Annotated in this window: 54 protein-coding genes and 3 pseudogenes (2 of these 57 cut by a window edge); 17 read left to right on the top strand and 40 right to left on the bottom strand. The window is 39.4% G+C overall.

All coding sequences use genetic code 11. From position 1 onward, the window contains the following. The 5 genes from scrK to AC6F33_RS03225 form a co-directional block, all read right to left on the bottom strand. Positions 1–501, bottom strand: the 5' portion of a protein-coding gene (scrK, locus tag AC6F33_RS03245; protein ID WP_500777717.1) for a fructokinase ScrK. It extends 444 nt beyond the left edge of the window; 501 of the gene's 945 nt are visible here — the first part of the coding sequence; the start codon lies at positions 499–501; the stop codon falls past the left edge of the window. Continuing rightward, a complete protein-coding gene (locus tag AC6F33_RS03240) occupies positions 452–1867 on the bottom strand; it encodes a glycoside hydrolase family 32 protein (protein ID WP_500777716.1) in 1416 nt (471 codons plus the stop codon). The genes scrK and AC6F33_RS03240 overlap by 50 nt, the downstream gene beginning before the upstream one ends. Before the next feature lie 65 nt (positions 1868–1932). Then, entirely contained in the window at positions 1933–2952 is a 1020-nt protein-coding gene (locus AC6F33_RS03235) for a LacI family DNA-binding transcriptional regulator (RefSeq protein WP_500777715.1), read from the bottom strand. Then, on the bottom strand, positions 2952–4262 hold the full coding sequence (locus tag AC6F33_RS03230; RefSeq protein WP_370645945.1) for an MFS transporter: 1311 nt from the start codon (positions 4260–4262) through the stop codon (positions 2952–2954). Before AC6F33_RS03230 ends, AC6F33_RS03235 begins: the two co-directional genes overlap by 1 nt. 36 nt (positions 4263–4298) lie before the next feature. After that, positions 4299–5723 carry a GH32 C-terminal domain-containing protein gene (locus tag AC6F33_RS03225; RefSeq protein ID WP_500777714.1) on the bottom strand — a complete coding sequence of 475 codons (1425 nt, stop codon included), beginning with the start codon at positions 5721–5723 and terminating at the stop codon, positions 4299–4301. A 1071-nt stretch (positions 5724–6794) separates the two neighbouring features. Here AC6F33_RS03225 and AC6F33_RS03220 point away from each other — a divergent pair. Then, complete coding sequence (locus AC6F33_RS03220; protein ID WP_255747155.1) at positions 6795–7106, top strand: hypothetical protein; 312 nt, start codon at positions 6795–6797, stop codon at positions 7104–7106. Between the two features lie 645 nt (positions 7107–7751). Here the strand turns inward: AC6F33_RS03220 and AC6F33_RS03215 are convergent. From AC6F33_RS03215 to AC6F33_RS03175, 9 genes are all read right to left on the bottom strand, one after another. Then, the gene (locus AC6F33_RS03215) at positions 7752–7976 is read right to left on the bottom strand and encodes a DUF6932 family protein (RefSeq protein WP_255747157.1); all 225 of its coding nucleotides are present in this window, start codon (positions 7974–7976) and stop codon (positions 7752–7754) included. A gap of 246 nt (positions 7977–8222) precedes the next feature. After that, positions 8223–9098 carry an ROK family protein gene (locus AC6F33_RS03210; RefSeq protein WP_255747159.1) on the bottom strand — a complete coding sequence of 292 codons (876 nt, stop codon included), beginning with the start codon at positions 9096–9098 and terminating at the stop codon, positions 8223–8225. A gap of 175 nt (positions 9099–9273) precedes the next feature. Continuing rightward, positions 9274–10167, bottom strand: coding sequence for a ketose-bisphosphate aldolase (locus AC6F33_RS03205; RefSeq protein ID WP_255747161.1), 894 nt, complete (start codon positions 10165–10167; stop codon positions 9274–9276). 25 nt (positions 10168–10192) lie between these two features. Next, entirely contained in the window at positions 10193–11047 is an 855-nt protein-coding gene (locus tag AC6F33_RS03200) for a class II fructose-bisphosphate aldolase (RefSeq protein WP_255747163.1), read from the bottom strand. Positions 11048–11068: 21 nt separating this feature from the next. Next, on the bottom strand, positions 11069–12175 hold the full coding sequence (locus tag AC6F33_RS03195) for a PTS fructose transporter subunit IIC (protein WP_255747165.1): 1107 nt from the start codon (positions 12173–12175) through the stop codon (positions 11069–11071). Between the two features lies 1 nt (position 12176). Further along, complete coding sequence (locus AC6F33_RS03190) at positions 12177–12494, bottom strand: PTS fructose transporter subunit IIB (RefSeq protein WP_255747167.1); 318 nt, start codon at positions 12492–12494, stop codon at positions 12177–12179. Between the two features lie 20 nt (positions 12495–12514). Beyond that, a complete protein-coding gene (locus AC6F33_RS03185; protein WP_255747405.1) occupies positions 12515–12982 on the bottom strand; it encodes a PTS sugar transporter subunit IIA in 468 nt (155 codons plus the stop codon). A gap of 76 nt (positions 12983–13058) precedes the next feature. Then, positions 13059–13502: a PTS sugar transporter subunit IIA gene (locus tag AC6F33_RS03180; RefSeq protein ID WP_255747169.1), complete on the bottom strand. Its 444-nt coding sequence runs from the start codon at positions 13500–13502 to the stop codon at positions 13059–13061. Continuing rightward, on the bottom strand, positions 13492–15027 hold the full coding sequence (locus tag AC6F33_RS03175) for a BglG family transcription antiterminator (RefSeq protein WP_255747171.1): 1536 nt from the start codon (positions 15025–15027) through the stop codon (positions 13492–13494). The genes AC6F33_RS03180 and AC6F33_RS03175 overlap by 11 nt, the downstream gene beginning before the upstream one ends. Before the next feature lie 874 nt (positions 15028–15901). Here AC6F33_RS03175 and AC6F33_RS03170 point away from each other — a divergent pair. The 4 genes and pseudogenes from AC6F33_RS03170 to AC6F33_RS03155 form a co-directional block, all read left to right on the top strand. Further along, positions 15902–16615 (top strand): L,D-transpeptidase family protein, encoded by a 714-nt coding sequence (locus AC6F33_RS03170; RefSeq protein ID WP_255747172.1) that lies wholly within the window; start codon positions 15902–15904, stop codon positions 16613–16615. An 867-nt stretch (positions 16616–17482) separates the two neighbouring features. Further along, positions 17483–17794: a hypothetical protein gene (locus AC6F33_RS03165; protein ID WP_500777713.1), complete on the top strand. Its 312-nt coding sequence runs from the start codon at positions 17483–17485 to the stop codon at positions 17792–17794. Between the two features lie 455 nt (positions 17795–18249). Continuing rightward, a complete protein-coding gene (locus AC6F33_RS03160; RefSeq protein WP_255747175.1) occupies positions 18250–18840 on the top strand; it encodes a sigma-70 family RNA polymerase sigma factor in 591 nt (196 codons plus the stop codon). Positions 18841–19101: 261 nt separating this feature from the next. Continuing rightward, positions 19102–19728: pseudogene (locus AC6F33_RS03155) on the top strand (IS4 family transposase); the annotation flags it as partial. A gap of 193 nt (positions 19729–19921) precedes the next feature. Here the strand turns inward: AC6F33_RS03155 and AC6F33_RS03150 are convergent. Beyond that, a protein-coding gene (locus tag AC6F33_RS03150; RefSeq protein WP_500777135.1) for an IS3 family transposase occupies positions 19922–21041 on the bottom strand; the annotation gives its coding sequence in 2 pieces (ribosomal slippage) (positions 19922–20774 and positions 20773–21041; 1122 coding nt in all). Between the two features lie 50 nt (positions 21042–21091). On the opposite strand from AC6F33_RS03150, the pseudogene AC6F33_RS03145 reads away from it, so the two are divergent. Further along, a pseudogene (locus tag AC6F33_RS03145) lies at positions 21092–21832 on the top strand (IS4 family transposase); the annotation flags it as partial. 1140 nt (positions 21833–22972) lie between these two features. Here the strand turns inward: AC6F33_RS03145 and hxlB are convergent. Genes hxlB through AC6F33_RS03105 form a run of 8 tightly spaced genes read right to left on the bottom strand, consistent with a single transcriptional unit; the run spans position 22973 to position 29361 of the window. Then, positions 22973–23521, bottom strand: coding sequence for a 6-phospho-3-hexuloisomerase (gene hxlB, locus AC6F33_RS03140; protein ID WP_500777712.1), 549 nt, complete (start codon positions 23519–23521; stop codon positions 22973–22975). Between the two features lie 5 nt (positions 23522–23526). Continuing rightward, positions 23527–24183, bottom strand: coding sequence for a ribulose-phosphate 3-epimerase (locus tag AC6F33_RS03135; RefSeq protein ID WP_255747178.1), 657 nt, complete (start codon positions 24181–24183; stop codon positions 23527–23529). Then, on the bottom strand, positions 24176–24787 hold the full coding sequence (locus AC6F33_RS03130) for a KpsF/GutQ family sugar-phosphate isomerase (RefSeq protein ID WP_255747180.1): 612 nt from the start codon (positions 24785–24787) through the stop codon (positions 24176–24178). The genes AC6F33_RS03135 and AC6F33_RS03130 overlap by 8 nt, the downstream gene beginning before the upstream one ends. Before the next feature lies 1 nt (position 24788). Then, positions 24789–25307, bottom strand: coding sequence for a YjbQ family protein (locus AC6F33_RS03125; protein WP_255747182.1), 519 nt, complete (start codon positions 25305–25307; stop codon positions 24789–24791). A gap of 20 nt (positions 25308–25327) precedes the next feature. Then, positions 25328–25618, bottom strand: coding sequence for a PTS sugar transporter subunit IIB (locus tag AC6F33_RS03120; RefSeq protein ID WP_255747183.1), 291 nt, complete (start codon positions 25616–25618; stop codon positions 25328–25330). Positions 25619–25620: 2 nt separating this feature from the next. Next, a complete protein-coding gene (locus tag AC6F33_RS03115; protein ID WP_255747184.1) occupies positions 25621–26967 on the bottom strand; it encodes a PTS galactitol transporter subunit IIC in 1347 nt (448 codons plus the stop codon). 13 nt (positions 26968–26980) lie between these two features. Further along, entirely contained in the window at positions 26981–27436 is a 456-nt protein-coding gene (locus tag AC6F33_RS03110; RefSeq protein ID WP_255747185.1) for a PTS sugar transporter subunit IIA, read from the bottom strand. Positions 27437–27450: 14 nt separating this feature from the next. Then, positions 27451–29361 carry a BglG family transcription antiterminator gene (locus tag AC6F33_RS03105; RefSeq protein WP_500777711.1) on the bottom strand — a complete coding sequence of 637 codons (1911 nt, stop codon included), beginning with the start codon at positions 29359–29361 and terminating at the stop codon, positions 27451–27453. Between the two features lie 1998 nt (positions 29362–31359). On the opposite strand from AC6F33_RS03105, the gene AC6F33_RS03100 reads away from it, so the two are divergent. The 11 genes from AC6F33_RS03100 to AC6F33_RS03050 all read left to right on the top strand — a co-directional run bounded on the left by AC6F33_RS03100 (position 31360) and on the right by AC6F33_RS03050 (position 43023). Continuing rightward, positions 31360–31578, top strand: a complete 219-nt coding sequence (locus AC6F33_RS03100; RefSeq protein WP_255747188.1) for a hypothetical protein — start codon at positions 31360–31362, stop codon at positions 31576–31578. After that, a complete protein-coding gene (locus AC6F33_RS03095; RefSeq protein WP_500777710.1) occupies positions 31575–33884 on the top strand; it encodes a cyclic di-GMP-binding domain-containing protein, MshE-related in 2310 nt (769 codons plus the stop codon). Before AC6F33_RS03100 ends, AC6F33_RS03095 begins: the two co-directional genes overlap by 4 nt. 18 nt (positions 33885–33902) lie before the next feature. Further along, complete coding sequence (locus AC6F33_RS03090) at positions 33903–35036, top strand: glycosyltransferase (protein WP_255747191.1); 1134 nt, start codon at positions 33903–33905, stop codon at positions 35034–35036. Continuing rightward, positions 35023–36630, top strand: coding sequence for an ArnT family glycosyltransferase (locus tag AC6F33_RS03085; RefSeq protein ID WP_500777709.1), 1608 nt, complete (start codon positions 35023–35025; stop codon positions 36628–36630). Before AC6F33_RS03090 ends, AC6F33_RS03085 begins: the two co-directional genes overlap by 14 nt. Positions 36631–36884: 254 nt before the next feature. Further along, the gene (locus tag AC6F33_RS03080) at positions 36885–37550 is read left to right on the top strand and encodes a DUF6431 domain-containing protein (RefSeq protein WP_304654789.1); all 666 of its coding nucleotides are present in this window, start codon (positions 36885–36887) and stop codon (positions 37548–37550) included. A 48-nt stretch (positions 37551–37598) separates the two neighbouring features. Then, a complete protein-coding gene (locus tag AC6F33_RS03075; RefSeq protein ID WP_255747206.1) occupies positions 37599–38954 on the top strand; it encodes a DDE-type integrase/transposase/recombinase in 1356 nt (451 codons plus the stop codon). Between the two features lie 215 nt (positions 38955–39169). Continuing rightward, positions 39170–40726, top strand: coding sequence for an IS21 family transposase (gene istA / locus AC6F33_RS03070; protein ID WP_480947876.1), 1557 nt, complete (start codon positions 39170–39172; stop codon positions 40724–40726). Beyond that, a complete protein-coding gene (gene istB / locus AC6F33_RS03065) occupies positions 40719–41492 on the top strand; it encodes an IS21-like element helper ATPase IstB (RefSeq protein WP_255747197.1) in 774 nt (257 codons plus the stop codon). The genes istA and istB overlap by 8 nt, the downstream gene beginning before the upstream one ends. Before the next feature lie 33 nt (positions 41493–41525). After that, positions 41526–41843, top strand: coding sequence for a cell division protein ZapB (locus AC6F33_RS03060; protein WP_255747195.1), 318 nt, complete (start codon positions 41526–41528; stop codon positions 41841–41843). 176 nt (positions 41844–42019) lie between these two features. Next, positions 42020–42802 (top strand): ExeA family protein, encoded by a 783-nt coding sequence (locus tag AC6F33_RS03055; protein WP_500777708.1) that lies wholly within the window; start codon positions 42020–42022, stop codon positions 42800–42802. After that, positions 42799–43023 (top strand): DUF5348 domain-containing protein, encoded by a 225-nt coding sequence (locus AC6F33_RS03050; RefSeq protein WP_500777707.1) that lies wholly within the window; start codon positions 42799–42801, stop codon positions 43021–43023. Before AC6F33_RS03055 ends, AC6F33_RS03050 begins: the two co-directional genes overlap by 4 nt. A gap of 278 nt (positions 43024–43301) precedes the next feature. Here AC6F33_RS03050 and AC6F33_RS03045 read toward each other — a convergent pair. The 17 genes and pseudogenes from AC6F33_RS03045 to AC6F33_RS02965 all read right to left on the bottom strand — a co-directional run. Further along, positions 43302–43439: pseudogene (locus AC6F33_RS03045) on the bottom strand (hypothetical protein); the annotation flags it as partial. A gap of 312 nt (positions 43440–43751) precedes the next feature. Then, positions 43752–44603, bottom strand: coding sequence for a dTDP-4-dehydrorhamnose reductase (gene rfbD / locus AC6F33_RS03040; protein ID WP_500777706.1), 852 nt, complete (start codon positions 44601–44603; stop codon positions 43752–43754). Further along, on the bottom strand, positions 44593–45615 hold the full coding sequence (gene rfbB, locus AC6F33_RS03035) for a dTDP-glucose 4,6-dehydratase (protein ID WP_500777705.1): 1023 nt from the start codon (positions 45613–45615) through the stop codon (positions 44593–44595). Before rfbB ends, rfbD begins: the two co-directional genes overlap by 11 nt. Continuing rightward, complete coding sequence (rfbC, locus tag AC6F33_RS03030; protein WP_500777704.1) at positions 45615–46187, bottom strand: dTDP-4-dehydrorhamnose 3,5-epimerase; 573 nt, start codon at positions 46185–46187, stop codon at positions 45615–45617. The genes rfbB and rfbC overlap by 1 nt, the downstream gene beginning before the upstream one ends. A gap of 27 nt (positions 46188–46214) precedes the next feature. After that, the gene (rfbA, locus tag AC6F33_RS03025; protein WP_500777703.1) at positions 46215–47087 is read right to left on the bottom strand and encodes a glucose-1-phosphate thymidylyltransferase RfbA; all 873 of its coding nucleotides are present in this window, start codon (positions 47085–47087) and stop codon (positions 46215–46217) included. An 80-nt stretch (positions 47088–47167) separates the two neighbouring features. Beyond that, positions 47168–47749 carry a serine O-acetyltransferase gene (locus tag AC6F33_RS03020; RefSeq protein WP_500777702.1) on the bottom strand — a complete coding sequence of 194 codons (582 nt, stop codon included), beginning with the start codon at positions 47747–47749 and terminating at the stop codon, positions 47168–47170. 81 nt (positions 47750–47830) lie between these two features. Then, entirely contained in the window at positions 47831–48835 is a 1005-nt protein-coding gene (locus AC6F33_RS03015) for a glycosyl hydrolase (RefSeq protein WP_500777701.1), read from the bottom strand. Between the two features lie 29 nt (positions 48836–48864). Beyond that, on the bottom strand, positions 48865–50157 hold the full coding sequence (locus AC6F33_RS03010; RefSeq protein ID WP_500777700.1) for an O-antigen ligase family protein: 1293 nt from the start codon (positions 50155–50157) through the stop codon (positions 48865–48867). A gap of 83 nt (positions 50158–50240) precedes the next feature. Beyond that, on the bottom strand, positions 50241–51026 hold the full coding sequence (locus AC6F33_RS03005; RefSeq protein WP_500777699.1) for a WecB/TagA/CpsF family glycosyltransferase: 786 nt from the start codon (positions 51024–51026) through the stop codon (positions 50241–50243). Beyond that, the gene (locus AC6F33_RS03000) at positions 51016–52245 is read right to left on the bottom strand and encodes a glycosyltransferase (protein WP_500777698.1); all 1230 of its coding nucleotides are present in this window, start codon (positions 52243–52245) and stop codon (positions 51016–51018) included. Before AC6F33_RS03000 ends, AC6F33_RS03005 begins: the two co-directional genes overlap by 11 nt. A gap of 21 nt (positions 52246–52266) precedes the next feature. Further along, complete coding sequence (locus AC6F33_RS02995) at positions 52267–53199, bottom strand: glycosyltransferase family 2 protein (protein ID WP_500777697.1); 933 nt, start codon at positions 53197–53199, stop codon at positions 52267–52269. A gap of 49 nt (positions 53200–53248) precedes the next feature. Continuing rightward, positions 53249–53851, bottom strand: coding sequence for an acyltransferase (locus tag AC6F33_RS02990; RefSeq protein ID WP_500777696.1), 603 nt, complete (start codon positions 53849–53851; stop codon positions 53249–53251). After that, entirely contained in the window at positions 53844–54665 is an 822-nt protein-coding gene (locus tag AC6F33_RS02985) for a glycosyltransferase family 2 protein (protein WP_500777695.1), read from the bottom strand. The genes AC6F33_RS02990 and AC6F33_RS02985 overlap by 8 nt, the downstream gene beginning before the upstream one ends. After that, positions 54628–55896: a flippase gene (locus tag AC6F33_RS02980; RefSeq protein ID WP_500777694.1), complete on the bottom strand. Its 1269-nt coding sequence runs from the start codon at positions 55894–55896 to the stop codon at positions 54628–54630. The genes AC6F33_RS02985 and AC6F33_RS02980 overlap by 38 nt, the downstream gene beginning before the upstream one ends. 25 nt (positions 55897–55921) lie before the next feature. Next, positions 55922–56623 (bottom strand): sugar transferase, encoded by a 702-nt coding sequence (locus AC6F33_RS02975; protein ID WP_500777693.1) that lies wholly within the window; start codon positions 56621–56623, stop codon positions 55922–55924. Between the two features lie 11 nt (positions 56624–56634). Further along, on the bottom strand, positions 56635–57516 hold the full coding sequence (galU, locus tag AC6F33_RS02970) for a UTP--glucose-1-phosphate uridylyltransferase GalU (RefSeq protein WP_500777692.1): 882 nt from the start codon (positions 57514–57516) through the stop codon (positions 56635–56637). 19 nt (positions 57517–57535) lie between these two features. Further along, positions 57536–57671 carry the final stretch of a tyrosine-protein phosphatase gene (locus AC6F33_RS02965; protein ID WP_500777691.1) on the bottom strand. The gene runs 632 nt beyond the window's last position, so only the last 136 of its 768 coding nucleotides appear in the window; the start codon falls outside the window, past its right edge; it ends in the stop codon at positions 57536–57538.

Raw genomic sequence — 57671 nt, 5'->3', positions numbered from 1 at the left:
TCCGTCTATTATGGCGCCACCGCCAATGCCTGTTCCGATCGTTAGATACACTAGAGATTGAATTTTTTCATTAAATAGTTGTGCCATCATGTATTCTCCGTAAGCAGATCCATTAACATCGGTTGTAAAAAATATGGGGATATTTAATTCCTTTTTGATCGGTCCTACAAAATTAGTTTGGCTCCACCCTTTTTTAGGCGTTTCGGTAATGTATCCATATAATTTGTTATTTTTTTGTATTTCGATGGGTCCGAAAGATGCTATCGATAACGCAGCTAAATCGTTAAATTTCTTGAAAAAGTTGATCACCTTAGTGAATGTAGTACTTGGATCCGTCGTAGGGATCGATACTTTTTCAATTACTCGATAGTCTTCATTTCCTACAGCGCACACAAACTTAGTCCCGCCTGCTTCAATACTCCCTAATAACATGGCCTTTATCTCCTTTACCTCATTTATATCTAATCGTTCTGCTCGAATCATTTCCCAGTCTATAGACATTCAGATCGCACCAAGCACTTTGCTGCGCCATTAAATGAAAGTGAAGATCACCCTCTGAGTAAAACCGTTCTGAAAATGTGGCTTCTCCGTTATTGATAAAGAGTTCAAATGATGACGTATCAACATATGCCCTAATCGATAGTTCTTCTGATTGATCAATAACGGTTTGTCTGTCAGGATCAGGACCCGTTCTATGGAGATGGACTTTACGATCTTTAGCATCAAACTGAACAGAGATAATGGTCAATCCGTTGTCTGCTTTCATCTCTAAAGATATACTTGATGCTTGATCCCAATTCATTTTAGCATCAATTTCTAGTTGATGTTCTTTGCTGCTAAAAGCTATTTCATTGATGCGTTCACTTTTTGATAAAAGCAGCTCAGATCGAAGCGTTTTCAATTCATGTATCGGGCATGAATACAGTTTATTATTTACCAACTTTAATTCTCTTGGAAGGGTCATTGTTCCTGCCCATCCATCCGATTGTTCAGGCATCTTGTTCTCCCACATGTCCATCCACGCGAGCATAATACGCCTTCCATCATCTGTTTTCATTGTTTGTGTTGCGTAGAAGTCATGTCCTGAATCTAATTCAATGAAGTTCCCTCTCGTAAAAATACCAGGTTGATCGTCCCCAATCATATATCCAGTTTGGTATACATTTTTGAAGATACCGTTATTAGGAATGATTCCCTGTGGGGATATTAATAAGACGCGATGCCCATCTAACTCAAAAAAGTCCGGACATTCCCACATATATCCCTCTGTTTCAGGATGTTTTGATTGGCTAAGCACTCCCTTGTATTCCCATTCAAACAAGTTATCGGATGAATATAATAGTACTCTTCCAAATCCTGATTTATTTTGGCTGCCCAAGACAATGAACCATTTACCATTTTCACACCAAATCTTTGGATCTCTAAAATCAGCTGCATTATCGGTAGGTGCACTACTTATTATTGGATTATTTTCATATTTTTCAAAATGAATTCCATCGTCACTAAATGCAATATTTTGATTTTGCCAGTATTGTTCCTTATTCGTATTTTTTTTATAGTGATGTCCTGTGTAAATCAAGTATAATTTATCATCTTTTACCAGAGCACTACCGGAAAAACAGCCGTCTTTATCTTCATTATCTCCTGGAGTCAACGCTATTGGACATTCTTCCCAATGAATTAAATCCGTACTTCTAACGTGGCCCCAGTGCATCGGTCCCCATTCAGAACTATAGGGATGATATTGAAAAAAAACGTGATAATAGCCCTTAAAAAAACAAAGTCCATTTGGATCGTTCATCCATCCTGTTGGAGGGATTATATGATAGTTTTGCCTGTATCGATTATTAGTGATCTGATTCATCATTCACAAACTCCTTCCAAACATTTAATACCTTCCAACTGATGCTGGCCTTGCCTATCATCACATGGTCAGGACTGCAGCCTTTTTATTGAGTCTCTGATCACTGGCGGACATTTAACACGGGTGGTCCCGACTTTTTGTTCATCACTTTTATCGTTACAGATCTTCAGTAATTTTCGAATACCTAGGACTCCAAGATCGTAGTGAGGCAGTCCTACTGTTGTCAATGCGGGATGCAAATGAGCGGAAATAACGCTTTGGTCGTCAAAGCCAACGACAGATATGTCATCAGGAATTGACAGCCCTTTCTGCTTAAGGCCATCGTAAATTCCCATCGCGACACGATCATTATGACAAAATACCGCGGTCGCCCCGCTTTCAACGAGGGATTCTGTAACATTGAATCCCCCCTCTTGATCAGGCTTCGCATACATAATCAACGAGGAATCTCGAGAAATTCCCGCCTCCTCCAACACCTGTTTGTATCCTTCCAGACGCCCAGTTCGCGCTGGTGAGGGAGAGGTCGTATTCACGAAAGCGATGCGTCGATGACCGGCCTTTACAAGAAGTTCGGTAGCTGTCCGACCACCTTGAACCTCATCAGGGACAATAGCGGGATACAGATCGTGCATATCGAAACAGTTGACAAGTACTACAGGTCTTTCCGACTGCAATTTCAGTGATTCCACCGGACGGTGATACCAAGTCGAGTAAATGATTCCTTGCACCTGCTGCTCAGCCATCATAGTTAGTGCTTTGTTTTCGACTGATTCCTTGCCTCCGGTATCGATAATGAGAAGAAGCTTCCCACTCCGCCAAGCCTCATCCTGTGCCCCTTTAATGATCTGTCCGGCGAAAGGCATGGTAGCAACATCATCTGTAACAAATCCAATTAGATCGGATGTTCCCTGTACAAGTCCCTTCCCTAAAGCATTGGGTTGATAGCCAAGTGATTCGGCTATTTTTCGAACCCTATTGCGTGTGTTTGCAGGGATTCGATGCTTCTCATTGTCATTGATCGACCATGAAGCCGTTGCAACCGAAACCCCAGCCGCCTCAGCAACATCTTGCAGCGTAATTTTTCTCATTACTTTACCCCTTTTATGCTCCATACCGACAGAGCGGCGATAACCGTTATTACGATTGCAACAGGAAATACCGGAATATATGATCCTACAATCGTAACTAGCGTTGATGTGATGACCGCACCGATCGCCTGTCCGGCACAGCTTGCCATATTAAGAAAACCTAGGTCTTTGCCCGCATTCTTCTTATTTGGCAGAACATCGACGTTCAATGCCTGATCTACGGACATATACATACCATAACCAAAACCCGCAATTCCTGCAAAAAGCAGCATACCCATCGTTGTTGGGAAGATCCACGGCATCGCAATACCAATCGCATACAATCCACAAGATAAAATAACGGGAGGCTTACGCTTACCGATTTTGTCCGAAATAGGTCCAGATGTGATCGATGCAATGAACGCTACGACCATAGTGATCAATGACATTATGGAAATGACACTGGCGGCATGTGCCTTGGTCTGCCCGATGTGATCCTGTAGGATATAGAGCTGATAGGAAGCAATCATCTGATAGGCAACGATTAAGCTCGTACGGCAGATAAACGCCTTCCAAAAATCAGGAGCATGCATCGGAGGTGTGAACGCTTTCATAATTACCCGCCAAATAGGCTCACGCTCCCTGTTGACCTGTTCTGTGTCATTACGCGGCTCACGTGGGAGAAGGAGAAATGCCAGAATGCCCGCGAATATATACATTGCGCCTGCACTGGCAAATCCGATACCTGTACGAAAGATAAATAATGAACCGAAGAAAGTACCAATTGCCTGACCTACCGTGATTCCTCCGCCATATGCAGCAGACACGATGCCACGATTCCACTCAGGAACACGATCAGAAAGTGTTGCAACAATGGGAGCCGTCATCATATTCTGCCCAATGTTTGCAAAGCAGTATGCCAGTAGAATTCCAATTCCAGTACCCGGAGTTCCGATTAAATAGAAAGAAATTGCTGCAATGACAGCACCTGCCAGATACCATGGTGTTCTTTTGCCAAAACGTGATCTCGTTCTGTCCGACATGGAGCCGACGAAGACGTTAACGAAAAGAGAGAGCATGGCTCCCGCAGCATTAATCGTTCCAAGCAAAGCATCCGGATTATCAATTCCAATATCTTTCAATCGCTGCGGCATAAGAACGGATGCGATCATATAGAATCCCATGTTTTGTAGAATCGCAAAGACTCCGAATCCCAAAATGAAGCGAGCGGTGCGATCCATCTTTAGATTTTTTAGACTTATCATTTTTTCGCCTGACTTTCTAAATTTATCGTTTTTCCTACGTCTATGGCTTAAAACATTATGAGACAAATACGAAGTTCCATGATCATGACCGCTGGACTTGACTTAGATCTCCCGCTGTTTGACTTCAAGCGAAGATAATTCAATTGCCCCATCGCTAACGAAGTATCCGATTCTTCCTGCTCGTTTATCGTAGATTCTTGTGCTAAGGGCAATCTGACCATCTAGAACAATGACGGCAATTGATTCCTCCGTAATCACTTCCAGTGTGTGGTTACCTGCAGGCAGATCACAAGGGCGCTCCAACTCGACATAGTAGGGAACGTCTCCAGAGATTTGCCACTGCTCTCCTCCTGTCATTTTACGTGGCCACCGATCGAAAACCATTCGCGAGCGATGTGGCTCCAAACGAATGACATAGGAAGAATCGCCATCGTTCGAGGAACGCAGTAGCAGCCCGCATTCGTGAGTTCCCGGTTTTATGTTAATCGTGGCTTTGATATAGGCCTGATCCGGCAATAACTTGTCGGACACTGCACATACATATCCATCAGGAGCATTTAACGACTGCTTATCAATGGCAACCGGAACAGTCTCAGGAAAGCTCTGTGTCAGTGTCTCAGGAAAGCGAAATGCGAGTGAGCCATCCTCATTTTGCACGGCCTCAAGCGTTGACATGGTTCCTGCCCACTGCCATTCCCCATCGTCATGAGCACCCTTCTTGGTCGCAATCCAACCGGTGAAGAAACGTTTGCCATTGAGGAATGTACTCTTTGCAGCATAGAAAGCGCGTCCATCAATTGTGTCTTTATCTGGAGCAATCCACGGACCGTCAAGAGTCTTTGCCATGCGATATTTGGTTGTGAATGCATCAGTGAATTCGGAATAGATGAAGTACCACCAATCTCCCCAATGGAACACCTCCGGACACTCCATTGCAACGAATCGCTTAGGATCCCAGAATGGTTTCGCTTGCTTCCAAGAATATAGATCGTCGGAAATGTACTGTGCGGTAACACCGCGCCGACGTTCAGGACCACTGCTATTTCGAGCAGCGAAAAGCATTCTCCAAATTCCTTTTTCCTCATCCTTGAATACGAAAGGATCACGCCAATCATAGCCTTCGTAATCTTCACTTGGACCGAAAGACAGTTCATCATGGCGCGTCCATGATTTCATACCGTCATCACTTGTAGCGTGCATGACCAACTGGATGGACCGCCCGGTTTCGTCAGTTGTTTTAGGATTGTTGCCTGTGTAGAACAGATGATGTGTGCCCTGATCGTCAACAAGAACACTGCCCGTATAGCAGTTAAAATCTTTCGCATCTGGACCGCCAGACGGCAATGCAACACCATGTTCCTCAAGATGCACGTAGTCCTTTGTTGTCACTAAAGACCAAGGCATTCCATTTTTCGGTACTTTCCGATCTTCGAATAGAAAATAAAGATATACCTGACCATTCTCCTCGAAGGGAATGACATCTCCAACGAATGCTCCCTCAGGACGGTAAAACACTTTGTTATTCATAAATAATTAACCCCTTTCATTTTCGTTAATCATTGGTGTTTAAGCTGCTTAAACGTTTAAGCATAAGCATCTAACAGCATTATGAAAGCGTTATCTATTTTTGTCAAGAGTTTTTTTGAAAGCCTTTGCATAAATAAAGCTCTCGTTACTAGCAAAAAACGTCGACCGAAACATCCCAAAAGGAACGTAACGAACCGACATTTTGATGGTTCACTAGCTCATGTTGAAGAAAAAATTAGTTACACAAAACGAAATAGAGGGACTCTTACCACCTTGCCCTGTGCAAGAAACAAGTGAATCACTTAATTCAATCCCTATTGATCTATTATCAATTGTCTGATCGAGGCATAAACAAACACCGCAATGATCTTCATCACTAAATTTGTTTAGTTTTTGTCTATTTGTGACAATTAATATATAAACCAAAGATCCATTAAATATCCGAACGATTAATCGGGATATTGCACATCAACTGCATAGACAGGGAGGAAAAAAATCATTGTTAACCAATCTATTGACTGAATCAGAGCAGAAAATCATCTCAAAGTTACAAAGTGAAAACAAACAACTTAACCTCCAGATTCTCGCAATAAAAAATGAACGAAATCGTATACGAGCTCAATATGCGAATGATATGGAAAATTTATGGATCCTACAAGAGCATTTCGACCAAATTAAAAATGGAATCAAACCCTTCCCTAACGATGTCGCAAAATGAACGTATTCGTTGAAAAGAAAATGAACGGATTTCGAGAGGAAAATGTGCCCACTTATGAACGAAATAAGTTATAGACAAACGATGAAAAATTAAATGGGGAACGTCAATTAATGAATGATCTTAAATCAATACACAAATCTCTTATTCTATTTAGGATTCAGCTAATATTCATTAATTTTTCTTATCTTCTCATTATTCAGTATTGCCTCTATTCCATTCTTTCCTGCATAATAAGACTATAGGCTATGAATCTTGCCCAGGGGAAAGTTGGGGACTAGGGACATTGTCTTAGTGCTCGATCAGCGACGTAGTCTGATCGGAGCACGACAAATAAAACTGTTGGAGGCGTACTTATGGACAAAGGCAAGAGAGCTTTTTTGAATGCCGGTATGGAAGCGATTTGTCATTGTGACACGAGCAATACCCACTATCTGTTTGAATTGAAAACCGGAGAACATGTTTATCGTGCACGATCCAACCACCTCTCTATCTATAATGATGACGGTTCATTTGCCACATTAATCGGCATGTTAAATCCTGCCTTTATTCGTACGTACCATGATTACATCAGCAACCATGCAGAGCATGGACGAATTTGGCTCCATCAAGAGTTACAAAACTTTTTGAAGGCGTTCAACAATAAAGACGAAGAATACGGCTTCTAAGCTCAGCTATAGCTGAACAGAAACCATCGTTTAATGGAATCTCCTTTCTTAACGCCGAGACTGCATGCGAACCGGCATGTCGACGAGCGGCGTTCCAATCCAGTCTTGCTTTTCTTTTGATCGAACAATCCAATGCAGTTGCACGATCAAGCGATGTCCTTTTCGTATTTGAATTAACGGTAAACAAATGGGTTCTTGAGAAACTCTGGGTATCCGTTTTAAATGCATTGATTCTAATAAAATCTTGTACTTCTTGAGTGCTCGGATAACCTTATCAAAGCATGTAAAAGAAGAGAGGGCGCTTTTAACCCTCTCTTTCTCGATTAACGAACATGCTTCAGATAAACTAACAACCAGCATTAGTTCTCACTCCATGCCTTCCTAATTCGTGCAATATGTTCATTACGTTCTTCAGGGGACATGTCGTTCATTCATGAAATGTAAATTAAGTCACAATCCATGACTACTTCTTTTATCGTTAACCAAATCATGAGTGATGGATATTCCTCATAATATTATCTAGTCAAAGATCCTGATTCATTTGAAGATGGAGGCAAGTGAGTGAATCGATGCATAGGTTGCTGGAGTCTATGCCCCTACTTCATCACTAATCTCGATTTTGATCGTAGATAACTTGGATTTGTCTTATCCTCTGACAAATGAACTATCAATAAAAATTTCATCAATTCCGACTCGGTGCAATTGATCTACAAGAATAGATAAATTATTGACTAACATGAGCGGTTTCTGTTGATTCCAAGGCTCTCCACCGCCAGGTCCCTGAACCAATAGAGAACTTTTTAGTTGCTCAATTGTCATTAGGTAATCTCCGGGACTAAGAACTCCATTCTCATTGAAAACCAGTGACATAATCTTGCCCTCCGGAGAAAAAAGGTATACTATTTTACAATTTATTCTCACGATGTTCTTAATATAAACGTTAAATTAACTAATAAGTTAATAGAATTTTGTACCATTTGTTTTGTCAATGGATTAACTGTTGCACATTTTTAGTTGCTACTTTTAAGCATCCAAAATCAGCACAATAGAAAAATAGGATGAATGCATAAACCGCCATTCATCCCACTAAATATTAGGCCAATGATTCCGTCTCTATCACAAGGCTTTTATTTTCCCAATCGACTTTTCTGCGAGTAACAATCCTCCGATGATCCCCGCTTGATCATTTAGTCCGACAGGCTGAATATAGGTGTCCAGATCAGGCACAGCAACATAACCCTTGAGCATCTGCTCAAATTGTTCACGAATCAATTGGAAAATCTGCTTTTGTTTCATAATCCCGCCGCCAAGAATAATGCGTTCCGGACGCAAGATCAATGTGTAACTAACCAGCGCTTGAGCGAGATAATAAGCTTCAAGCTCCCATACATTGGGTTGATCAGCAAGTTCAATGCCTTTTTTGCCCCAACGCTTCTCAACTGCCGGTCCGGAGGCCATGCCCTCTAAGCAATCCGTATGAAATGGGCAATTACCCACGAAGGTGTCGCTTGGATGGCGCTTGATTAAGAGATGCCCCATTTCCGGATGACTGTATGCGTTCAGAATATGTCCCTGATTGATAAAACCACCGCCGATGCCGGTGCCAACGGTCAAGTACAGACAACTTTGTGTGCCCTTCGCATTTCCCATGACAGATTCCGCATATCCTGCTGCATTCACATCCGTGGTCCAAGCAATCGGCATGTCATAATGTTTACTTAAGCTGCCAAAAAAGTTAAAGTTTTTCCAAGAAGTCTTTGGCGTCGATGTGATATAACCAAAGGTCTTAGAATCCTCATTAACATCAATGGGACCAAATGAACCAACTCCGATTGCATCAATAGAATACTGATCAAAAAATGAGAAGATGGGTTCCAGCGTTTCTTCAGGCTTCGTCGTCGGTACGGTAATCGAGTCGATTATTTTCATTTGCTCATCACCAACCGCCGCAATGAACTTGGTTCCTCCTGCTTCAATTGATCCGAATAACATGATCCCTACCTCCTTAAGGATTAAATTTTTTCCCCTGCAAAAAAAACTCAGCATAAGACTTCGTCGTCTAAATGTTGAGCCATAATTGGACTATAAAAGACATCTGATATCCGCTTAACCTTTTTCAACTCTATTAAATTAAGCGCTTTCAAAAATGTACTTCTAACTTAAGTTCTTAACTTAACTCGCTTCGCCATGCAGGAACATCTTTATAACAGTCTGCTTTACCAATTGAATTAAATAATTCCATCTTATATTTAACGACTTTCTTGGCTTCGTCAATGCAGTCAGGGTAAACGGCATTCGGATCCCAAAGTTCAGTAGTGGCCAATATTTCCCGGCATTTCTTGAAAAAAGCAAATTTATAATCGGATGAAATGTTAACTTTTTGAATGCCGATCTTGACTGCTTCAGCAATCTCCTCATCCGGGTTTGCAGAGCCACCGTGGAGGACAAGAGGGATATCAACAATTTCCTTAATACTTTTTAAAACATCCATACGCAGTTTCGGCGTCACGCCTTTTGGATAAATTCCATGGCAAGTGCCAATGGCAACAGCTAATGAATCCACACCGGTCTGTTCAACGAATTCCGCCGCATCTTCCGGTTTTGTGTAAATGACCTCAGTCAATCCTCCTTCGATGGTCGTGCCGGTATTACCAATCGTCCCAAGCTCTCCTTCCACGGATACACCAATTTTGTGACTCACATCAACAACTTCTTTGGTTACGCGAATATTTTCTTCAAATGGTAGCAAGGAACCGTCAATCATTACCGAACTGAATCCAGCATGAACCGCGCGCATAACGCTTGCTAAACTGTCACCGTGATCCAAATGTAAGACAAATGGAACCGGGCTATTTTTAATGCGGCTTACAACATAGTTGAAAAAGCTGTCTTTCGTAAACGCTAACTCTGTCGGGTGTACGGCGATAATTGCCGGCGAATTATTTTTTTCTGCTTCTTCAACGACCACTCGCACGAAATTGCTATCCGCCACATTAAATGCCCCTACAGCAAAACGATGTTCCTTGGCTACTTCCAATAATTGTTTCATGTTTATTAACATAATACATACACTTCCTTTGTTTTTTTTAAAGTGATTGACCAGCAGATTGCGAAAGGAGAATATAGTGTTTAACTAATTCCTCGCCTCCTTTAATCGTGTTATGAATCAGGTCAACAAAATTAATTTCCGGATCTTTACTAAGTTGTCTTTTGATACTACTGATCTGAGCCTTCATGAAATCTGAACCAACATTGATTTTGTTGATTCCTAGTTTAATAGATTGTGTAATATTTTCGCTCCCGCACCCAGAGCCACCATGCAGCACAAGCGGCATTTTAGTTGCTTCTTTTATTTGTTCAACAATTTCAAAGTGAAACGTGGGCACGAACCCCCCCGGGTAAATTCCGTGGCTCGATCCATAAGAAACTGCCAAGGCATCAATACCTGTTTTTTTTGCAAAATCAATGGCCAGATCCGGATCCGTATACATCTGATCATTGGTCATATGATTACCGGCAACAGCCCCCATATTACCGAATTCCGCCTCAACACTAGCCCCATACGTTTGCGCAAATTCCACCATATCTCTCGTAATCTGAATATTTTCATCTAGTGGATGCTCAGAAGCATCCATCATCACACTTGAAAAGCCGTCCTGTAAACACCGCTTGACGAACCCAACATCCTTACCATGATCAAGATTAATCGCCACCTCAACACTCGCTTCATGAGCCATTTTGATAATGGGTTGAGTGAGAAACCTACTTCCTAGATGCTGCTGCATATGCTCCTGCAGAAGATCAATGATAATTGGTGCTCTTAACTCCTGCGCCGCATTAATCGCAGCCTGAGCAGTTTCCAGATTAAAACAGTTAATTGCCATAATCGCGTAGTTACCTTGATTCGCCCGATGTAACATACCGTTCATCGAAACGTACATAATCTCATCACCTTGTCTGTTTTATTGAGAAATTTTTATATCTGACAGATCAAATTCTTCTTCAAAATCTTTATCACTTAATTTTTCTTCCTCTTTAGTCGGTTCCTTCTTCCACAGGAACAAGATGATCCCTGTTATTAAAGAACCGATAAGCAGTGCTAAGGTGAAGAGCAATGGATGATTCATTGCCGGAACAATAAACATTCCGCCTGATGGTACCGGGGAAGCGACACCCCACATCATGGATAATCCTCCTCCAATAGCAGCGCCGAATGTACAAGCGGCTACAACGCGGAGCAAATCAACAGCTGCAATCGGAATAACCCCTTCAGTGATCATACAAACACCCATTGGCAAAGCAATCTTGATGTTATCTTCCTCTTCCTTGGTATATTTCTTCTTACGAAAAGCTAAAGATAAAAGCCATGAAATCGTCACACCGAATGGCGGTACCATTGAAGCAAGTATTTTCACTGCTTCGGGTTCTTTTACACCTTGCAACAAAAGTCCGTCGGCAAATAGCGAAGCTACTTTGTTTACTGGGCCGCCGAAGTCAAATGCTGCCATTCCCCCTAATATCGCACCGAAGACGAAACGCATTGATCCTTGCATGCTATTAAGGAAAGAAGTCATTCCCTCCGTTGCCCAAACGATTGGTACACCAATAACGAAGTACATTAACAATCCAATAACAACACTTGAAACAAGCGGAATAATCATCATCGGCATTAAGCCTTCTGCCCATCTAGGAACTTTTAGATGTTTTCTAAGGAACAGAACAAAATATCCGACAATAAAGCCCCCAAGCATGCCTCCTAGAAATCCCGCGCCAATGGAATTGGCAATCAGCCCCATTAGTAGACCCGGTGCGATGCCCGGCCGATCTGCTATTGAATAGGCGATAGCTCCTGCGATCACCGGCGCCAGCAATCCCATGCCCAAAACGCCAAGAGAAAGGAGTGCGGAAGCTACTGAGAATGGTTCTTTATAATTGGTAATTACCGATCCGCCTGCCAAGTTCCCGATCGCAATTAACAACCCTGCAGCAACAACTAGTGGCAGCATATAAGAGATGGCAGTTAATGCATGCTTTTTAAGTTCCATCTTTCTCCAAATCTTTTTCCACATTCTAGACACCCCTTTGCAATTCTGATTCAAGTTTCTTATACAACTGTTTTGGTGCTTTTATGGCTAGATTGGTTGGAATCTCCACCACCTTCTTTCCCTTGAATCTTTCTCTTCCGCTTATCTTGATATCTGCAGCAATAATAACCAGATCAGCCTCCTTAATTTCTTGCACAGTCAGTTCATCTTCAATGCCAATGGTTCCCTGAGTTTCAATACGAACCTGATGCCCTGCCTCTGTTCCTGCTTTGATTAGTTTCTCTTTTGCAATGTACGTATGGGCGATTCCAGATGTACAAGCAGAGATTCCCACTATCTTCATCACAATTTCCTCCCTACTCCTTATTTTTTCGATAACAAATCAATAAGCTCTTGTTTGGTGCGAACAGTTTGAAACTTAGCAATCACGTCATCATCAGCGAGTAAAATGGCGACTCTTTGGAGCAATTTGATGTGCAAAACATTAGAATCTGTATTTTTAACCGCAAACAAAATGATCGTGCTTATTGGCTTCCCATCCAAAGATTCCCATTCAATTGGCTTCTGGGTTCGACCAATGGCAAGAGAAGTCCGGATCACACTTTCTGATTTTCCATGTGGAATGGCCACGCCTTCGCCTAGCCCTGTGATGCCTTCTTTCTCACGATTTAGTACATCCTCCAGAAAATCTTTCTCATCATTAATACAATGATTCAAGTACAACAGGTGAATTAATTGCTCAATGGCTTCAAGCTTTGTCGCAGCTTCCAAATTCAAATCAATTAAATCTTCATTAATTACTTTTTTAATGTCCAGTTCATCTACACTCATTTGCATAGCCCTTTCCTCCTTCAGACTTGTTAAAATGACATAATGGATTCTGTTCTCCACAGGATTATCTATCTTTCTAAATGAACAAGCTTATCATTTCCCTGGTGTCTTTAGCCCTCATCATTTTTTCTAAAGTATTCTCATCAGATAAAACGCTTGCAAATTTTGAAAGAGCAATATTTCGCGCTCTTTGGATGGCATTATCTCGAACTGCGAGCAATACAATCAATTGAACCTGTTCCGTGTCTTTAGATCCCCATGCTATCCCGGCATCTAGTCTTCCAATGGCAACAGAACTCTCAATCACTGCGTCCGAGATACCATGTGGCAGCGCAACACCCTTTCCTATTGTCGTGTCTCCATCCGCCTCCCTTTTAAGAACTTCTTCTGTAAAATCTTGAATACTATATATTTTTCTTTCATGAAACAACATCTCTGACAAAGCTACTATGGACTCTTCTTTATTCGCTGCATGCAAATGAAGCGAAATGAGTTTTTCAGATAAAATTTCATGTGACATTTGCTGATTCCTTAGGACTATTGCTCCCTATCCTTTCATTTGCTTCTTTATAGTAGTCGTTGATAAACTTCTCTATATTATATTTATCCGTATCATTCAAAATCGGGCTCACTAGAAGAGTCGGCTTGTTGGCGTTGTGACGCGTTTTTACTGTAGATATGATTAAAGCAACATCAGCATAATCACTTTCTTTAATCCTGTGCTGTGCGACAATTCTCTTAACGTTGATCTGTGGAAACATTTTTTTGATTTTCTCACTCAGAAGATGTGATGTACCAATGCCGCTAGTACATTCAATCAGAATGGGAATTTCTTTCATGAATTTATCAATCAGGATTTGGAAATACAATGTGATGTAGCCAACTTCTTCATCACTCAGAAAATCAGCATAATTCTCTTTTTCAACAACTTGATAAACACATTGCTTCACTAAATCAAAGGTCCCGCCAAAATTAGTTCTAATAGAATTTAAAATTGGATTAACAATGTTTATTTTGTGATTCAATCGATAGATCATCGAACACAAATGCGATGTTAATTGCTTATAAAGAACATCATCATCTTGAAAAAATAGTCCACTATTTTCAGACACTCTACTTACTAATTTGCTTGATAAGTACATTGCCTGCCTACTCATTGGATCTTGATCCAACAAAGAATCATGATTTAGATTGCACGCCTTGAAAATGTAGTACAGCTCATTAAACTCATCATTGTTTAGTTTAATCTGATAGAATTTTTCAATTTTATTCACTAACTCATAGGTAACGTGAAAAATTGCAGAATCATCTCTGATTTGATGAACGATTGGCTTGTTCGCATTAGGCTTTTGAATATTATTTGTATAGCCTTCAATCACTGAGAGCATGTAACAAAACATGGTTAAATAAGATGGCTGATCCAAGAATGCATTATGTTCTTGCTGAACTTCATGAAGGAAATCCTTAACCTGGAACAATGTTGCATTTTTGACTTTCGTATGTTCAATGAACTCTGGAATATCATATTGATTAAATGGATCGCCATTCTGTTTTAAAAAGCCCTCTATAATAGATGAGCTTAATCGGAGCACATTAAGCTTATTGCCACAAATATGAGTCCCACTATTTTCTTTTAATAATTTAAGGTTGAACGGAACAATGGCCGCTTCAATATGTTTAAAATCATTAATGATCGAACTTTGACTGACGTAATATCTTTCCGATATTTTTTGAATAGATGTTTTGTATGGCGAGATTGCAAGCAAGTAAAGCAACAAATTGAGTCGTCGTTCTTCAGGCATTTGAAAGACCGGAGCACCACTCTCTGTTGTCTGTTTTTTGTTGACCAGCATATATCCTAGATTTTCTTTTTTCTCGATCCTATAATTTTGAGAAGAGGTCTCCGTTATCTGCTTCATATCCCGATAAATGGTTTTAGTTGATACTGCAAATTGACGACTTAGTTCAGCAGCAGTGATATAATCATTAGTTTGCTTTAAAATTTCCAGTATCCTCTTTTGGCGATCGTTCAAAGTATTTGTCATACTCAATTCACACCTCATTTCCTTTCTCTTTATAGTTTCATATTATTAAAATGTAAGCGCATACACAACTACATATATTTTAACAATTTTATGTCCGTATTAGTGTGGTTAGAAGCACGTAGGATACGTATCACTTCCCTCCTTAATAAGGATCAAACCCAGAGCATAGATACAGAACGTCAACAATCCAAGTCAGCTAAAGCATTTTTAATCACAGCCAAAGCACAAACATCAAAATGGCGTACGGATATCTTTCTAATTATGAATCTGATTCCTCTTGCAATGAAATGATGTCGGCAATTAGGAACACCGGCGCAAAAGAATACGGTTATTAAGCGCATTACCTAGGGATAAACTTCACTCATTTTGGAAATTTTGGTTATTGATGTAGCTAAAGAGGATATGTACATAACAATGGAAATGAAAACATTGAAACAGATTACATACCTTAGTCTCTGTGGCGGATTGATTATATTTGTGTTCTTTTCTGCTTGCTTAGTTTCTCTTTGCTGCTCTCGTTCTTTTCGCAGGTTTTATGTCGCGCATGGTCATTGGATTCACACCAAAAACCTGGGGATCCGGAGTCCGAGCCTTCTTCTTCATGTATGTTTCACTTATGATTGTCATTATTTTAGTCTTTCAAGAAATACTTCGTCTCGATAAGAAGCATTTCCCACAACACTCTCTCATCTTCACAGCACCTTTACAGGGCTTACCGTCTTAAATGGATATTTTCTGCATAGATGGGCATCAATCTAATGGTGCTGATTCTTTAATCAAATTTCAATCAAAAATTCAAGGTGAAAGCCCATTAAATCATGTTAAAATAAAACTGTTAATTTAATAGTATTTATTTTGAGAGAAGGCAGCATTAATGAAAAAATGGTACGCACTCTGCTCTGTCCTTTTATTATTTTCTGCACTAAGTTTTTTTACAGTTAAGGTTAACCAAAGCCATATAAAGAGACTTAATGTCGATTATCAAATCAGCGGTAGTACATATGTCAATAAATCCTCCATTTCAAAAACAAAACTGTCCAAACGAACAAAACAAATTCTCGTTGTTGTTGGAAATGGTAGCCATGCAAAGATCCAGTTATGGCAGAAAAAAGGTAAGAAATGGTTGAAAAAAATGGCAACAAACGGACATGTTGGCAAATATGGGATTGGCAAAACACATGAAGGAGCCATGAAGACTCCTTATGGAGCCTATAAATTAACCTTTGCGTTTGGGACGAGTAATCCAGGCACAAAGTTGCCTTTCCGGAACATCACACCAAATTCATGGTGGGTAGAAGACAGCAATGATCCAAACTATAACACATGGCAGGAAGGCGGCTCTTTTAATAAACCAAGCGAGCACCTTATTGATTATCCGGTACAATACAAATATGGAATCGTGATCAACTATAACTCAAAACGAGTCCCATGGAAGGGATCCGGGTTCTTTGTTCATGTCTCAAACGGTGGCTATACCGCAGGATGCGTTTCACTGTCTCGCTCTAAAATGAACTATCTCATGAGAACGATCAAGCCGGGAGCATATATACTGAACATCAACAACGTCAATCAATTGAAACGCTTTTAAAGTGAACGGCTAAATAAAGATTGCTATCTTAAGATAAATTGGTTATGCGCTATTTAACAGCAAACAAACAGCTCAACGATTCGATGAATCCAACTTGATCAAAACGAGAAAAAAATTGACCGGCAGCATGAGAATGCTAACCGATCGATTTTTTTGTTGCTTGTACGAAACGACTATTTGCTTAAACTGGTAGTCGTTTTAATATGAATTATTTTTTCACTGTCTTTGCTAGTATATAACCAACTTTTCCCGAAGCAACGACCTTGTCCCATTTCTTTCCTTTGGTCAGGACTTTTACAGAAGTCTTTTTCTTCAGTGTCTTAACTTTGTGTGACTTAACAGATCCCGGTTTATGGGGCAGTGTTTACAAAAAAGAGAAACTGATTAACAAGCATTATATTTGTACGCCATTAGTTAATAAGATACGCAAGTTTCATCCTCAGCTGCCATTTATCTGTAATCGTCAAAATAACCCACACCTAGTCAAATGGTATGAGCCTTGTTATGATTATTTTAGTAGTGAAAGGCAATTTGCAGAGATCCGATATTTTGCGAACCTAGGAAGAAGTTGACCATGCGCCTCTTCAGTCGGCTTATTTACAACTAAGATCCTTCTAACCAAACCAAAGGCACCTCTCCCATTCCACCATTTTTCTAAGATTTTGTTCACAATTAAATCGTTATTCACTGTATTTTCATATTTTTCTCATATTTAGTGATTGTATCTTGCTTATTTTCCTGCATAATAAGAATATGGATGATGAATCTACTCCGGGGAATTGGGAAATAGTACATCAGCTTTAGTGTTCGATCAGATACACAGTCTGGTATGAGCATGACAAATCTACTATTATTGGAGGCGTTGTAATGGACAAAGGCAAGAGAACTTTTGTGAATGCGTGCATGGAGGCTATTTGTCAATGTGACACGAGTAACACCCACTATTTGTTTGAATTGAAAACCGGAGAACATGTTTATCGCGCGCAGCCCAGCCACCTTTCTATGTATAATAAGGACGGTTCCCTTGCCCAATTAATTGGCATGTTAAATCCTGCTTTTATTCGTACGTACCATGATTACATCAGCAACCATACAGAGCATGGACGAATTTGGCTCCACCAAGAATTACAAAACTTTTTGAAGGCATTCAACAATAAAGACGAAGAATACGGCTTCTAAGCTCAGCTCTAGCTGAACAGAAACCATAGTCTAATGAAATCCCCTTTACGCCGAAACCGCATGCGAACCGGCATGTCGACGAACGGCGTTCCAATCCAGGCTTGCTTTTCTTTTGGTCGAACAATCCAATACTGATGCAAGAAGGACATCTCCGTGTCAATTCCATTGCACGACTCAGAGATGTCCTTTTCATTTCTGAATCAACGGTTAAGTCTCCTTCTGATTCTGCACTCCCCTATTTCCTTAACAATTCTGATGTAATCTTAAAATCTATTCGTTTATTTACATATTTTTAAATTCTCCCCACCATTTCCGAACCATGTCTCCTATCTATAAAACATAGAGCAAAAATACACCAAGACCTGCTTCATCCCCCCGTCACCGCCTCTTTAATCCACGCACCACACATTCAGCTTCAACCCAAAAACTGAATCCCCGAAAGGAGCCCCACATTTATGCCATTTACCGACTATTTTGCTGCCCCGTTCGAGCCTGAATGCTATGCCTTCGAGAGACTGATGCAAAAGTATGAACCGAAAATCCGAAAAACCGTCAAACGCTATAACGACATGTACAAGCAGTATTTATGTCCCGCCGATTATGACGATCTGCTGCAAACCGCGCAGTATGCATTCTCAGAAGCCAATGACAAATTCGACATCACAAAAGTTGCGCCGGACAAAAATCCAGAACATGTGTTCATCGCCTTCGCTGCTCGAACGATGGAAGGCCGACTCTCCGACTACCTCCGCAAACACTACAAGAACAAAAGTCGAGAAGTATACGAACGCGACGACTCCGCCTATGACATTCCCGATGAAGCTACCGAGTCACTGAACAGGCAAATGCTGCGCATCCTCCAAGATCACCTTCCCACACTCACCCCGCGCGAGGCCCTCTACATCAAGCTTTCCGTCTTTCATGATTGGAGTACTGAACAAATCGCCGAAGCTGCCCATGTCTCCGAGCACACGGTTCGCTCCTGGAAAAAAAGCTTGCGTAAAAAGTTAGCACCTTTAAAAGATGAATTGAAAAAACGAAAATAAGCAGTTAAAAAATCGATCGGTTCAACAGAAACAATGCTAATCCGGTCGATTTTTTGTTTTCGACTGTACAATGGTGGAACGAATAGGAAAATATATATATAAGATACTCAACTTTCGCAGAGTAAAAATCTGAAATAACCCTTGATATAACGTACTTTGTGGCCTATTCATTATGTTTCTTGACAAAATAGAAAGACACCTCAACTTTTGGTATAGTGATTTTGACGAAATACACTACCAAACAGAAGAGGTGCCCTCTATATGATAGCGAAAAAAGGTCAAAATAATCAACTACCATTAGAAATAAAAGCAAAATTCGATGAGTTGAAGATTCTAAAACATTTACGTCAGGCAGGAATTCAAAAAGCCTTCGGCTTTTCCAGTGGTTATCTTTTTCAGCTTATTTTTCGTCTGATCTTTACCCAAAGAAATTGGTATCGTTTACTGGAGAGTAATAAAGCAGATGACTTACCAGGCAAGGATGCTGTTTATCGTTTTTTAAACTACCCGAAGTTTGCCTGGCGCCGCTTCCTGACGGCACTAAGCGTATTCACGATTATGAAAGTCAGCCGTTTGACGAGCACCTGCCACACTAAAGTACTCATTCTGGATGATTCATCTTTTTATCGCGACCGCAGTAAGCGCGTCGAACTTTTGGCTCATTGTTTTGACCATGCCAAGAGAAGACACTACAAAGGATTTCGTATGCTGACATTAGGATGGTCAGACGGATCAACGTTCCTGCCCATTGATTTTTCACTCCTTAGTTCAAGCAAAGAAAAGGCAAAAATTAATGATATCGATTCGACGCTTGATAAGCGTTGTTCCGGCTATAAAAGACGAATTGAAGCTTTACAAACAGCTCCTGAACAAATCCCTGGGATGGTTTAAAGTGGACCCCATTGTCAAGACACGTATTTGAAAAATTTAAGGTGGGTATTTGGTGGCCTTCCCCATCCTAACCATGTGACCTGTTTTCTTTGGGGTTCTGTCCAGGGCGACCGCAGGGAGGGCGAAGCCGATACCCCTTGACAGGTTCTCAAAGAAACAGACACTTTCTCAAGGATGGGGAGGGACACGCCTACCCCTGGTGATAAACAGAAGCCGGTGTTTGATAACCGAGCGACTGGTGTGGCCGTTCATGGTTATAAAGATTCAGATAGTTGTCAATGCCTCTGCGAGCATCTCTTGGACTTGCGTAGTCTTTGAGATAGACTTCCTCGTACTTGACCGAACGCCACAATCGCTCGGTAATAATATTATCCAGGGCACGGTTCTTCCCGTCCATACTAATTTTAACGGATTGCTCCTTGAGAAGATTCAGATAGTGTGGACTCGTGAAATGACTGCCCTGATCACTGTTCATGATCTCCGGTCTTGCCTGCGTGAGTGCATCGCTAACGGTTTGCGTGATCAGCTCAATCTCCAGCGTCTGCTCCAAGGACCAACTGATGACGTAGCGTGAGTACCAGTCGATAATGGCGGCCAGATACATCCAACCGTGTCTTAACCGAATGTAAGTGATGTCAATACCCCAAACATGATTGGGATGGGTAATGGCCAAATTCCGCAGCAGATAAGGATAAACATACTGATTTCGGTTTCGCTTACTCAGATTAGGTCCAGGATGAATGCCTTGAATCCCCATCTCGCGCATATGACGCTGAACTGCTTTGCGATTGATCATCACTCCTTCCCGATTAAGCAGATACGTCACCCGACGAGAACCATAAAACGGGTATTTGGTGTACAACTCATCAATACGATGCTTGACCATAAACTCTCTAGGCGCAAGCGGAACGGGCTTGTAGTAGAGGCCTGAACGATTCAGAGAGAGAAGTTCTGCCTGTTTCTTAATGGACAGCTCCGGATCTTCCCAGTCGACTAAAATTAAGCGTTCATCGCGTGACATCGTCGTAGCCAGATTTTTTTTTAAGCCACGAGAGTTCCGTGGTTAAACGTCCAACTTCGCCATAGAGTCGGTCAATTTTTTCTTCGTATTCCTCCTGCATCCGGCTCTGATCATTCTGCTTACGATCAAAGAGCTGTGGGAGCTGGTCTAGGGCTGTCTTTTTCCATTGCCGAAGCTGATTGACATGAACACCGTACGTAGAGGACAATTCGCTTAACGTCTTTTCCTCTTTCAGAATTTCGAGCACGACTTTGACTTTGAATGTTTGAGAGTAAGATTTCCGTTTCATAGATCTACCTTAACACATCCTTATTTCGTGTCTTAATTCTTGGGTCCATTATAGTTAAACGAGCCTTGTCGAACGGAATTGATGCGTCCTATGTTCTTATGGACAGCTGGTTTACTCAACAACCTTTGATCAAGGATTTGACCGATCAAGGTATCGATGTTATTGGTATGGTGAAACCAACGAATCAGCGTTATCGAGTAGGCTCTCAATGGGTTGGATTAAGAACGCTGTATCGACTGTCGAAGTCCGTAACCGGTCACAAAGAAATTTTGCGCTCTATTCGTACCACAATGGCTAATGGAGTCCCAGTCAAAGTGGTGTTCGTTCAAAACCGCAATAAACAAAGTGAATGGTTAGCCATCTTAAGTACCGACTGCACACTTACAGAACGGGAAATCATTCGTACGTACGGCATGAGATGGGATATTGAATTATTTTTTAAAGCAACGAAGTCTTTTCTTAAGCTTCAAAAAGAGTTCCAAGGCAGATCGTACGATCTGCTGATTAGCCACACAACCATTGTCTTTACAAGGTTTATTCTCCTGTCTTGGCAAAACCGTTGCAGTACAGATAATCGAACCCTTGGTGGTATGTTTTATGAACTCTGTGACGAAATGAATGAACTGGATTGGGCTGTAGCACTGACGCAGCTCATGGATATTCTTCATGACGCCATAACAAAAACAAAAAAGTCAATAAAAAAATGGGTTACTCGTCAACTGACACAATGGATTGAGAGCTTACCCAACTATATCAAGGTTTATCTGCCCAAATTAGGGTGCGAAAGTTGAGTAAGATATTTTCTGCGGAGAATTGGAAACGACCATTATGTTGTCTAGATATCTTATAACCCTATACACATCCATATAAATAATCATATAGACTTAGTCTTATCGTATTATTTTGTCGGAATTGTGAACAGATAGGTATTAATTATCTAATTTTTTGAAAATAAATATTCCTATTTATAGAAAAATTTAGTATTATGAAAACAAGGAGGTGAAGCGGAGCGTTAACGCAATAAAGCAAAAAGAAACCCTCAGTGAATCAAAAGGCGCTTGATTCATTAGCACCTCGATAGTCAAAGCAAGTCCGCGTAAGAACCAAGCTAGACCTCGCCTGAATGATCAGTGGATCACAACTGCTGATCCTCCTGCTTCCTCGAAGCGCCAACCGCCTCCTTACTGGACAGGGATACATAGAAGAAGTCCACATCGTTTTATTCATCTAGTCAGTCACACGGCACCTATTACTGTCGCACCTCAACGGATTTGATACCAAATCACCGAATCAACACGTACGCACGTCATGAACGTCTCAAGCGAACATTTCGTTCGACTGATCGATAATATTAGAGCAGCCGTCCTTGTTATGAGACGACTGCTCATTTTTTAGTCCACCCACTTTGCTACCAATCATTCAATACATCATTGTTCCGATCTACACTCAGACCAATTCCCTCCCCTCACCTACTCCATGACCAAATAGGAACAGGTCAACCAATGAATGCGTTCCCCAGATGAAATCTTTCGTAACAGCTTTCCTTTGATCATACAATCCCATGTATTCATCGGACATATCCGCGTCAATCAGATTGCGCCATTAACTTCCAGAGTCATTGGTTGACTCGCACGCTAAAGATAATACAATCGGCAATGACCGGACAGATGTTTTTTTCAATCCTCCCCACCATTTCCAAACCATGTTCCCTATCAATGGCTCAATTCTAGATTATCTAATACAGAGCGTATCCAGTCTCCGGCCTTCATCGTGAGATACCACAGCAGCAGAGGGGAAGTAATGTGACTGCCTTAAACAGTGAAGCCGCTTTACTATGGCCTACAACGAAAAATAAAAACGCCACTTAGCAGAATGCTGTGGCGTTAAAGATAGTGATCTTCCTATGAGGAAGTATTGAAACAAGCAAATTCCTATTCGATATTGGCGTGGTGAGCTTCCATAAAATTTTCGTCTCTACCAAGAGTTTGAGCTAACGACAATACTGCTGTTTCAAGTGTGATAAATACCGTCTGTTCAAAAAGTGCACCCATTGGTTGTTTTGAGGTTCGCTCCTTGGAAAATTTCGTATCCGTGGAGATGAGCACGCTGATGTCTGTTACCTGAGCAAGTTTCGAGTTTATATTGGTGGTGACAACAGCTGTTTCCCCGCCAAGTTTGTGGACCTTCCTAACGTTTTCCAGTAATGCGGAACTATTTCCAGAACCAGATATTATGAGATACAGATCCCCCGTCTGGATAGGCGGGCAGCTGATTTCACCAATCACATGGGGTTTTAATCCCAAATGCGACAACCGGTTGGCAAACATCTTTGCTACGAGTCCTGAACGCCCGCGACCGTCAAGAAATATTGCATCTACCTCTTGGATCGCAGAGAGCAGTTTCTGTAGTGCGATAGAATCCACTTGGACATCTGAGATCTCACTCAGAATGAGTTTGAAATTCTGACTTAGATTATTCACGTTTCTCAGGCCCCCAGTAAAGACAAAATGTTTTGTTCTGGGTTTTCGGCTTTGACAATATAACCACCAGAGACATACTCATCAACATGTGCACTAGCTTCTTTAAGTTTCCTCAACGTCTGATCCGTAATGCCACCGTCTATTTCGATTTTGAACTGCAAGTTGTGCTCCTGACGAATGTTATTAAGTTCTTTGACTTTTTCAGCCATCCCCAACAGGAAGTGGGATGCACGGTGACCTGGAGCGGTCGTCATCACCAAGACGCGATCCAAATGCGGAAGAATTGGCACAATACTTGATAGGCCTCTCGCCGGGCTGAGTGCCACACCGGCTTGAACACCAGCCTCATCGAGCTGCTGCGCAATATAGAACAGATCTCCCTGTGCATCTGAGTGTACGGTCACGCTTGACGCGCCGGCTTTAATCACGGTGTCAAGCAGAGCCTCAGGCTGTGTTACCATCAAATGGACATCTAAAAAAAAGTCGGTGTTGGCGTGTAGCCATGAGATCAGACGGTCGTTTAAGCCCATATCCGGCACATAATGACCATCCATCATGTCAATGTGCAATCCGTGAATTTTTGTTTTTTTAAACGAGTCTAGTAGACTCATCATCTTGTCTGGGGTTGCATCAAGGATCGATGGATAGATGGTATTACTCATGTGTTTTTGTCTCCTTTCGAAGTTTCTCACCAACTGCTCCAGAAGGATGATTCAAGAGGAAATCCTTTCGTGAATAGTCCGTGTTTTCCATAACCAAAGACGCCACCACATCAAAGATCGAAATGACTGCTATGGTGCTGACTGTTGCCAGAAGGTTGAACGCATCAAGCTCACGATCGACATGAACTTTTACGACTAGATTCGAGTGCTGTGCAAGAAACGAATCCGGGTTTTCAGTAATAGTCACAATTGAAATCCCTTTAGCCGCGACATTCTCCACAAAAGAGGTTAACTCTTTGGTACTGCCTCCTTTTGAAATAAAGATCATAACGTCATCTTTCTTAATTGCGCCCAAAGCGCCATGAACGGCATCGGATGGATTCATGAAGAAAGCGCTAATTCCAACAACACGTAGTGTGTGAACAGCCTTATTAGCTGCCATTGCCGACGTTCCACAACCAGTTAGAAAAATGTTGCCCTTGGTCTTTTCTATAAGTTCAACCAAAGACTGCAGCGAGTTATGTGAAATAGATTGGCCTAACTTCGCAATCTCTTCGCCTTCCAGTGTGAATAAAGAATTAATTTTTTTATCGTTTTGATCCATATCATTCATCCCCCTGAATCACAACGCTGACGGTGCGATCCCTTTTTCGTGTTTGATCAAAATCCACAAAGAAGATAGATCCGACCGAGCCACTCATGAGCTTGCCGTCCTTAATGCCTAAAGTGACACTGTTACCCAACAAGTCTGCGCGAATGTGTCCGTCAGTATTTAACATGGTCCACTCAACTGCCGGGTAAGCCGGATCATTTTTCTTCATACCATAGGCAATGTGCTTAGGGCCAGGGCTTAAATACGGGTAATTTTCTGTGGTTTGCCGAGGAACGATCTTGTCTAGAACATGGTTAATGTCGACATGAAGATAATCATCCCCATAATAGTTTCTATCATGCATATACTCATCAAAATAGACTGAACAGGTGGTATGAGCGGTTTGCACTAAACAGATTCCATTTTTAATTTTACTTTCGTCAATGGCCTGCACTACTTGTTCCGTGACATTGTGATAAGAAGGACGGTCTGCCACAGTACTAATCACAAAATCTTTAAAATAAGCTGTCAATTCCTGACACATCCTCACTTTTATGCTTCAATTTCTTTTTTGACTGCATTAAAAACTTTACCTGCACCTATGCCAGTCAACAGTGCAACACCATTAATAACCTTGTCTTTGATTTCTTTTGGAACAACTGTGGTGCTAACAACGATGTCATAGTTACCGTTAGAAATGTTAGCTACTTCATCGACAATTGCCGATTGTTTAATCGAGACTTGATTAATCAATCCTTCCTTTTTCAACCAACTTTCTACTTTTGCCCGAACAACTGTTGAAGTCGCATGGCCCGCACCGCACATAATCAACATCTTTTTCATGATTAACCGACCTCTTTTTCTTGAGAATTAAACTTCTTAATGATGTTCACGTAATACAAGAGACCTAACAATATGCCGATGATAACGATAATACCAATGACACTTAAATGCTGACCTGTCCAAACCATCAAAGCATTTGGCCACAAACCAGCCGAAACAAAGGATACGGTACCTTTGCTGCCGATATTGTAATTAGCCAACTGAAATGCCTTTGTAACTGTCGGTGCCAACCAGGTGGATAGATAAAGCATGGGAATCGTGTAAATTGCCCCTCCAATCAAAGAACGGATGATGTTGCCACGGAAAGCGGAAACCATAATGGTGAACACGAAGACGAACAGTGTTAGGTCACCAAAAGGTAACACTTTGTTGCCTGGCAGAATAACAGCCAGGAACAATGCGACCGGGATCATCAACAAACTCGTAGATGTAACTGCCGGATGGCCGACCGTCAAAGCAGCGTCCATCCCAATGTTTACGGTCTTGCCATGCAAGTGCTTTTGGGTGAACTCTTGAGTTGCTTCGGCAATTGGTGTGAGCGCTTCCATAAACATTGAAATCATCTTTGGCAATAGTTTCAATACAGCGGCCATTTCCATCCCCAGACCAGCAGTCTTAGAAACGTCATAGCCAGCAAGGATCCCAATACCAATACCGATAATCAAACCAATGACAAGTGGATCGCCAAACACACCGAAACGCTTCTCGATTTTTTCCGGGCTGGCATCAATTTTGTTGAAGCCAGGGATTCGATCAAATAACCAATTCAGTGGTAAAGCTAAAAGAACTGGTGAAAGCGCCATTAAATGTGTGATTGAAATATCCGGCAGGCCAAAAAACTTGCTGATCATCGGTTGCGTTAAGTCTGCCAATACTAGTTGCATTAAGAATGCAGCGACCATAGCAAGCACACCATATAAATAGTTGTTAGTGACGCCCCACACCATCAACCCAATAAAAGTTGGTTGCCATAGGTTCCAAACGTCAATGTTTAACGTCTTAGTAAGTCCCAGCCAAACCAAAATCAGGTTTATTCCAAAGGCTATTGGGATAATCAAGACACCCATGGTTGATGAAAATGCCAACGGACCTCCGGGACCAGACCCAAGATCAATGATGCTTAAAGACAAAGCGTAACGTGCTACCATGAGCTTAATCGCAGGTCCCAATGAAGTTTGAAGCAGGTTCACTACCATGTTCAATCCGATGAATCCAACCCCAATGATAATACCTGAAAGAAATGCTTTTGATGGTTTTAAACGTACACAAAGCCCCAGGGCAAAAATAATGATCGGAATAAATACGGTTGAACCTAAATTGATAAACCAATGAATCGCATAAGCTATCATTTCTATTGCCTCCCTACTCGATATTGTTTGTTTTCAAGACTTGCTTTACTTCGGCAACATCATCGCTTTGAAGTAATTTAATTAGAACGTTTTCATTTTGAAAAACGGCCATCAGATTGCTTAGGAGCGTCATTTGGTCGTGAGGCTTACTCATTGCAATCATGAATATCAGTGAAACTTCCACTTTTTTGTCCGAATCCGTCATATCTTTAAAGCTAATCGGCTTTTTCAGCGATGCAAAGGCAATTTGTGATTGATTAACATATTTAGAATCAGTGTGTGGAATAGCTACCCCAAGTGCTTTTGTCTGTAATCCCGTAGGGTAAGTTGCTTCACGTTCAAGCACGTGTTTACCGAAGTCACGCTTAACAATGTCCGCTTCTGTTAATCTGATAGCCATACGCGAGATAATATCCGTTGAATCTTCTGCTTCTTGGTGAAATAACATAATATCACGGTCAAAAAACATAACACTCCTCCTCTCTAACTGTTGATCAAGTCCAACAGGTCTTCCGTGTCTTGAAGACTTACAATCATGTGGACTCTTGTCTTGTTTTCAACTAGGCGATATATATCTAACACCAAATCATGGTAAATCGAGATTGACTCATTGGGTACACAAATCAAGATCACCACAAACACATTTGTGCTGTTCCATTTGACAGGCTTGTTGAGAATCAGAAAGGCAACCGAGAGACGATTAACCGTTTCTGGAGCCGCATGAGGCAAGGCAACACCACTTTCGATTTCAGTAGGTCCAAGCCGTTCTCTTCGAAGTAGTGATTTACCGAACTCATGAGTAACTCCACCATTATTCTCCAAGACCTTAATCAGGAACTGTAAGGCTTCTTTTCGGTCTTTGACAGAGTCTTTCCAGAAAATCAGCTTCGGATCCCCTAATTTACTGAGTACAGGATAATGTTGTTCTTCATTACTTGTCTGCGGCCGAATCAAGTAAGATGCGTAAGCTTTGAGTAACTTTTCCTGATCATTTGCATCAAATAACGGAGAGATCCTAATAAAAGGCACTTTAGATACAAGCCCTGGAATATTGACACCAACAATCAAACCAACATCCGATAAATCAATTAACTTAAAAGCTGTGAGATTCGTCCTTAAAAACAGGGTACCATCCGGCAAGAGATGCTTGATCTGCCCCATTACATAATCACGTAGTTGACCATGCTGATTGAAAATGACCAACACACGACGAATTGGAATCGACTGATTAATCGCAACGTGGAAGTAAATAGTAATAAATGATACTTCATCATCACTCAGTGTTATCTGGTAGCGTTCTTCAAGAAACGATATTGCGTACCAAGTCATTCCAAATAAGGCAGGATACTGCGTTTTAATATCTTTAAACAGCGGATTCTTAACCACCAAACCTTGCTTAAGGCGAAGAATCATTGCTGGAATGTGGTACATGAGTTGTTTCTCAAGGTGTGCCTTGTTTAAAAATGGCATTCCCTGAACATCTTCCATACGCGCAATTAGTTCATCGATAATCGGTTTGTAGTTCTGGTCAGCCGGAGCGGAGTCGTTACTCATTCGGTAAGCTGAGAGATTTCGTGCGAGCCATTCTTTGTCAGCGATAGTGAATTGAAGACGCAGTGCTTGACTGATTTGGTTCAAGATCGTTTCAGCAGCTTTTGCAGAACCCGTTAGAGTAGACTTTAACTGATCAGTAAAATGGAATCCAAAACATGCACGTTGCGTTTGAACTAGCGAAATCACCTGAAGCGCAAATTTGTAATAGCTTGGTAGTTCAACGTACCACGGTTTGTCTGGATCAAATATTGTTAAGACACTTTGTACAACCTTTTTGGGGAAGAATAGTGAAAAATATGTGACGTCCCCAGCTTTTCTCGAGTCAGAAGCATCTACGATGAATGTTGCTGCGGCAGTTTGGATGTTTTCTTCTTCTCCAATCGCAATCAACTCAGATCCGTTAGAACAAATCTGCAAAGATGACGATTCAATTATGGTATTAATTCGATCAACATCATTCAAAATGGAAGTTTTGCTGATCCACCACTGTTCAGACAGTTCCTTCAGCGTCAGCTGCTTGCCCTCTAAAATGATCTCCTTGGCAAGTGCAATACGCCGTTGCCTTGGGCTAAACTCTTCCACCGGTGTTTTACGCTCACTTGCATCCATAAATCTCCGAATTATACGTTCACGTTCTAAGATTGTGCCTTGAATTCGTAAGCCCAACCCCCTTTTCACATCCAGCCTGAGAGATGTGCTCTTTAGTGTATTGAGGAGCGTATCAGCATCTTTGTATATTGTTTTGGTTGATACGTGGAAGCTATTCGCAAGATCTTTTGCTGGAATAAATTTTCCAGATGAACTTAAATTGATTAGCAAGTCGACTTGTCTTTTGTTCATGATCTGCCCTCCTCATATAGAAATGTAACACTAGAGACGGATGTATGCGATTACATTTAAAGCCATTAACTTGTGGAACCTTTAACTATTGCCTGATTGTCGGGCTTTACGCTGAAATCACTTTGAAACTTTATTATAATTGTTATTGACGCTTGACGGTTACACTTATCCCGCTGTAAGCGTCAAATAGCCCACATCTTTGAATTGATATGATCCCTATTGAGTTGACGTTGACAGATGAAATAATAAAAAATCTGTTAATTCAAGGAGGTCATTTTATGTCTTATAGTGTTTGGCTTTCTGCGAAGGAAAAACTGGTGGCATTTAAAGATACTGTGGGAAGGAGAGAATCACTAGACGAGCAGCACAGAATATAGGCGTTTCAGATATCTAAAGACTGGACAGGACAAACAGCAGTATGAGTCACTAGTACAAAAAAATACCAATGAACAGCAAAAATCCCATGGATTTATTAGAGGGGCAGCTTATTACGGGAGGTCAGAAAAATGATCAATGACAGTACACGTTCAAAGTTAAATGATATGTGCCTAAGTGCAATGGCTGAGTATTAACATGAACAGCTTCATAATCCTCAGTTTAATGACCTATCCTTTGAAGAACGATTCAGCCTGCTCGTAGATCGAGAATGGGATCGCAGAAAAAACAATAAGTTGGACCGTCTCATCAAAAATACCGGATTCCCAATATCCTCAAGCCTGCATTGAAGATATTGAATATCATCAGGATCGTAGTAAACTGAATAAAAATCAAATTCTCCGATTAGCCTCCGGTCAATACATTCAAGAAAAGCATAATTTGACTATCATCAGTTTGAGTTATATTTTAAATTTTATTTATCATCAATGTTAACTTGAATAGATTGCACAAAATATTCACACACTAAATTATCTACAGGTTGTTCTAGTCCTAATTGTTTGCCCAATGTCTTACTTACTTCATTGATAAACCTAATTAAATAATCAATATCTGTTGCATCATGTCTATCTCGTGTATTAAAGAAGGGGGCAATTCGATAAAATAACTTCTCTCCTTCTAAATAGCTCTTATATTCAAAAGACGGCGTATAATCCGCAAATACTGTTCTAATGTCTAAATCAGGTAGCTCTTCATCTGAAATATTCTAATTTTGATAATCATCCCAAAATTGTGAAATTATATTCTATTAGCATAGGTTGTGGCATCTTGATATATCTGTATCTTTTCTTCAAAGCTATTTTTCAATTTTTCTGATGTGCTAGAAAATTGTTTACGTGAATCTAATTTTATACTATGCATTAATTATCATTTCCTTTTTTCTATTTCTTGCTATAAATTTATCATAATTTTGATACCCGTATTTATATTTTTATACACTCAAAAAGATTATCACTCCAATGTTTTAGTTTTTCATTTAGTGATTTTCTCTTATACTGGTAAAATAGGCGAAGCCGCTAGCAAAGCCCGCGCGGTGACAAAAACAACACTAGCAAAGCCCGTAGAATCAGTGACCAGTGGTGCACTCCTTTACTTCCCCACACGCAATTTGAGGACGGTCCGGTTCCCTACAACCCGATTGATGCTAAAGAGTTAAAAAAACAAACTGCAACAGCTACCTGATCGTAATGACCCGCTCCCCAATCAAATCGACCATGTGCGAGATCTGATTCAGCAAGCATATGAACAAATTTACTATTATGGCAATGTATAGAATGATTTGGTCAGAATTAGCATGTTCCGAATGTGAATGATTACCCCTAACCAAATGTACCACTAGTGTTTTTGATACCTACACTCCCAAATATTCTCTTTCTTCTCCAAAATAAATTTCAAGTACGCATAATCATTTCTTCTCCATAGTTTTATTAGCTACCAATCTGGCTTCAATGACTTTTATCACCAATTTTGTTCAGTTTTTGTCTATTTTTTTAGAGTATTATAAACCCAACTATAATTATGGCATTTCCGATTAAATAGATTAGAACTGGGAGGAAAAAATTATTGTTAGTTAATATATTGACCGGATCAAGACGAGCAATCATTTCAAAGTTACAGAATGACAACAAACAACTTGACATCCAGATTCTAGCCATAATAAATGAACGGAACCGCATTCGCACTCAGTATGAGGAGGATATAAAGAAACTAAGGACCATACAAGAGCATCTCGATCACATTGAAAAAGAAATTAAGTACTTTCCGAAGGATGTCGCAAAATGAAACTATTCAGTTGGAAAGAAAATGATCAATTATCGAGACTTGAAGAAGACATCGCTTCAAAAACAAAGAAAATTCAGCACTTTGCCAATGAAAATACCGAAGAACAGCGAAGACTGAATAACCTTTTAGAAGAGCAGCGACAAGAAATTGCCACTTCCTATGAACGAATTGAAAAAGAATTACATGAAGATTCACAGAGATGGGCGTTGATAAAACGGCAGATCCAAGAAAAAAATAATGATGATGCTCCTTTCTCACAATTGCGTATTGGAGAACGTCTTCTGCTCTTAGGCATGATAAATGCCAAGCAATTAAATAAGAGTTTAAATGAACAACAGATTCATGGTGGCAGGCTTGGGGACATACTCGTTCGCCTAGGTTATATAAGTCGCGACCAACTACAGGATATTATTAACCAATCGTTCAAACGCCTCTTACTAGGTGAACAACTGGTACGTGCGGGGTATCTGCAGCGTGGTGAGCTAGAGAAGGCGCTGCATCTGCAAGGAACAGTAGGCGGAGATATTGGAGAAATTCTAATCTCAATGAACATGATCACACCAAATCAACTTGCAGAAGCCCTTGCTTCCCAAAGTCAAACGGGGAGGCTCATGACATATGACAAAAATGATGCTATCAAGGCTAAGCTTCCTGAAATGATTGCACGACAATTTAAAACTGTTGTGATTCGACAATCGGTTGATCAATGCATTATTGCCGTTGAATCAATGCTCAATAATGAAGAAATGCAACAGCTTACTACAATTGTTGATGCACCGATTACGCAAGTCATTGCATCCCCATGGGAAATGGAACTTCTTTGGGATCAAATCTATCAAGCAGAATTGCTTCACGAGAGTACCGAAAAATTAAAGAACGAGCAACCGGAGAATTCTGCCAGTCAGACATTCACGTTTACACAGATACTTAGCATGATTGTGATTGGAATCACCATCGCTGCCGCTTTGCTATGGAATTGGTTTTACACACTTGTAATCATCAATATCATCATTCAGTTAATGTATTTTTCGATGACCGTCACAAAATTTATCATGATTCTTTATGGCACAAAAGAGAAGGCGCAAGTCCGGTTCAACAGGAAGCAAATTCAGAACATTGATGAACGAGAGCTTCCAATATACACGATTTTAGTACCCATGTATAAGGAAAGTAAGGTCATTCCGCAATTAGTCCAAAATTTGAACCAACTAGACTATCCCAAGAATAAATTGGACATTCGTCTGCTCATTGAAAAGGATGATACGGAAGCTCAAGAAGTGGTTCAATCGCTGCATCTGCCGTACTTCTTCCAGATGATTATCATCCCAGACGGTCAGCCGAAGACCAAGCCGAAGGCATGCAATTATGGGCTGATTCGTGCACGCGGAAAGTACGTAGTCATTTATGATGCTGAAGATCGGCCCGACCCAGATCAATTAAAAAAGGTCTTTCTCGCCTTTCAGCAAAGTCCTGATAACACTGCTTGCATTCAAGCCAAGCTCAACTACTTTAATAGTAAACAGAATCTACTCACTCGATTTTTCACCCAAGAATACAGCAATTGGTTTGAATTGCTGCTTCCCGGCATTATGCAGATTAACATTCCTATTCCGCTCGGCGGAACATCTAATCACTTTAAAACAGATGTGCTCAAAAAGCTCGGCGCATGGGATCCTTATAACGTCACAGAGGATGCTGATCTCGGTATACGTCTTTATAAGCAAAACTATACAACCAAAGTTGTGGATTCGCGAACGTTAGAGGAAGCGAACAGCAAATTCAGAAACTGGATTCATCAACGGTCTCGCTGGATTAAGGGCTATATGCAAACTTGGCTCGTGCATATGCGCCATCCCATTAGACTCCATCGTGAGCTTGGGATCAAAGGCTTCTGGGGAGCTCAGTTTATGCTTCTGTCATCACCGCTCTTGCCCATGTTGAATCCCATTTTCTGGTCCCTACTGGGTCTATGGTATTTGACACATGCCGGTTGGATACCCGCCTTCTTTCCTGGAGTGATCTATTATTTGGCGGCTATCCAACTGATTCTCGGTAATTTCTTGTTTATTTATACAAATATCGCAGGTACCTATTGGGTCGTACATGAGCTGCACCGAAAGAAGGAAACATGGCTTTCTTACAGTCTCGTAAGATATGCATTACTCACTCCAATCTATTGGGCAATGATGAGTATCGCTTCAATAAAAGCACTATGGCAATTAATCAGAAAACCTTTTTATTGGGAGAAAACTGAGCACGGATTTGATCAAGAACATTACGATACAACAAAAACAAGCAGTATGTAATAAAGGGGGGAAGTCACTATGGATATTAGCGTAATCGTTCCAACATTCAATGAAGCAAATAATGTTCAGATTATAACAAATCGTCTTCTGGAGGTTCTGCAATCGACCGGAAAGACCTTTGAAATTTTATTTATGGACGACAGTACAGACAACACGCCAAAAATACTTGATCAACTAAGCCAAGAGAAAACATATGTTCACTATATCCATCGAACGAATCAGCGGGGATTGGCGACCGCTGTCACTGATGGACTTAAATTTGCACAAGGTGACCTACTGGTTGTGATGGATGCTGATCTTCAGCATCCGCCTGAACTAATTCCGGCAATGATTGATAAGCTTAACGACGGTTTTCAAATGGTTATTCCTTCACGGTTTGTCCCCGGAGGAAGCGATGGCGGACTTAATCTTTATCGGAAATTTGTGTCATGGACAGCAAGAATAATTGCACGTATCGCATTAAAAAGACTCCGGAAAATTTCCGATCCAACAAGTGGATTCTTTGCTGTAAAAAAATCAGTGCTACAAGAAAATATGTACCATCCCATTGGTTGGAAGGTCATGATTGAACTGATTGTCCGTGCCAATATCACGTCAATCACAGAGATTCCTTATCAATTCCATGCGCGCGATTTAGGTAGTTCAAAAATGAGCAGCACGGAACAACTGCGCTACTTAATTCACCTCGGACGCTTGGTCATGATCAGTGAAGAGGATCGCCGCTTCTTTTCCTTTTGCACCATTGGACTTAGCGGCGTGATTGTGAATCTGGCTATTTATAAATTAATGCTTCTCGTTGGCAGCCCGGTTGTCATTGCCTTTATTCTATCTTCTATTGTCAGTCTCATTTCAAATTATATTTTAAATAGTACCTTAACATGGAAATCGAGGGTACTGCACCAGGCGAATGGACGGATGATTCAATTTATTCGTTATGCGACGGTATCTGTTGGAGGTCTCTGCATCTCAAGCGGTATTCTGTCCCTTCTCTACTATATCAGTCATTTTCATCCGATGTTGAGCGGATTATTGGGGATCGTGACCGGTGTCATTTGGAATTACATTGTAAATGATCGCTGGACCTTTGCCTCGAAAAAGACGATTCAACCAGCAAATACAATGGAGACGATAACGCAGCATGTTCAAAAATAAGTACGTACCCTATTATTTTGGCTTAATCTTATTTATTCTGGAGCTCTGCTTTGGCATTTGGATGACACATTGGAATCACTTTGTTCCCGGTGATGCTGTCAGCCGTGTCGCAAATGCCTATTATGTCTTATTTAGCAGAAATCCTCATCTGGGAGCTATAGGTTTCGTTTGGAACCCATTGCCAAGCTTGCTCATGCTCCCAATTCTATTGATGAGTCCTTGGTGCAAAATCCTTGCGTCCGAAGGAATTGCGGGAATTATTCTGACGGCATTATTTGCAGCGTTCAGTGCTGTTCTGATTTTTAAATCTTTGCTTAGAAGAAAACAACCGTTTCTATTTAGCTTCGCAATAGTACTGTTATTCTCTCTTAATCCATTTATTTTTCTCTATGGATCGAATGGCATGAGCGAAATGCTCTTCATCTATTTTATTATATTTTGCGTCATTGCATTCACTGATTGGTTGGATGAAAAACGTAGCGTAACCTCGATGATCATGGTCGGGTTTGCTTTAGCACTTGCTTTTCTCACTCGATATGAATCAATTTTATTTGGTCTTGCCTTAGCACTGTCCCTTACTATCATCATCTGGAGTAAACGAAAGAAAGAAGAAACAGCAGACTATGAAGCAGCATTCATCTATAATAAATGGGAAGCAACAGAATGGCTTGCTCTCCTTCCAGCTATTTATACCGGGATCATCTGGATTGGGTTGAATTGGTCCATTATGGGTGACGGCCTGTTCTTTTTACGATCGAACTATTCCAATCTCGCACAATCTGAAGGATTAAGTAAAAATCCAATTATCGGCCCTGTCATCAGTCATTTTGGCAATACATTGTTATTCGTATTTGAAAGAAGCATACCATTCCTTTTGCTCTTCCTTGCTATCCTGATCATTCGCATCATGAGACACAAGTTATTCCACGCAGACTTTCTTTGCTTACTCATGATCGTGTTATCAATTCCATTAATGCAAATATATATGCTATATAAAGGAGCTTCATACGGATGGTTACGTTTTTTCGTCTACCCTTTTGTGATTACCGTCGCCTGGCTGCCCTATGAATTGCAAAAGCTCAGAGAGCAAGTAAAACATCTTTATTTTTTTGGCGGATGTGTCACTCTGATCTTCTTAAGTGCATCTGCCTATGTCACCGGTTATGCAATGAACGATGCGCGTCTGTCGCCGGAAGAGTATCAAGCGATCCATTTCAAACAGAGTTCAACCTACACCAGTAACAGACAATCCATGCGTATTGCTATGGATCTTGATCAGCTTCTGAGTAAGAACAAACACGCTTCACTACTCGTTGATTCATTTAACGGTTTTCAAATTATTCTCGATATGAAGCAAACCAAGCAGCTGATCATTACCAGTGATCTTGATTTTAAAAGGAGACTAAACAATCCGGTTGATAGAAAAGTAACTTATATTCTCGTGCCGAAACCAGAAGGAGTAGCCGCACTTAATGCCGTTAGTGTACGGTATAAGAACTTCTACAACAAAGGTGCGAGCTTTGCCCAGTTATATAAAACCTATGGTGATCAGTGGCGGTTGTACCAAGTGGTGAAAAAACAGAATAAAAATTAATAAACACTTGAACAATAAGCCCAATAGAAAATGCTGGATAGGTTACACTTAATGGATGGATCAGTTAAGGCCATGTACCTTTAGTTCATCGTTACCTAGGAATTCCGAGAAAAATGAAACGGGAACAGAGAACGTTCTTAAAAAGTTTAAAGAGCAGATTATTAGTTTATATGCTTCTTGAACCAAGGATGTTATTGCTGCCTGAAAATAGCCGAAAGTTGACGGGATTGCCTGTCCAGTAGGTGCCAGCTATAATGTCCATAGGACTTTATAGCTGGCACTTATTTTACGAAAGGAAAAAGGTATCCCTTTACCGTGTAATCCTACTTACACGAGGGATACCCTTAAAACCAACAATATGGTTATTATATCAGACTATCGGCTTGTTGATAACCCATCCACAGGTGTTTTCTGTTAAGGGTGCGGAAAAGGTGCCTTGTCCTTGTTGTGGAGGAGAACTTAAAGTCATTGGAAGCCGTTTGAGAAAATACATAAAGGATTCAGGAACGTGCGTTTCACTGCGCATTCGTCGTTTGTGTTGTGGCACGTGTTCAAAAGTTCATCATGAACTCCCTGATCTGCTTATTCCTTATAAACGTTATGAGTCACGTTGCTTTGAAAAAGTTGTTTCCCAGCCTCACAAAAATGATGTCGCTGCGGACAATTCGACTCTATATCGTTGGAACCGTTGGTTCCTTGAGTATATCGATTACTGGCTGGCCTGTCTTCATTCGATCGTTCTCCGCTTTCAACAAATCAATTTAGCCCCAGTGGATCCTTCGTCCGTGGAATCACTGACCGCACTCGAAAAAATTGGACGGCTATTTGGCGATGCACCAGGTTGGCTGGCTAGAATGGCCAGACCGATTGTTAATGTTCATCTTTGGGTACAGACCCGTTCTGCATTTTTGTCCGGCTGACTCCCGTTTAAACTTCATGATGAAGGCTAAAACGAGGAGAGATGTGTGATGAGAAATTCTAAAAAGCTGGAAGAAATTGCGTCTCAACGTTTTCAACTGATCGCCCCATTGTTATCTGGCGATTTGGACACCGCCAGAGCGACTGAAGTGAAAAAACAGATCTGTGAAACAAGTGGACTCTCAGAAAGAACGATCCGACGTTATCTGGGCAGCTATCGAGAGCTCGGACTCGAGGGGCTCAAGCCCATGCGTAAACAGGCAGGCTTGATAAAAGGCGCGTTAAGAAATGAATTATTGGAAGAAGCAATCCTGCTCAGAAGAGAAGCACCCCAACGAAGTGTCCGGCAGATTATCCAAATATTGGAGTGGGAGGGACGAGCAAAACCGGGTGAAATTAAGCGATCAACACTGCAGGAAAGACTTACGGAACGAGGTTATAGCTCACGGCAAATGCGGCTCTACCAGTCAACAGCAGGAGCCGCTCGACGCTTCCAACAATCTCATCGAAATAAGCTCTGGCAGTCGGATATCAAATTTGGACCATTCCTCCCCATTGGTCAAGGCGGTATCAAGAAACAAGCCTATCTTGTTTTATTCATCGATGACGCCACTCGTTTTGTCCTTCATGGTGCTTTTTATCCCACTCTAGATCAGCGGATCGTTGAAGATGCTTTCCGCCAATCTGTTCAGAAGTATGGGAGACCGGAAGCTGTATTTTTTGATAACGGGAAGCAGTATCGCACGAAATGGATGGCTCGGACCTGTTCCAAACTGGGGACAAAGCTCCTCTATGCCCGACCGTACTCGCCTAGCTCAAAAGGCAAGGTAGAACGTCTAAACCGTGTTGTGGATGCTTTTTTGGGAGAAATCGCATTAGAAAAGCCCAAGTCACTTGATCAACTGAATGACCTCTTCAAAGTCTGGCTCAGTGAATGTTATCTGAACAAGCCTCACTCGGCCCTGGGCGAGCATGTCACACCGGAGATGGCTTACCGGAGCGATAAAAAGGTCTTACACTTTCTGGATGCGGAAACCATCCGCTTGGCTTTTCTTCATGCGGAAAAAAGAAAGGTAGATAAATCCGGATGTATCAGTTTTCAGAACCAACTGTATGAAGTGGGTACTCCATTTATCGGCACTACCGTGGATGTTATCTATGATCCATCAGATCTGTCACAAATTACTATTGAAAAAGAAGGTTATACTCCCTGGCAAGCTAAGAAACTTGAGATTGGCACACATGTCGGAAAACGACCAGAATTACCTGAAAACCTTCAACCCAAACAAACGGATGCGTCACGGCTCTTGCGTGCAGCAACTCAAAAGCACGAGGAACGGCAAGACGTGCAGAAACCGGCGGTTTCTTACAGCAAGGTGATGAGAGAAGGTGAGCACCTTGTTTGAGCCATTTTACCAGATGAAGCAGGCACCCTTCTCCCGATCAATTCCTTCAAGTGATTACCGCCAACGGATTGTACCACTAACGCCATGTTTTTTACCACTGAATGACAACGATTGTACCAATAAATGACAAGCCTATTTACCACTTAAGACCTCCTGTATAATTAATGGGCACACCGCAGGTGTGACAAATCCACTTTTATAGGAGGTGTTTTTTTATGATTCATTATCGGAGGATATTAGAACTTCATGATGAAGGAATCAGTTTTAGAAGCATTGCCGCAAGCACGGGTAACTCTCGTCAAAAAGTAACGGAGATTATTCAGCTGGCCGAGAAAAAAGGACTATCCTGCCCTTTAGAAGATGAAATGACGAATCAGTGGATTGAAGATTTTCTATTCCCTGAAAAAGCTTTTGAAGCTTCAGGTCGTCAGCCGATGAACTTTGACTGGATTCATGCCGAGTTGTCCAAGCCTAATGTGACGCTATCTCTTCTGCATCATGAGTATGAGGCTAAGTGTAGAGCAAGAAACAAGGTTCCTTATTCTTATCGGAGTTTTTTGCGGCACTATAGCCGGTATGCGGATAAGTATAAGGCAACACTGCGTATCCGAAGAAAACCAGGAGAAATTATGGAGGTTGATTGGGCAGGGGCAACAGCGTTCATTATTGATCGGGATACAGGAGAAAAACTCAAAGCCTATATCTTTATTGCGACACTCCCATGTAGTCAGCTGTCTTATGCCGAAGCAACATTATCTATGGACCTTCATTCATGGATAGCTGCCCATCGTCGTGCGTATGAGTATTTCGGGGGAGTAACACAAATCATCGTCCCGGATAATTTGAAAGCCAGCGTGACCAAGCATACTAGAAAGGAACTCGTTTTAAACCCTTCGTACAGAGAAATGGCGGACCACTACCACACCATCGTGATGCCTGCGCGTGTTCGTACGCCAAAAGATAAGGCCAATGTGGAAAACTCTGTTGGGATCCTTTCTACATGGATCATTGCCGCATTAAGAAATGTACTGTGTTTTACTATTGATGAATTGAATGAAGAAGTCTGGAAGAAACTCGATGAATTCAATAATCGGCCCTTTACACGCAAAAAAGGCAGCCGCTTTTCAGCATTTAAAGAAGAAGAGAAATTCGCACTTTCTCCTCTTCCGGACCGCCCTTATAAAATGTCTGAATGGAAAACAGCGAAAGTTCGCCCTGACTATCATATCTCCGTCGAAAGCATGTTCTATTCGGTTCCCTACGAATACATCAATCGACAGGTCGAAGTAAAACGATCAGACGATCTCGTTGAGATCTTTTTCAACCATATGCGCATTGCCTCACATAGACGATTATATGGGAAGTTTGGTCAATTATCCACTCTTCGCGACCATATGCCTGATCATCATCAATTGTTTGTGGATCAAACACCTGAAGCGGCTCAAAATTGGGCTGAAGGTATTGGATCAGCAACCTCGAACCTCATACGCTATATGTTAGACGCTTACCCAACTGAAAAGCAGGCACTCCACTCCATTTTTTCATTAAAGAAACTGGAACAACGTTATTCCAAATATGAAATAGAGCGTGCCTGCAAGATGGGTCTTTCCATGACCCAAAGACCGACGGTCAAAATACTTCAGACAATCCTAAAAAATAACAAAAAGAGTGACGCCGAACAAGAACAAAAACGTCGAGCAGAGGACAGCGGAAATGCTTATGGCTTTACGCGCGGCGCTTCATATTATGGGGGAAAAACAACCGATGAATGAACAAACGCTTACCAAACTATATGAAATGAAACTGAGTGGCATGGCAGAATCCTACAAGGAGCAATCAACGAATAAAGACTTTCAAAAGCTGAGTTTCGAAGATCGTTTTTCATTACTCATCGACTTTGAACATTCAAGACGCCAAAGCAATAAACTTCATCGGCTGATCAACGCTGCCGCCTTGTTATATTCAAGCGCATCCGTCGAAGATATTGAATACTATGAAGACCGAAAACTGGACAAGGAACTGATTATCAAATTAGCCAGCGGAAACTATATTCAACACCATCATAATATCATTTTGATGGGCCCTACGGGCTCTGGAAAATCGTTTCTCGCCTCGGCATTTGGCGTATCTGCCTGTCGTCAATTTTACAAAGTGAAGTATACTCGCTTACCAGAGTTAATGGATGAACTGACACTCGCTAAGTTAGCTGCGGATGGAAGTTATCGAAAATTGATTAAGAAATATACCAAAACGGATCTACTCATTCTTGATGAATGGCTTCTGACCGATCTATCTGCGGATGAAGCTTCCATCCTGTTGGAGATTACTGAATCCCGGCATAAGATAGCGTCTACGATCTTCTGTTCACAAATCGATCCCAGAGGGTGGCATCAAAAATTAGGCAATGAGACCCTGGCAGAGGCTATCCTAGATCGCATTGTTCATGATTCATATCAAATTTTAATTGACGGAGAAGTCTCCATGCGTGAACGTCATGGACTAGAAAAGCAACCCTCACCAGGCAATTTGAATGGATGACTCATAAATTTAATTACGACTGGAGGACAGCTAATGAGCAAGATCTCCGCTGATGAAGTTTTTCAATTTATCCATTCCTACGGTTGGAAAGCTGATCAAAGTGAAGTCGAACAATGGCTCAGAGAGGATCCCTTGGTTCAAGCTGATTCAGAAGGAATCATGGATGAGAGTTGGATGTATCGGTTTAATGATTGGCGCCAGATTAAAGGCACAGCCTATGAACCCGGTATTGATACGCAGACAAAGATAAACCGACTTCTGGAGGAAGTTGATCGACTTAAACAAGAGATCGAAGAACTGAAAGAGAAGAATCTTCGCCTGGAAAAGCAACTAAGCATAGAACCGATGTAAAAAGAACATTTTCATCCCCCTCTTATGAATTGGGGGATTTTTCTTAGGAAATTGATATTGATCTCTATCGACAAAGAAGATTCCTTAGGGATATCGTGATTTCTATAGGAATTTTTTCATCTGGTAAACGCCCTGGCGACAAGTGGTAAAATTGTTGGCGATCGATGGTAAAAAAGATGTCACAGGTGGTACAATCAGCTGGCCGTTACCATTCAAGCAATCTCTATCACTCACAATCTATGGATGAGATTTTGGGGCGCCTGATACACGCAGCGGAACGTCAGCTCTTCGCTGTCTTAACCGGTGACTGTGGCACAGGTAAAACGACAATTGTCCGACGCTTTACACAAGAATTAGATCCAAGTCATTATAGTGTTCTCTATTTGTCCGATTCAAAGCTAACGCCACGTCATTTCTACAAGGGACTCCTGGAGCAGTTGGGCTGTGAGGCTAAATTTTATCGGGGGGATGCGAAAAGACAACTGCATCATGAAATCGAACTCATGCGTGGGATTCATGGTATCCAGCCTGTCTGCGTTGTCGATGAAGCTCATCTGCTTAGCCGTGAAATGTTGGAGGAAGTTCGGTTCCTTTTGAACTTTAAAATGGATTCGCAAAGTCCAATGGCCCTCATCATGGTCGGTCAAAGTGAGCTTTGGGACCGTCTGAGACTTCAAAGTTTCGCCGCTATCCGTCAGCGCATCGATCTTCAGTGCAAGATCGGTCATTATGATCGCTCAGAAACCAGTGCCTATATTGAGTGTCAACTCAAGTTTTCCGGCTGCGACCGTCCTGTATTTACAGAGGATGCCATTGAAGAAATCTACCGATTTTCCAGTGGTACACCCCGGCTGATCAATAAGGTGTGCACGCATTGCCTAATATATGGTGCCCAAAATGGTCATCCCATCATTGACGATCGAATGATTAAACGAGTGATTGAAGGGGAACTCTCATGAATCCACCCTATGAAATGTTCTATGATCGTGAGCAGGATCGTTGGGCTGTACTATTTGATGGGCAGCAGTCCTACGGGCTGCACTGCGGGGAAGGATTTAATCTGATTCTGGGGTACTACTACCTAAACTGCACCCTGGAATTCGGCAATTGTTGGTATATTATCACCGAAGGTGTTCGCTTCAACCTAAGCGAAAAAGAAAGATATCAGGTTATTCTATAAATATCTGGTTAATTGACTGTCTTCTTTAAGATGGTCTTATTTTTTGGCGATCATTGGACAGCGTCCTCGTCAAACTGCGGTCAATAGCCACCGTCATTTTCTGGACATAAATGAGTATCAATAACACCAAGACGGATAAACCATCAATGGATTTGCGCGAATCCGTAGGACCCTTAGCCAAGTAGACGTTTTTAATGGTGGACACACAGATCATAAAGCACGCAGCACCCGACCACATCCGCAAACACATCCGGATCAAATCCAGTATGAACCTCAACTTACGCGGATCCAACATAAATGAATAAGGGCTCCTGTTGCGTAGAATGGTCCAGCCCAACAGTCATCCAACGACTAGTATCAGGGGAATTGTGACGTAACTTGCGCCGCCAATAACGGAACTGACATAAAGGAATGCCCTGAGCCGCACATCACTGTGTGCCTGTTAAATCGCTGTTCTCGAAATCTTGCATTTGTTTCTACCAGCGCTCATGTAATTCTACTCGTGTCATGGATCATCCTCCCGATCAATTGATAGAGATATCATCGCATGAGCGAGTGATCAGAAGTGTATATTGCCATCGCAAAGAGCCCGGCTGGCACTATTCAATGGCAGTATACATCAGAAGAGGGTGTCCATTATTTTACGCTTACTTTTAAATTAAAAAAGTCGGAGAAAAGCCTACATTTTTCTCCGATTTTTTTAAATTTTATCAATTGTTATAACACCATCATTTATCCATCATGAACAAAAAATGTGTTAAAGCTTTCTTCCAACCTCTCACATCTTCAAACCCATTCAACCTCAACGCCATATGCTCAAACTCAGAGTTTTTCGGCCGCTTCGCAGGTCTTGGAAATTCTGCTGTGCTACATGGATTGACCTTTACATTAATTCCTTTAATTTCAAAAATCGCTTTCGCAAATTCATACCATGTGCAGCTGCCTGAGTTAGAGAGGTGATAAACACCGTAATTATCCGTTTGGAATAATTCAATAATCTTTTCAGCCAAATCCTTTGTGTAGGTTGGACATCCTCTTTGATCGTTGACAACATTTATATGATCATGCGACTCAGCTAACTTCAGCATGGTCTTCACAAAGTTGCCGCCATACTGCCCATACACCCAAGATGTTCTTGTGATAAAAAATTTAGAGTGAAAGTCATGCACAAATTGTTCACCAGCGTATTTTGATTGACCGTATACACCAAGTGGTGATGGAAAGTCGAACTCGCTATAGGCACCCTCTTTCTCGCCGTTAAACACATAGTCGGTGCTTACATAGACAAGTTTTGCACCAATCTCTTCAGCTGCTATAGCAACATTACGTGTTCCATAAGCATTCACAAGAAATGCGTTTTCGCGATCAGTCTCCGCCTTATCAACAGCCGTATAGGCAGCCGTATGACAAACTACATCTGGTTTGATTTCGTTAAAAACCTTGCGCACATGATCCAAATCTGTGATGTCCAGTTCCTGATGACCAAGTCCGTAAGTCTCAAACCCTTTTTCTTGAAGCATCAATGTGAGTTCAGTGCCCAACTGTCCATGACCACCGGTTACAAGTATCTTACTTGACATAGCTCTTCGCTCCGTATTGCTTCTTGTAGTAGTCCATGTACTCACCGGACTTGATTTTGCGCCACCAGTCTTCATGATCTAGGTACCATTGAATCGTTTCTTTAATGCCGGAGTCGAAGTTAAACTGTGGTTTCCAGCCAAGTTCCGTTTCAATCTTTGTCGGATCAATCGCATAACGACGGTCATGTCCAAGACGGTCTGAAACGTGCTTAATCAGATCACGTGATTTACCCAATGTATCGACAATGAGTTCGACAATGTCAATGTTGCATTTCTCATTATGTCCACCTACATTATAGATTTCTCCAGGCTTGCCCTTATGCAACACCAGGTCAATTGCTGCACAGTGATCTTCAACGTATAACCAATCACGAATATTCTTGCCATCACCATAGACAGGCAATTCTTTACCTTCCAAAGCATTGGTGACAACCAAAGGAATCAATTTTTCTGGGAAATGATAGGGACCATAGTTGTTCGAGCAGCGTGTAATGTTCACGTTCATTCCGAAGGTTTCATAGTACGCACGTACCATCAGATCAGCGGATGCTTTACTTGAGGAATAAGGACTGTTTGGTGCGAGCGGTGTCGTCTCCGTAAAGTAACCATCTGCCCCAAGTGAACCGTAAACTTCATCGGTTGAAATTTGGAGGTATTTATTAATGTTCTTGCTTTTTGCTACATCAAGTAATGTTTGCGTTCCAAGTACATTGGACTTCACAAAAAGATCAGGTTCCGTGATACTGCGGTCAACATGAGACTCAGCCGCAAAGTTCACAACCGTATCAATGTCATATTGATCAATCACATACTCGACAAGCTCACGATTGCAGATATTACCACGAACAAAGTGGTAATTCGGATGATCTTCAACATCCTTTAAGTTCTCAAGATTGCCTGCATAGGTAAGCAAATCATAGTTGACAATCGTATCTTCCGGATGAAACTTAATCATATGATGTACAAAGTTGCTGCCGATAAATCCTGCACCACCGGTTACGAGTAATTTCATTAGTCTTCAGCTCCAAATTCAAAGTTAATTTCTGCATCTTTCAATAATGGATGATTCTTATCTTTTTCAGAAAGAATTGGATTGCTGACCGGCCAATCGATACCAATTGCCGGATCATTCCACATGATGCCGCGATCAGCCTCAGGCGCATAGTACTCGTCCACTTTATAGAAGACATTCACATCAGGTGTCAACGTACAGAAGCCATGCGCAAAACCCTTTGGAATCAGCAATTGACGTTTGTTGTATTCACTGAGAATGAAGCTGCCCCATTTACCGAAGGTTGGTGAGCCTTTACGAATATCAACTACGACATCTAAAATCGCCCCTGTGAGAGCGCGTAACAGTTTTGTCTGGCACTTAGGGTTCAATTGATAGTGTAGTCCGCGTACAATCCCAGGCTCACTTGAGAGCGATTGATTGTCCTGAATAAACTTTGTATGTATTCCGTTTTCAGCTAATTCTTCTGCATTATAGCTTTCCATAAAATAGCCGCGATTATCACCAAACGCTTTTGGTTCGATAATCTTAACACCTTTTAAAAACGTATCCGTAACTTTAACTTTAGACACAATGAACACCACCATCAATGATATAGTTTAAATACGATCTTTCAGAAGACCAAGAAGATACTGTCCATAGCCATTTTTCTTCAAAGGTTGGGCGAGTTGGTAAAGCTTTTCAGAGTCTATGTAGCCCTTACGATAAGCGATCTCTTCAAGGCATGCGACTTTAAGGCTCTGTCGTTTTTCAACCGTCTGGATGAATAGTGAGGCATCAAGCAACGACTCATGAGTACCTGTATCAAGCCAAGCGAATCCTCGTCCAAGTAATTCTACATTCAGATTCCCTTGTTTAAGATATTCTTCATTTACAGACGTAATTTCGAGTTCACCGCGGGCAGAGGGCTTAATGTTTTTGGCAATATCCACAACATTATTATCATAGAAATAAAGACCTGTTACTGCATAAGTTGACCTAGGAACCTCTGGTTTTTCTTCTATTGAAGTTACTTTACCATGCTCATCAAAAGCAACGACGCCAAATCGCTCCGGATCCTTAACATTATACCCGAAAACCGTTGCGCCTTCTTTTTGAGAAGCGGCTTTCTCAAGTATATTTGTGAATCCATGGCCATAAAAAATATTGTCACCTAAAATTAGTGCCACTGAATCATCACCGATGAACTCTTCACCTAAAATAAATGCTTGAGCTAATCCATCCGGACTTGGCTGCACTTTATATTGTAAATTAATACCCCAGTCTGATCCGTTCCCAAGTAATTCTTCAAATCGTGGTGTATCCTTTGGTGTTGAGATGATCAAGATATCTTTAATACCTGCCAACATTAAGATAGATAGAGGATAGTAAATCATCGGTTTATCATAAATTGGTACTAATTGCTTTGAAATTGATCGAGTAATTGGATAGAGGCGCGTACCGCTCCCACCAGCTAGAATTATTCCCTTCAAAAAATCACATCCAAACATAGAATAGTTTACTATTTTAATTGAATACTACTATTTGACTTTAAATAAACTTATAGATATGATTATTTCACTTTACAAATTAAATGAGCGGGATTACCAACAACTGTACAATTATTAGGTACATCTTTTGTCACTACTGCACCTGCTCCAATAATGACATTATCACCTATTTTAATTTTTCCTATCACAATCGCACCAGCACAAATTGTCACATTATTACCTATGATAGGAACATCATTCGTTTTCCCAACAGTGACTTGTTGATAGATTGTACAATTTTCCCCTATACTTTTGGCATAGACAATTGTACTAAATCCATGATAAAATACAAATCCCTTCCCGACCTGATCGGACGTAATAAAAAGCGGCTTCATTGGTGGATAAAAAATATGGAGCAATCTCGACATGTATCCCAATCTGTAATAGAAAATATTTCTAAATTCCGGATAACAAACAATTAAGTAATTAAGACTTTTTACAAGCGACCACTCACTGTGGATATTCCCATCTCTTTTTATAATGTTTTCAATAATATCATTTGAAATAATCCCTTTATTCTTTGAAAGTAAAAAAGAAACTATTGACGGTATTGATCTAATGTAGTTCAAACAAGCATACAATTCTTTCAGTTTTCTTTTATCCATACCTAAACTCCACCCTATTGAGATCTCATGTAATGAATGATTGATTCACTGAAAATAAGTTACAACCAGATATAAGTAGGATTACTTTTTATCTTTTTGTCGAAGATAGCTAGGCAGCTTATCAAGTGTGATCACATATGGGTTGTTATAAACCATTTGCAGATACCCTAAACTGTTATGCTGTCCATCAGTAATAAAATTATCTCTCCATGTCATAAACCAACTCCAGTTAACTTTATCCTTCTTTAACCTATTAGGATCAGGTATGGTTCCGTTTTCCGACATTGCTACCGGCTTTTGATTATTAACAAGTTCATTTAAACGTAAATTTTGTGCCTTCATCGTACTAGTATCTCCAGCTTGTGGATACGAATCATAACTCACAATATCAACATACTTATCACCAGGATACCAGTCTTTAGATGATGAATTCCAAACCCAAATTAGATTATTCAGCTTATATTTGTATGTCAATCGATTGTACAAGAGTTTATATAACTTTATGGCAGGTTTTGGCCCTTTAGCTCCCCACCAAAACCATTTTCCTTCAGCTTCATGTAAAGGTCGAAATATGACTGGAACGTTTGCCTTTTTTAATCTGTTTAGTTGAATTGCAATTAGATCAATATCTTTTAATATCATTGCATATTCCTTAGATTGATGATTATTCAAAGCATGTGCAATATCAAAATCGGTATATTTTGTATAATAACCTTGTCCCCAGTTAGAGTTATCCTTCATGTTTGGTGCAACCCAGTGCCAACAAAATGTAACAATCCCACCTTGCTTATGCCACTGGATAGCCTGTTCAACTTGATATGACTGTCCACCATGTGAAACTGTAGCTGCCGATGAATAATCATAAAGATCAAAACCTACAATTGCTGGATATTTACCAATATGATTATTCAACCATTGTGCACTAGGTAGGTCTTGTTGGCCTGACAAAATTTTTTTGTTTTTCAGTTGCATAATATAGTTCATTAGTTTCTTTGCTTCGATGGAAGAAATATTATTTTCATTTATTTCTTTATAATTATTACTCGTATGATATATATTACCTATGACAACGATAATTATTAACATTAAGATAAAACCAACTGCTATTCTTTTTTTCAGTTTGTTTCCTCCATATTATTTATATTTATTGAATTGTTCATTCTAGAAACACTGTATTTATTGTATAGAAAAAGACAAATTATCAAACTCCAACTACTTCTCATATAAACGTACATGAAACCTGAGAATATAATCATCAAAGTAATCAGAGCATAATTAAAATTACCTTTATTATATTTATAACACCTGAACAGTATAATATAGTAAATACAGAAACCAACCACTCCGTTTCCAATTAATAGCGTAACAAAATCTGATTCTGGCGTCCAAGGTTCATTTATCCATTCAAAGATATGAAAATAATGTGTGAATGGATATCCTGCAATTCCCGTACCAAATCCAAATAAGAATTGAAAAGGAGATGCATGGGATAAAATCACAAAAGATTGCCAATAATAATTTGTGTGCTGTGTTGCGCTCGAATCATTGTTGCTAACTCCTAATACAATTCTTTGAATTGTTTGATTGATAATTTCTACTACATTAGTTTGGGTTACAAGATAAAATAAAGCTAACAAGAATATTGCAACCGCTGAATAAATTATCCAAAGATTATTCCATTTAATAACTATTTTTTGTTTTGTTGGTTTTCGTCTAAAATAATACAGGCAATATATTAAAATACTTATTAATAACAAAACAATACCAGTTCTAGAGGTAGATAAAATAATCCCTAATGCGAATGCTAATTTACCAAATAAGTTCTTTGATAATATAAACCCCATAATTAGTGATAATGCTAGATTCGCTGGTTCCCAAGAAACTCCACTTGGTCTGAATTGATTATCTAAAATAAATGTCCAATTACTATTGGTATTTACGTTTAATAAATTTTGAAAAATCATTTCATTTAACGACATATTCATTCCATAATATAATATTAATTGAAGCATCTCCCATATTAATTGAATCCACCCAGAAATTAGCAGCCCACTAAAAAAGGAGGTTCTATAATAATATAATTCCTTATCAGAAAACAAGAAAATAAATGGGAGGAGGAGAAAGGCAAACTTTGCTGCAGCCGTTAGACTCGAACTAGACCACATGGAAGGAAGATAAAGTATACTCCCCAAAGCAGAAATGATAAAAATTAAAAATAAAATTATAATAGGAAATTTATAGTTTGAAAAAAAGAATCTACTTTTTTTATAAATAATTTGGAATAAAAAAATAGTTAAGATAATAAAGTTAACCAATGCCAATTGTGTGTTCCCAATAACTATCATCAATGCATTTAAAGTCGAGAATATTCCCATAAAAAAAAACAATTTTCTAATTAGTTTCTCCATTGTTGCTAATTCCTTCCGCAAATTCACAATTAGTTTCTTTTAAGAAGTTAGTCATAGCTTTAATCATTACAACTCTTAGATGATTATGTTTCACTATTATCTCTTTTCAATTTAAACAACTCATTCAAGAAAATGATAATGAAATAACTATCACTAATAAAATATCTCTTAAACATTCTCTTTGGTTCTTTTAAAAACCGGTAAAACCATTCTAAGCCTACTTTTTGCATCCACTTAGGTGCTCTTTTTATACGTTCTGCTATAAAATCAATTGAAGCACCAATTTGAAGAGACAAAGGCACATTTAACTGATGTAAATTATTATAAATAAAATATTCTCCTTTAGGCGATCCAAGCGAAACTAACAAGACATCAGGGTGAAAAGTTTTAATACTGTCTATCGATTTTTTAAGCGCTTCTTCATCATTTTCAAATCCAAATGGAGGTGAATACGATTTAATAGGAAAATTGTAATTAAAATCTTTATGTAATTTCATTATTGCACGCTCAGCTACTCCCGGCAAAGACCCAAATATAAATACTCTATATTTTTTCTTGTCTGCTAATCCAAAAATTTTTGGAGTCAAATCAGAACCTGACACTTTCTCCTTTAAAGGTTGTCCAAGCAATCTTGATGAAGCAACAATAGGGACACCATCAGCAAGAATTAAATCGGCATCTGTATAAATTTCTTTAAATTTTTTGCTTTTTTTAATATTTACAATATGGTCAACATTAGGTGTAACTGCATAACTCGATTTTCCATTTTTCTTATTTTCAATAATTTTTGTATTAATAAATTCTATACTATCTGTCAAAGTTAAGTTATTTATTTTGATTCCAAATATATTCACAGTTTCATTGCTCAAGTTCATCATCGGCCTTTGCTAGAGATATAATTTTTTTTAGCTTTTCAGGTAACAGTTTTGCTGAGTAATGTTTTTCAAAATTTTCTCGAGCATTTTTTGCGATGTCAACCATTTGTAACCTGTTATCTTCAATTCTATTTAATACTTCTACAAATTCTGTCGAATTGTTAACAACAATTATATCTTTTTCATTTTCATATAATAGTCCTTCGCAACCAATTGGCGTAGAAATGACAGGCAAGCCTTTTGCAAATGATTCAATAATCTTAACTCTTTGACCACTACCGATAAACATGGGAACAACACTTACATCACACAGAGCAACATAATCATCAATACTCTTTACATAACCTGTAACACTAACGCTTTTCTCATCAGAATAAGATTGAATAAATTCAGGGGGATTAGAACCAACAATATATAATTCGAATTTTGTTTTGTCTAACTTAAGCCATACCTGTTCCATAAACCATTTTATTCCATTTTGATTTGGGTACCAAGACATAGAACCCAAAAAAAGAATTTTCAATTTTGAATTGTTGCCCTCAACTTTATTTATCTCCGTATTATCCTCTATATGAATCGGTAATATAGAGAACTTGTTGTCGCTTAATTCAGGGCTAATTTTTCTTAAAGATATTTTATCGTCTTTACTTAAGCAGATAACATGCTGGCTTCTTAACAGTGAATTTTTTTCAAATCTTTTTAACTTTAAATACTCTAGCGATCCCAAAAATTTTTTTATTAAATTTGAGCTTGATGCGATAATTCTTTGAAAAATAAGTGATTCAACATTATGTTCATCTAGAATTATTGTCTGATTAACGAAGGAATTGTAATAAATCATCATAGGTAAGTGATCCACATAAATCAAATCATATTGATTAGAACTTAATTTACTTTCAATTGCACTTTTAATATTCGTATCATAAAATTTATTAATATTATATGGTAAACTAGTAAGTAAACTCTTAAAATAATCTTCAATAAAAGTTTTCTTTGATGTACTTCTTATTAATCTCTTTACAATGACCTTACTATCCTCTATAAAAGAGTTAAGTTCTGTGATAGTTTTCAAATCTTTTTTTTCATTCACAAAACATATAAGATCAATATTATAGCTTTTTGATAAAGCTTTCAATGTATTATAGGTTTTTATCTTTCCTCCATTGTCCAAGGGATATGGCAATAAAGTAGTTAAAAATAATATTTTCTTCATTTTATCTCCTATGATAATAATTTATTCAATAGTAGGCCTCTTTTGAGTGAAATCTTTAATTGCTTTAAAAATAAATTTTATTCTTTCTTTTTTATGATCCTGACCTTTAATAAATATCTTTATAATTTGTCTAAAAGATTTCCATAAAACAGAAAAATAGCAAGTTATAACTTTTATTATTGATTGCGTATTCTTAATTAACCAAAATTGATTCCTAAGCATATAATACGTAATAATTGGAGAAAGATTAGTTTCCCCTCCTGATGACATTGACACCTTGTGATATATAACTGATTGAGGCACGAAAACAATCTTCCAACCTTTTTTTTGGGCTTGAAGATTATAATCAGTTTCCTCAAAATAAAGGAAATAATATTCAGGCAATCCTCCAATTTCTTCAACCAGCTTCTTATTAATCAACATGCTGCAGCCTGTAATATAATCAACTTCTTGTATTTTAGAATACTTCTGCCTGTTATCATCGCTTTCTTTCCATCCAATATGTTGCGTTTGTCCTGTCCAAGTATTTACCCGACCGCCAGCGAACCATAGTATATTTGAATTGTAATAATATATTTTTGAGCCAACAATTCCTATATTCCTATCGCTAGATATCACATTGACTAGCTCTTTTAACGATTGTTTTTCAATGACTGTATCATTGTTTAGCAACCATATGTAGTCGAATTTTTCTTGAACAGCCTTTTTTATTGCAACATTATTTCCACCAGCAAATCCTAAATTGGATTCCGTGCGCAATAATTCAACATTATAATTAATCTGTTTATTAATAAATTTTTCCAATAATTCATATGAATTATTCATCGAACAATTATCAACAATAAACACCTTAAAATTTTGATACTCCAAACGTTGTAGACTTATAAGACATTCAAATGTATCCTGATAGCTATTCCAATTTACTATGACAATAGCGACTGAGGAGTTCTTCATGTTTTATCACTCCAAACATTGATTGTTACATCTTGAATATGCATTAAAATTATCTTTTTTTTATTAGTTTTGCTGGAACGCCTGCATAAATTGAGTACGAAGGAACATTTTTATTAACAACTGCCCCTGCACCTATAACAGAGCCCTTCCCAATTCTAACACCGTCTAGTATTACGGCATTTGTTCCTATCCAAACATCGTCCTCAATTATAATTCCTTTACTAATTTCCGGATTTTTTTTTATTGGTATTTTTTTATTTTTAAATGTGTGCTGATTAGGAACAATTTGAACATTTGATGCTATCATAACATCATTTCCAATTGTTAATCCGCCTTGTCCATAAAGATTACAAAAATCTCCTATTTGAGAATTTTCACCTATATTTATGTATCCTTTTATAGATTGTAGAATACTAAATCTTGATATTGTGGTGCCTTTTCCAATTATTATAGAATTAGGACTGTCGGCCGATATATAAGTGCCCTTCTGGATAGTATTATTACCGCACAATATTATCCATCTACAGTTCTGAAACGTACAATATTTTTCTACGAATATTTTTTTATTTTTCTTTCTAAATAGATGAATATTTCCTCTAGTTAAATCAAATATTTTTTTGAATTTATTTGAAATACTGAAGTAATTAGCCATTTTTTTCATTCACCGCTTTAGCAATCTTATTATAGGTTTTTCTTGCAGAAAGAGGATAAGTTTGATTTTGATAATATTTTAGTAAGGTAGACACCCTGTATGACATCATCAAAATAGAAAGAGAAAGTCCTACAATTCCATCTCGGTAGCCTCTATGTTTAAAGTATCTGTTAATGAATTCTTCTAAACATATCCTAATTATTTTCATTTTGGTTATTTTTTTTATATTTTGTTGTCTAGCTTCAATTGTTGTATATTTATTGAGTTTGTCAATAAAATGTTCCACTGATAAATAATTGAAATGAATAATATTAAGTTCTTTTGAGTTCAAATTTTTTACTCTAGCTGCCTTATTCAGATGAACAAATTCATGAATCTGCGAAGAATAACTCATAAACTTCTTCTTAAAAAATCTCAATTGTTTATCTTGGAGAGGTCCCCAACCCGTACCCTTCAAAGCTTTTCCAAAAAAGTAATTTGTTCTCGGAATCCATACCGCATCACATATATCTTCTTCGCACAAATTCAAAAGATATTCATGCAAAGCCCTAGTCAGCAACTCATCAGCATCAATAACGAGTACCCAATCGTATTTTGTTTTTTCTAGAGCAAACTGACGGGCGGGTTCAGAAAAGCCCATTCTTTCATAATAAAAAATTCGATTCGTATATTGTTTTGCAATATCCACAGTGCGATCATCACTATGCATATCGACAAGTACAATATCATCTGCCCACTTTACACTCTCTAAACAATTCTTAATATTTTTTTCTTCATTAAGAGTATTTATTATAACGGATATGCCCTGTGCCATTTTTTTCACCATCCCGAGTCAATATGATTCCGCCCCCCAGAATATATACTTCAACAATTAATACGCTTAGTAGCATTCCGAATGCTCCAATATAGTATGTAAAGGGAATCGCAATAAACAAAAATAATACTGCAACTGTCACATACAATTTTTGAAAGCTTTGTTGTTTATTCATTGCGAGTATAAAGGGGCTTAATTGAACATTAAGTAAAATAAATATCAATACAACAGAAAATACTTTTAATAAATTAATTAATTCATTATTTGTAAATCCTGCTATAAGTTCTAGACAATTATTTGATAGGAAAAATAAAAAGATACTAATTATTAAAGTCACCAAGGCTGACAATAATAGAACAATTTTTTTAACTTTGAAGAAAAATACTCTCGAATCATTAAACTTCCGACATAAAAATGGATATAACGCTTGAGCAAACGGTTGAGACAAACCAACCAATGCACCAATAATTTTTTGACAGATACCATAATATCCTGCTGCTTTTTCACCAGCAATCAAGCCAGTTATGAATACCGCTCCCTGTCCATACACATTACCAGATAAGTTTGCAATAAACACGTGCCATCCATCTAATAACTCGCTCTTTATAGTTTTTATATCAAACTTAGGTATTATGCAGATAGAAAATTTTTTATTTAATAAATAGATACCCATTAAGCCCGGTAAAATGTAATTTAAAGATTGAAAAAAAGCTGCTAAGCTGTAATCACCAGTATTTTTTACAAAAACAAAAATTAGAAGTGTACTGATCACTTTTGAAAAAATATTAAAAAAAGTAATATATTTCATCTGCTCTATTCCTTGAAAGAACCAAATGGGAAACATCGCATTTCCCACTACCGCTAAAAAACCAATTAAATAAAGCGATGATTCATTCCTGAACCTCGGAAATATCACTAACAGTATTATTAAAAGTAGAAACGCACCAATAGTTAATAATGTTTTGATTGTTATTATAGAATTACTATATTTCTTTAATTTGACTTTATCATCTCTAATTAATGCTACTTTTCTTGTCGCGCTAAAATTAAAACCATAATCTGTTAACACAATTAGATATTGAATTAAGGAATTCATAAACAGTAATAATCCATAATTCCAAGCCCCTAGTGTTCTAACTAGATAGGGAAATGTGACCAGTGGAAGTACATAGTTTGAACCTTGTAGGATCAAAAGAGAAAGCGTATTTCTAAAAATCTTATTTTTCCACAACTAAAACACTCCAAAGTAGAAATTATTAATATGCGCCTTTTGATCCAAATAGTAACCGAACAGTTTTTAAGATAATGATTAAATCAAGCATAGTATTTCTTTCTGATATATATTTTATATCAAGGTTTACCATATCCTCAAAACCAAGATTACTTCGTCCACTAACTTGCCATAGTCCTGTGCAACCTGGAATAACAAGAAGTCTTTGTTTATCATAATCCGTATATTTTTCTACCTCTCTGGGAAGTGGTGGCCTTGGTCCTACAAGGCTCATATCTCCCTTCAAAACATTAAACAGCTGTGGTAATTCATCAACACTTGTTTTTCTAATAAAATGCCCAATCCAAGTCACACGTGGATCATTTTTCATTTTAAACATAGCACCTGTTGTTTCATTTTTATCTAGCAATTGGTCTAGTAGTTGTTCTGCGTTTGAAACCATAGAACGGAATTTATAAATATAAAAAAGCTGACCATCTCTACCTACCCTTTGTTGTTTAAAAATGATACTGCCCTTTCGGTCATCAACTTTTATTAGCAGCGCAATAATTAAGAAAATAGGAGCCAACAAAATAATTGCAAATAGGGATCCCAAAAAATCTAAAACCCGTTTTTCAATGATATATTTTTTTTGATTTTCAATCTTTTCTTTTAAGTTTGTTGAATCTTGTCCGATATTTATAGAGAGGGTAGCTTCATTATCCATAGATGTTTTTGAAATTGTCATTGTCGTCACCCTTACGCTAAAGGTAATTTGCTGTATTCTAGGATTTGTTTAATACCCTTGAACACATCATACTTAATGTCTTCGTTTTTCATTGCCATTTCAATATTAGTTAATACAAATCCTAAGGTTTCCCCCACATCGTAACGTTTACCTTCGAATTGATAAGCGTAAACGCCTTGTGACTCATTTAATTTCTGAATAGCATCAGTTAATTGGATTTCGCCACCGGTACCGATTTCTTTTTTATCAAGAAAATCAAAGATTTCAGGTGTGAGAACATACCGTCCGATGATTGCTAAATTAGATGGTGGATTTTCTTCCGGCTTTTCAACAAATTGTTCGACGTTAAATAAGCGACCGTCTTGCGATTTTGGATCAATGATGCCATACCGATGTGTTTGATCCATGGGTACTTCTTGAACCCCGATGACGGAGCAACCAGTCTGTTCGTAATTTTCGACAAGCTGCTGAATACATGGCTTTGGGTTCTGAACGATATCATCGCCGAGCAATACGGCAAATGGCTCATCACCAATGAACTTGCGCGCGCACCATACTGCGTGACCTAATCCTTTAGGAGCTTTTTGTCTTATGTAATGGATATCAATTTTTGAGGACTCTTGCACTTTCTTCAGTAAGTCTAGTTTGTTTTTCTTTTTAAGACTCTCTTCAAGTTCATAGGAATTATCAAAATGGTCTTCAATGGCTCGCTTCCCTTTACCGGTAACGATAATGATTTCTTCGATTCCTGCTTGTACAGCTTCCTCGACAATGTACTGTATTGTCGGTTTGTTGACAATTGGTAGCATTTCCTTCGGCAATGCCTTAGTCGCTGGTAGGAAGCGAGTACCAAGACCTGCAGCAGGTATAACAGCTTTTCTCACCTTTTTCATATCGATCCCCCCGAGTAAATTAAAAAATGCCTAGGAATTTTTTCTCTTTTATCTCAATCGGTTCTTCTCGATTAACGAGTTCGCCATTTATGAGCAATTCAGCATTTTGTCTAAATATGTTCGCTAAGTCTCTTCCAAATTGTTTCTTTAATTTC

The organism is Sporolactobacillus sp. BBK16-2 (assembly GCF_059878335.1).
This window is presented reverse-complemented; position numbering and strand designations above follow the sequence as displayed.

Bases quoted from the DNA above. Each gene is read 5' to 3' on its own strand.
- AC6F33_RS03240 (WP_500777716.1), bottom strand. From the start codon at position 1,867: ATGATGAATCAGATCACTAATAATCGATACAGGCAAAACTATCATATA.
- AC6F33_RS03235 (WP_500777715.1), bottom strand. From the start codon at position 2,952: ATGAGAAAAATTACGCTGCAAGATGTTGCTGAGGCGGCTGGGGTTTCG.
- AC6F33_RS03225 (WP_500777714.1), bottom strand. From the start codon at position 5,723: ATGAATAACAAAGTGTTTTACCGTCCTGAGGGAGCATTCGTTGGAGAT.
- AC6F33_RS03220 (WP_255747155.1), top strand. From the start codon at position 6,795: ATGGACAAAGGCAAGAGAGCTTTTTTGAATGCCGGTATGGAAGCGATT.
- AC6F33_RS03215 (WP_255747157.1), bottom strand. From the start codon at position 7,976: ATGTCACTGGTTTTCAATGAGAATGGAGTTCTTAGTCCCGGAGATTAC.
- AC6F33_RS03210 (WP_255747159.1), bottom strand. From the start codon at position 9,098: ATGTTATTCGGATCAATTGAAGCAGGAGGAACCAAGTTCATTGCGGCG.
- AC6F33_RS03205 (WP_255747161.1), bottom strand. From the start codon at position 10,167: ATGTTAATAAACATGAAACAATTATTGGAAGTAGCCAAGGAACATCGT.
- AC6F33_RS03200 (WP_255747163.1), bottom strand. From the start codon at position 11,047: ATGTACGTTTCGATGAACGGTATGTTACATCGGGCGAATCAAGGTAAC.
- AC6F33_RS03195 (WP_255747165.1), bottom strand. From the start codon at position 12,175: ATGTGGAAAAAGATTTGGAGAAAGATGGAACTTAAAAAGCATGCATTA.
- AC6F33_RS03190 (WP_255747167.1), bottom strand. From the start codon at position 12,494: ATGAAGATAGTGGGAATCTCTGCTTGTACATCTGGAATCGCCCATACG.
- AC6F33_RS03185 (WP_255747405.1), bottom strand. From the start codon at position 12,982: ATGAGTGTAGATGAACTGGACATTAAAAAAGTAATTAATGAAGATTTA.
- AC6F33_RS03180 (WP_255747169.1), bottom strand. From the start codon at position 13,502: ATGTCACATGAAATTTTATCTGAAAAACTCATTTCGCTTCATTTGCAT.
- AC6F33_RS03175 (WP_255747171.1), bottom strand. From the start codon at position 15,027: ATGACAAATACTTTGAACGATCGCCAAAAGAGGATACTGGAAATTTTA.
- AC6F33_RS03170 (WP_255747172.1), top strand. From the start codon at position 15,902: ATGAAAAAATGGTACGCACTCTGCTCTGTCCTTTTATTATTTTCTGCA.
- AC6F33_RS03165 (WP_500777713.1), top strand. From the start codon at position 17,483: ATGGACAAAGGCAAGAGAACTTTTGTGAATGCGTGCATGGAGGCTATT.
- AC6F33_RS03160 (WP_255747175.1), top strand. From the start codon at position 18,250: ATGCCATTTACCGACTATTTTGCTGCCCCGTTCGAGCCTGAATGCTAT.
- AC6F33_RS03135 (WP_255747178.1), bottom strand. From the start codon at position 24,183: ATGAGTAATACCATCTATCCATCGATCCTTGATGCAACCCCAGACAAG.
- AC6F33_RS03130 (WP_255747180.1), bottom strand. From the start codon at position 24,787: ATGGATCAAAACGATAAAAAAATTAATTCTTTATTCACACTGGAAGGC.
- AC6F33_RS03120 (WP_255747183.1), bottom strand. From the start codon at position 25,618: ATGAAAAAGATGTTGATTATGTGCGGTGCGGGCCATGCGACTTCAACA.
- AC6F33_RS03115 (WP_255747184.1), bottom strand. From the start codon at position 26,967: ATGATAGCTTATGCGATTCATTGGTTTATCAATTTAGGTTCAACCGTA.
- AC6F33_RS03110 (WP_255747185.1), bottom strand. From the start codon at position 27,436: ATGTTTTTTGACCGTGATATTATGTTATTTCACCAAGAAGCAGAAGAT.
- AC6F33_RS03105 (WP_500777711.1), bottom strand. From the start codon at position 29,361: ATGAACAAAAGACAAGTCGACTTGCTAATCAATTTAAGTTCATCTGGA.
- AC6F33_RS03095 (WP_500777710.1), top strand. From the start codon at position 31,575: ATGAAACTATTCAGTTGGAAAGAAAATGATCAATTATCGAGACTTGAA.
- AC6F33_RS03090 (WP_255747191.1), top strand. From the start codon at position 33,903: ATGGATATTAGCGTAATCGTTCCAACATTCAATGAAGCAAATAATGTT.
- AC6F33_RS03085 (WP_500777709.1), top strand. From the start codon at position 35,023: ATGTTCAAAAATAAGTACGTACCCTATTATTTTGGCTTAATCTTATTT.
- AC6F33_RS03080 (WP_304654789.1), top strand. From the start codon at position 36,885: ATGTCCATAGGACTTTATAGCTGGCACTTATTTTACGAAAGGAAAAAG.
- AC6F33_RS03075 (WP_255747206.1), top strand. From the start codon at position 37,599: ATGAGAAATTCTAAAAAGCTGGAAGAAATTGCGTCTCAACGTTTTCAA.
- istA (WP_480947876.1), top strand. From the start codon at position 39,170: ATGATTCATTATCGGAGGATATTAGAACTTCATGATGAAGGAATCAGT.
- istB (WP_255747197.1), top strand. From the start codon at position 40,719: ATGAATGAACAAACGCTTACCAAACTATATGAAATGAAACTGAGTGGC.
- AC6F33_RS03060 (WP_255747195.1), top strand. From the start codon at position 41,526: ATGAGCAAGATCTCCGCTGATGAAGTTTTTCAATTTATCCATTCCTAC.
- AC6F33_RS03055 (WP_500777708.1), top strand. From the start codon at position 42,020: ATGTCACAGGTGGTACAATCAGCTGGCCGTTACCATTCAAGCAATCTC.
- AC6F33_RS03050 (WP_500777707.1), top strand. From the start codon at position 42,799: ATGAATCCACCCTATGAAATGTTCTATGATCGTGAGCAGGATCGTTGG.
- rfbD (WP_500777706.1), bottom strand. From the start codon at position 44,603: ATGTCAAGTAAGATACTTGTAACCGGTGGTCATGGACAGTTGGGCACT.
- rfbB (WP_500777705.1), bottom strand. From the start codon at position 45,615: ATGAAATTACTCGTAACCGGTGGTGCAGGATTTATCGGCAGCAACTTT.
- AC6F33_RS03020 (WP_500777702.1), bottom strand. From the start codon at position 47,749: ATGGATAAAAGAAAACTGAAAGAATTGTATGCTTGTTTGAACTACATT.
- AC6F33_RS03015 (WP_500777701.1), bottom strand. From the start codon at position 48,835: ATGTTAATAATTATCGTTGTCATAGGTAATATATATCATACGAGTAAT.
- AC6F33_RS03010 (WP_500777700.1), bottom strand. From the start codon at position 50,157: ATGGAGAAACTAATTAGAAAATTGTTTTTTTTTATGGGAATATTCTCG.
- AC6F33_RS03000 (WP_500777698.1), bottom strand. From the start codon at position 52,245: ATGAAGAAAATATTATTTTTAACTACTTTATTGCCATATCCCTTGGAC.
- AC6F33_RS02995 (WP_500777697.1), bottom strand. From the start codon at position 53,199: ATGAAGAACTCCTCAGTCGCTATTGTCATAGTAAATTGGAATAGCTAT.
- AC6F33_RS02990 (WP_500777696.1), bottom strand. From the start codon at position 53,851: ATGGCTAATTACTTCAGTATTTCAAATAAATTCAAAAAAATATTTGAT.
- AC6F33_RS02985 (WP_500777695.1), bottom strand. From the start codon at position 54,665: ATGGCACAGGGCATATCCGTTATAATAAATACTCTTAATGAAGAAAAA.
- AC6F33_RS02975 (WP_500777693.1), bottom strand. From the start codon at position 56,623: ATGACAATTTCAAAAACATCTATGGATAATGAAGCTACCCTCTCTATA.
- galU (WP_500777692.1), bottom strand. From the start codon at position 57,516: ATGAAAAAGGTGAGAAAAGCTGTTATACCTGCTGCAGGTCTTGGTACT.